General features: G+C 43.4%; 52 protein-coding genes, 1 tRNA gene and 1 rRNA gene (1 of these 54 running past the window's edge). 24 read left to right on the top strand and 30 right to left on the bottom strand.

Annotation, left to right across the window (positions count from 1 at the left end; translation table 11 throughout):
• From H571_RS0107250 to H571_RS0107190, 13 genes are all read right to left on the bottom strand, one after another.
• Nucleotides 1-664 carry the 5' portion of an ABC transporter permease gene (locus H571_RS0107250; protein ID WP_027848719.1) on the bottom strand. The gene continues 227 nt to the left of window position 1, outside the view, so 664 of the gene's 891 nt are visible here — the first part of the coding sequence; its start codon is at nt 662-664; its stop codon lies off the left edge, out of view.
• A 63-nt stretch (nt 665-727) separates the two neighbouring features.
• Nucleotides 728-1702 (bottom strand): ABC transporter substrate-binding protein, encoded by a 975-nt coding sequence (locus tag H571_RS0107245; RefSeq protein WP_027848718.1) that lies wholly within the window; start codon nt 1700-1702, stop codon nt 728-730.
• An 81-nt stretch (nt 1703-1783) separates the two neighbouring features.
• Nucleotides 1784-2728: a protein translocase subunit SecF gene (gene secF / locus H571_RS0107240; protein WP_051168216.1), complete on the bottom strand. Its 945-nt coding sequence runs from the start codon at nt 2726-2728 to the stop codon at nt 1784-1786.
• 14 nt (nt 2729-2742) lie between these two features.
• Complete coding sequence (secD, locus tag H571_RS0107235) at nt 2743-4587, bottom strand: protein translocase subunit SecD (protein ID WP_027848716.1); 1845 nt, start codon at nt 4585-4587, stop codon at nt 2743-2745.
• A gap of 36 nt (nt 4588-4623) precedes the next feature.
• Nucleotides 4624-4953, bottom strand: coding sequence for a preprotein translocase subunit YajC (gene yajC, locus H571_RS0107230; protein ID WP_027848715.1), 330 nt, complete (start codon nt 4951-4953; stop codon nt 4624-4626).
• 55 nt (nt 4954-5008) lie between these two features.
• Nucleotides 5009-6124 (bottom strand): tRNA guanosine(34) transglycosylase Tgt, encoded by a 1116-nt coding sequence (gene tgt / locus H571_RS0107225; protein WP_027848714.1) that lies wholly within the window; start codon nt 6122-6124, stop codon nt 5009-5011.
• Nucleotides 6125-6162: 38 nt separating this feature from the next.
• A complete protein-coding gene (queA, locus tag H571_RS0107220; protein ID WP_027848713.1) occupies nt 6163-7194 on the bottom strand; it encodes a tRNA preQ1(34) S-adenosylmethionine ribosyltransferase-isomerase QueA in 1032 nt (343 codons plus the stop codon).
• A 237-nt stretch (nt 7195-7431) separates the two neighbouring features.
• The gene (locus H571_RS0107215; RefSeq protein ID WP_027848712.1) at nt 7432-9363 is read right to left on the bottom strand and encodes an FAD-dependent monooxygenase; all 1932 of its coding nucleotides are present in this window, start codon (nt 9361-9363) and stop codon (nt 7432-7434) included.
• A 160-nt stretch (nt 9364-9523) separates the two neighbouring features.
• Complete coding sequence (locus tag H571_RS15825) at nt 9524-11815, bottom strand: MBL fold metallo-hydrolase (protein ID WP_084482738.1); 2292 nt, start codon at nt 11813-11815, stop codon at nt 9524-9526.
• Between the two features lie 104 nt (nt 11816-11919).
• Complete coding sequence (locus H571_RS0107205) at nt 11920-12807, bottom strand: DMT family transporter (RefSeq protein ID WP_027848711.1); 888 nt, start codon at nt 12805-12807, stop codon at nt 11920-11922.
• Nucleotides 12808-12825: 18 nt separating this feature from the next.
• Nucleotides 12826-13563, bottom strand: coding sequence for a helix-turn-helix transcriptional regulator (locus H571_RS15520; protein WP_027848710.1), 738 nt, complete (start codon nt 13561-13563; stop codon nt 12826-12828).
• Nucleotides 13564-13661: 98 nt separating this feature from the next.
• Nucleotides 13662-14603, bottom strand: coding sequence for a p-hydroxyphenylacetate 3-hydroxylase reductase component (locus tag H571_RS0107195; protein ID WP_027848709.1), 942 nt, complete (start codon nt 14601-14603; stop codon nt 13662-13664).
• 84 nt (nt 14604-14687) lie between these two features.
• Nucleotides 14688-15854, bottom strand: a complete 1167-nt coding sequence (locus H571_RS0107190) for a p-hydroxyphenylacetate 3-hydroxylase oxygenase component (RefSeq protein ID WP_027848708.1) — start codon at nt 15852-15854, stop codon at nt 14688-14690.
• A gap of 422 nt (nt 15855-16276) precedes the next feature.
• Here H571_RS0107190 and hpaD (H571_RS0107180) point away from each other — a divergent pair, with 422 nt between their 5' ends.
• The 10 genes from hpaD (H571_RS0107180) to H571_RS0107135 all read left to right on the top strand — a co-directional run bounded on the left by hpaD (H571_RS0107180) (nt 16277) and on the right by H571_RS0107135 (nt 26136).
• Entirely contained in the window at nt 16277-17134 is an 858-nt protein-coding gene (hpaD, locus tag H571_RS0107180) for a 3,4-dihydroxyphenylacetate 2,3-dioxygenase (RefSeq protein WP_027848706.1), read from the top strand.
• A gap of 35 nt (nt 17135-17169) precedes the next feature.
• Nucleotides 17170-18600, top strand: coding sequence for an aldehyde dehydrogenase family protein (locus H571_RS0107175; RefSeq protein ID WP_027848705.1), 1431 nt, complete (start codon nt 17170-17172; stop codon nt 18598-18600).
• Nucleotides 18601-18651: 51 nt separating this feature from the next.
• Nucleotides 18652-19845 (top strand): multidrug effflux MFS transporter, encoded by a 1194-nt coding sequence (locus H571_RS0107170; protein ID WP_027848704.1) that lies wholly within the window; start codon nt 18652-18654, stop codon nt 19843-19845.
• Nucleotides 19846-19870: 25 nt separating this feature from the next.
• Nucleotides 19871-20797, top strand: a complete 927-nt coding sequence (gene hpaD, locus H571_RS0107165) for a 3,4-dihydroxyphenylacetate 2,3-dioxygenase (protein ID WP_027848703.1) — start codon at nt 19871-19873, stop codon at nt 20795-20797.
• A 60-nt stretch (nt 20798-20857) separates the two neighbouring features.
• On the top strand, nt 20858-22045 hold the full coding sequence (locus H571_RS0107160; RefSeq protein ID WP_027848702.1) for a Bcr/CflA family multidrug efflux MFS transporter: 1188 nt from the start codon (nt 20858-20860) through the stop codon (nt 22043-22045).
• A gap of 90 nt (nt 22046-22135) precedes the next feature.
• Nucleotides 22136-22522, top strand: a complete 387-nt coding sequence (locus tag H571_RS0107155) for a 5-carboxymethyl-2-hydroxymuconate Delta-isomerase (protein ID WP_027848701.1) — start codon at nt 22136-22138, stop codon at nt 22520-22522.
• 148 nt (nt 22523-22670) lie between these two features.
• The gene (locus H571_RS0107150) at nt 22671-23717 is read left to right on the top strand and encodes a TRAP transporter substrate-binding protein (RefSeq protein WP_027848700.1); all 1047 of its coding nucleotides are present in this window, start codon (nt 22671-22673) and stop codon (nt 23715-23717) included.
• A gap of 10 nt (nt 23718-23727) precedes the next feature.
• Nucleotides 23728-24246 (top strand): TRAP transporter small permease, encoded by a 519-nt coding sequence (locus H571_RS0107145; RefSeq protein WP_027848699.1) that lies wholly within the window; start codon nt 23728-23730, stop codon nt 24244-24246.
• A 21-nt stretch (nt 24247-24267) separates the two neighbouring features.
• Nucleotides 24268-25596 carry a TRAP transporter large permease gene (locus tag H571_RS0107140; protein WP_027848698.1) on the top strand — a complete coding sequence of 443 codons (1329 nt, stop codon included), beginning with the start codon at nt 24268-24270 and terminating at the stop codon, nt 25594-25596.
• A gap of 51 nt (nt 25597-25647) precedes the next feature.
• A complete protein-coding gene (locus tag H571_RS0107135; protein ID WP_027848697.1) occupies nt 25648-26136 on the top strand; it encodes a universal stress protein in 489 nt (162 codons plus the stop codon).
• A gap of 62 nt (nt 26137-26198) precedes the next feature.
• Here the strand turns inward: H571_RS0107135 and hpaR are convergent, their stop codons facing one another.
• The 7 genes from hpaR to hpaH form a co-directional block, all read right to left on the bottom strand.
• On the bottom strand, nt 26199-26654 hold the full coding sequence (gene hpaR / locus H571_RS0107130; protein ID WP_245562334.1) for a homoprotocatechuate degradation operon regulator HpaR: 456 nt from the start codon (nt 26652-26654) through the stop codon (nt 26199-26201).
• 96 nt (nt 26655-26750) lie between these two features.
• Nucleotides 26751-27656 carry a 4-hydroxyphenylacetate catabolism regulatory protein HpaA gene (gene hpaA, locus H571_RS0107125; RefSeq protein ID WP_027848695.1) on the bottom strand — a complete coding sequence of 302 codons (906 nt, stop codon included), beginning with the start codon at nt 27654-27656 and terminating at the stop codon, nt 26751-26753.
• A gap of 76 nt (nt 27657-27732) precedes the next feature.
• A complete protein-coding gene (hpaE, locus tag H571_RS0107120) occupies nt 27733-29268 on the bottom strand; it encodes a 5-carboxymethyl-2-hydroxymuconate semialdehyde dehydrogenase (RefSeq protein ID WP_027848694.1) in 1536 nt (511 codons plus the stop codon).
• An 18-nt stretch (nt 29269-29286) separates the two neighbouring features.
• A complete protein-coding gene (locus H571_RS0107115) occupies nt 29287-30069 on the bottom strand; it encodes a fumarylacetoacetate hydrolase family protein (RefSeq protein WP_027848693.1) in 783 nt (260 codons plus the stop codon).
• A gap of 3 nt (nt 30070-30072) precedes the next feature.
• Entirely contained in the window at nt 30073-30741 is a 669-nt protein-coding gene (locus tag H571_RS0107110) for a fumarylacetoacetate hydrolase family protein (RefSeq protein ID WP_027848692.1), read from the bottom strand.
• 15 nt (nt 30742-30756) lie between these two features.
• Nucleotides 30757-31563 (bottom strand): 4-hydroxy-2-oxoheptanedioate aldolase, encoded by an 807-nt coding sequence (gene hpaI / locus H571_RS0107105; RefSeq protein WP_027848691.1) that lies wholly within the window; start codon nt 31561-31563, stop codon nt 30757-30759.
• Between the two features lie 57 nt (nt 31564-31620).
• Nucleotides 31621-32424 carry a 2-oxo-hept-4-ene-1,7-dioate hydratase gene (gene hpaH, locus H571_RS0107100; protein ID WP_027848690.1) on the bottom strand — a complete coding sequence of 268 codons (804 nt, stop codon included), beginning with the start codon at nt 32422-32424 and terminating at the stop codon, nt 31621-31623.
• A gap of 184 nt (nt 32425-32608) precedes the next feature.
• Between hpaH and mnmC the strand changes: the two genes are divergently transcribed.
• Nucleotides 32609-34630, top strand: a complete 2022-nt coding sequence (gene mnmC, locus H571_RS0107095; protein ID WP_027848689.1) for a bifunctional tRNA (5-methylaminomethyl-2-thiouridine)(34)-methyltransferase MnmC2/FAD-dependent 5-carboxymethylaminomethyl-2-thiouridine(34) oxidoreductase MnmC1 — start codon at nt 32609-32611, stop codon at nt 34628-34630.
• A gap of 22 nt (nt 34631-34652) precedes the next feature.
• On the opposite strand, the gene H571_RS15515 is transcribed toward mnmC, so the two are convergent.
• Both H571_RS15515 and typA read right to left on the bottom strand, forming a co-directional pair.
• Nucleotides 34653-35108 (bottom strand): hypothetical protein, encoded by a 456-nt coding sequence (locus H571_RS15515; RefSeq protein WP_051168215.1) that lies wholly within the window; start codon nt 35106-35108, stop codon nt 34653-34655.
• A 72-nt stretch (nt 35109-35180) separates the two neighbouring features.
• Nucleotides 35181-37004, bottom strand: a complete 1824-nt coding sequence (typA, locus tag H571_RS0107085; protein WP_027848688.1) for a translational GTPase TypA — start codon at nt 37002-37004, stop codon at nt 35181-35183.
• Nucleotides 37005-37401: 397 nt separating this feature from the next.
• Between typA and glnA the strand changes: the two genes are divergently transcribed.
• Nucleotides 37402-38808, top strand: coding sequence for a glutamate--ammonia ligase (gene glnA / locus H571_RS0107080; RefSeq protein WP_027848687.1), 1407 nt, complete (start codon nt 37402-37404; stop codon nt 38806-38808).
• Nucleotides 38809-38869: 61 nt separating this feature from the next.
• On the opposite strand, the gene mltF is transcribed toward glnA, so the two are convergent.
• Nucleotides 38870-40300, bottom strand: coding sequence for a membrane-bound lytic murein transglycosylase MltF (gene mltF / locus H571_RS14555; RefSeq protein ID WP_036217882.1), 1431 nt, complete (start codon nt 40298-40300; stop codon nt 38870-38872).
• Nucleotides 40301-40636: 336 nt separating this feature from the next.
• Between mltF and purL the strand changes: the two genes are divergently transcribed.
• A complete protein-coding gene (gene purL, locus H571_RS0107070; RefSeq protein WP_027848686.1) occupies nt 40637-44545 on the top strand; it encodes a phosphoribosylformylglycinamidine synthase in 3909 nt (1302 codons plus the stop codon).
• 17 nt (nt 44546-44562) lie between these two features.
• Nucleotides 44563-44790, top strand: a complete 228-nt coding sequence (locus tag H571_RS0107065; RefSeq protein ID WP_027848685.1) for a YheV family putative zinc ribbon protein — start codon at nt 44563-44565, stop codon at nt 44788-44790.
• 126 nt (nt 44791-44916) lie between these two features.
• On the opposite strand, the gene H571_RS0107060 is transcribed toward H571_RS0107065, so the two are convergent.
• The 3 genes from H571_RS0107060 to rsmD form a co-directional block, all read right to left on the bottom strand.
• Nucleotides 44917-45171, bottom strand: a complete 255-nt coding sequence (locus H571_RS0107060; protein WP_027848684.1) for a YfhL family 4Fe-4S dicluster ferredoxin — start codon at nt 45169-45171, stop codon at nt 44917-44919.
• Nucleotides 45172-45217: 46 nt separating this feature from the next.
• Nucleotides 45218-45697: a pantetheine-phosphate adenylyltransferase gene (gene coaD / locus H571_RS0107055; protein ID WP_027848683.1), complete on the bottom strand. Its 480-nt coding sequence runs from the start codon at nt 45695-45697 to the stop codon at nt 45218-45220.
• 76 nt (nt 45698-45773) lie between these two features.
• Nucleotides 45774-46361 (bottom strand): 16S rRNA (guanine(966)-N(2))-methyltransferase RsmD, encoded by a 588-nt coding sequence (gene rsmD / locus H571_RS0107050; RefSeq protein ID WP_027848682.1) that lies wholly within the window; start codon nt 46359-46361, stop codon nt 45774-45776.
• A gap of 107 nt (nt 46362-46468) precedes the next feature.
• On the opposite strand from rsmD, the gene ftsY reads away from it, so the two are divergent.
• The 4 genes from ftsY (at nt 46469) to rpoH (ending at nt 50358) form a co-directional block, all read left to right on the top strand.
• Nucleotides 46469-47569 (top strand): signal recognition particle-docking protein FtsY, encoded by a 1101-nt coding sequence (gene ftsY, locus H571_RS14550; RefSeq protein WP_051168214.1) that lies wholly within the window; start codon nt 46469-46471, stop codon nt 47567-47569.
• Between the two features lie 24 nt (nt 47570-47593).
• The gene (gene ftsE / locus H571_RS0107040) at nt 47594-48262 is read left to right on the top strand and encodes a cell division ATP-binding protein FtsE (protein ID WP_027848681.1); all 669 of its coding nucleotides are present in this window, start codon (nt 47594-47596) and stop codon (nt 48260-48262) included.
• On the top strand, nt 48262-49347 hold the full coding sequence (gene ftsX / locus H571_RS0107035) for a permease-like cell division protein FtsX (RefSeq protein WP_084482736.1): 1086 nt from the start codon (nt 48262-48264) through the stop codon (nt 49345-49347). The genes ftsE and ftsX overlap by 1 nt, the downstream gene beginning before the upstream one ends.
• Before the next feature lie 144 nt (nt 49348-49491).
• On the top strand, nt 49492-50358 hold the full coding sequence (rpoH, locus tag H571_RS0107030; RefSeq protein ID WP_027848679.1) for an RNA polymerase sigma factor RpoH: 867 nt from the start codon (nt 49492-49494) through the stop codon (nt 50356-50358).
• On the opposite strand, the gene trxC is transcribed toward rpoH, so the two are convergent.
• Nucleotides 50355-50789, bottom strand: a complete 435-nt coding sequence (trxC, locus tag H571_RS0107025) for a thioredoxin TrxC (RefSeq protein ID WP_027848678.1) — start codon at nt 50787-50789, stop codon at nt 50355-50357. The genes rpoH and trxC overlap by 4 nt on opposite strands.
• A 230-nt stretch (nt 50790-51019) precedes the next feature.
• Here trxC and H571_RS14545 point away from each other — a divergent pair, with 230 nt between their 5' ends.
• The gene (locus H571_RS14545; RefSeq protein ID WP_036217880.1) at nt 51020-51526 is read left to right on the top strand and encodes a hemerythrin domain-containing protein; all 507 of its coding nucleotides are present in this window, start codon (nt 51020-51022) and stop codon (nt 51524-51526) included.
• Nucleotides 51523-52659 (top strand): NnrS family protein, encoded by a 1137-nt coding sequence (locus H571_RS0107015; protein WP_027848677.1) that lies wholly within the window; start codon nt 51523-51525, stop codon nt 52657-52659. Before H571_RS14545 ends, H571_RS0107015 begins: the two co-directional genes overlap by 4 nt.
• Here H571_RS0107015 and H571_RS15510 read toward each other — a convergent pair.
• The gene (locus tag H571_RS15510; protein WP_051168213.1) at nt 52656-54536 is read right to left on the bottom strand and encodes a sensor domain-containing diguanylate cyclase; all 1881 of its coding nucleotides are present in this window, start codon (nt 54534-54536) and stop codon (nt 52656-52658) included. The two genes, H571_RS0107015 and H571_RS15510, sit on opposite strands and share 4 nt — an antisense overlap.
• A gap of 211 nt (nt 54537-54747) precedes the next feature.
• Between H571_RS15510 and H571_RS0107005 the strand changes: the two genes are divergently transcribed.
• The 3 genes from H571_RS0107005 to H571_RS16245 all read left to right on the top strand — a co-directional run bounded on the left by H571_RS0107005 (nt 54748) and on the right by H571_RS16245 (nt 55681).
• Nucleotides 54748-54832 (top strand) — tRNA-Leu (locus tag H571_RS0107005).
• Between the two features lie 75 nt (nt 54833-54907).
• Nucleotides 54908-55543 carry a peroxide stress protein YaaA gene (gene yaaA, locus H571_RS14535; protein ID WP_342664337.1) on the top strand — a complete coding sequence of 212 codons (636 nt, stop codon included), beginning with the start codon at nt 54908-54910 and terminating at the stop codon, nt 55541-55543.
• A 6-nt stretch (nt 55544-55549) separates the two neighbouring features.
• Nucleotides 55550-55681, top strand: a complete 132-nt coding sequence (locus H571_RS16245; protein WP_342664336.1) for a hypothetical protein — start codon at nt 55550-55552, stop codon at nt 55679-55681.
• 64 nt (nt 55682-55745) lie between these two features.
• Here H571_RS16245 and H571_RS0106995 read toward each other — a convergent pair whose 3' ends face one another.
• Complete coding sequence (locus H571_RS0106995; protein WP_027848676.1) at nt 55746-56612, bottom strand: Tim44 domain-containing protein; 867 nt, start codon at nt 56610-56612, stop codon at nt 55746-55748.
• A gap of 140 nt (nt 56613-56752) precedes the next feature.
• Between H571_RS0106995 and H571_RS0106990 the strand changes: the two genes are divergently transcribed.
• Nucleotides 56753-57298, top strand: coding sequence for a hydrolase (locus H571_RS0106990; protein WP_027848675.1), 546 nt, complete (start codon nt 56753-56755; stop codon nt 57296-57298).
• A 42-nt stretch (nt 57299-57340) separates the two neighbouring features.
• Here H571_RS0106990 and rrf read toward each other — a convergent pair.
• Nucleotides 57341-57456 (bottom strand): 5S ribosomal RNA (gene rrf, locus H571_RS0106985).
• Nucleotides 57457-57671 lie beyond the last annotated feature (215 nt).

The raw sequence follows: 57671 nt of genomic DNA, 5'->3' as shown, positions 1-57671 counted from the left end.
CTGCCAAACCTATAACGATGGTTCCTATACCCATGGAAATATCTGCACCGCCTTGGGTTTGTGCAAAGAGTGCACCAGCCAAGCCAACTAAGCCATTGGAAATGGCCATACCTAGAATAATCATGCCGCCCGTATTAACCCCCTGAGCACGTGCCATACGTGGGTTAGAACCTGTCGCACGTATAGATAAACCCTGCTGGGTAGCAAAGTAAGCATCTAAGAGTAGTTTAACTAGGATTACTACCACTAATAATATTAGGGGTCGCATGACATAATCGGCTATCCATTCCACTTCTAACAAATTAAATACAGTGGGTTCCATTATTAAAGGCACATTGGGGCGGCCCATAATTCTTAGGTTTATTGAATAGAGTGCAATCATCATTAGGATGCTGGCTAGCAGATCCATAATTTTTAAATGTACATTGAGTAGGGCAGTAAATACGCCCGCTACTGCGCCAGCAAGCATAGCTAACACAGTTGCAAGAAAGGGATCCATGCCGCTAGCAATACAGACAGCACCCACAGCACCACCTAAAGGAAAGCTGCCATCTACTGTTAAATCTGGGAACTTTAATAAGCGAAAGGATATAAAAACACCCAGTGCTACTAGACCAAAAATTAGACCAATTTCAAGTGCGCCAAACAAGGAAAACAGGGACATGCGTAAACCCTAGGGGTGATTAAAACCTACCAAGCTTAGATAAACTTGGTAGGTAGGTTTAAATTAACGAATAACTTCAGTAGCTGTTTTTAGCAGTTCTTTAGAAAGAGTAACGCCTTGTTTTTTAGCTGCTGTTTCGTTTAGGAATAGCTGTAAGTTATTGCTGGTTTCAGGCTTAATTTTACCTGGGTCTTCACCTTCAAGAATTCTGACCACAATACGGCCAGTTTGGCGGCCTAAATCACGATAATCCATACCTAGTGCAGCAATCGCGCCACGCTTCACACTGTCAGTATCTGAGGCGACAAGTGGAATTTTTCTATCGTTACCCACTTTAACTAGGGCTTCATAAGCAGAAACCACGTTGTTATCGGTATTGGTATAAATTACATCTACTTTACCCACTAGGCTGCGAGCTGCTGAGCCTACATCCACTGTGCGTGGTGCTGCCGCCTCTACTAATTCCATACCATAGTTTGGTAGTAATTTTTTGAAGGCTTCCACTACAACAACAGAATTAGCTTCGCCTGGGTTGTAAACCATGCCCACTTTTTTGGCGTTAGGTACTAGCTGTTTAATTAGCGCTATTTGTTTATCTAGCTCAAGTAAGTCAGATACACCTGTTACGTTAGTGCCGCTAGCTTCCCAAGAAGGGACAAGTTGCGCTTCTACTGGGTCGGTTACTGCAGAAAAAACGACAGGAACACGCTTAGTACCCGCAACTGCTGCCTGAGCTGAAGGTGTGGCTATAGCAACCAAAGCATCGGGCTTATCACCAATAAACTTACGTGCTATTTGTGCTGCTGTACCTGTATTACCCTGTGCACTTTGGTACTGCCACTTAAGGTTTTTACCTTCGGTATAACCCGCATCGTTAAGCGCATCTAATACACCATCTCTTACAGCATCTAACGCTGGGTGTTCAACAATGGCAGTAATCGCAACAGACTTCATTTCAGCAGCAACTGTTAGGCTGCTAGTTGCTGCTAACGTAAATGCAGCGACGAGTGTTAGTGCTTTTTTAGGTAGAGTTAACATAGGTTAGTTTCTCCAGTTAGGTAATTAACCTGATTATTGTTATTTAAAGCAGTGTTACAGCTTATTGGTGGTTTTACCCTACTAGGGGCGACCATCTTCTTCCAACACGCCTTCCTTAATTGGAATGGCTAAATCTTCTCGGGTTACTTTCATGCTTAACAGTAGAGTACCGGCTATATAAATTGAAGAGTAAGTACCTACGATAATGCCCACCATTAAAGCTAGCGCGAAGTTATGAATCATCTCGCCACCTAGCAAAAACAAAGTAACTACGACGAGTAGGGTGGTTAATGAAGTTATGGTGGTGCGAATTAGGGTTTGATTAATGGAAAGGTTAATTAGCTCATTCACCGTACCTTCACGCACCTTGCGAAAGTTTTCACGAATACGGTCATAAACAACAATAGTATCGTTAATGGAATAACCCACCACAGCTAGGAGAGCAGCCAGTACAGTTAGGTCAAAGTCGATACGAAATACTGAGAAGAAGCCTAGAAGGATAATAACGTCATGCATTAGCGCTAACACAGAACCCACGGCAAACTTGTACTGAAAGCGAAAAGCAACGTACACCATGATACACAACATAGCGACTAACATTCCCAAGCCGCCTTGATCACGCAATTCATCACCTACCTGAGCACCGACAAATTCTGCACGGGTTAGGTTAACTTCATCACTACTTTTTGAGTCTAACAAGGTCCTTACCTGCTCACCCACTTCGGGTGAGAAGCCTTGGTTAAGGCGAATCAGCACATCGTGTGAACTACCAAAATTTTGTACTACAAACTGCTCATAACCTGCTGTTTCTAACTGATTGCGTACTTCTTCTAGGTTTGGCGAACTAGCATAGTGCAACTCCACTAGCGTGCCGCCGGTAAAGTCTAAGCCTAAACGCAGACCTTGCGTGGCTAAAGAACCAATGGAAACCAGCAGTAAAATAGCTGACAAGCCAAAGGCAACAAAGCGCAAACCCATAAAGTTAATGTTGATATTTAATAGTTTGGAACTGATTTTACTAGTCATTTTCGGCTCCTAACCTATAACGAGATGCGTTCGATGCGGCGACCACCATAAACCCAGTTCACCATTAAGCGGGTGACTAGAATGGCAGTAAACATGGAAGTTATTAGCCCTAACGAAAGGGTGACGGCAAAACCTTTTACTGGCCCTGTACCGATAGAAAAGAGAATAACTGCAACCAAGAAGGTGGTGATATTGGCATCTAAAATGGTTGCAAAGGCTTTTTCGTAACCTGAATGAATTGCATTCTGTGGCGTTAAGCCTCGGTGGTACATTTCTTCTTTAATACGGGCATTGATTAGTACGTTAGCGTCCACCGCCATACCTAGAGTTAAGACAATACCGGCAATACCTGGCAGGGTAAGGGTTGCACCTAAAACAGATAATAAGGCCACCAATAAAACCAAGTTGGTTGTTAGGGCAACGCAAGCAAAAATACCAAACACGCGATACCAAGCCAGCATAAAGATAACGACTAATGCCAAGCCTATTTGAATGGAGGTTACGCCTTGTTCAATATTTTTCTGCCCTAGGCTTGGGCCAATGGTGCGTTCTTCAACAAAGTAAATGGGGGCAGCTAGAGCACCTGCTCTTAATAATAAGGAAAGCTCAGAAGCTTCTTGCACACTACCCGAACCGGTAATGCGGAAGCTTGCACCTAGCTGGCTTTGAATAGTGGCTAAAGAAATAATGCCTTGCTCAGTATAAGGTTCACGTACTTCAACACGTTCGCCATCTTGCTCAACGAAGCGAGTGCGTGTTTTATGTTCAATGAACAAGACTGCCATGCTACGACCTACATTATTTTTAGTCGCATCCGACATAAAACGGCCACCCTGACCATTTAAGCGAATATTCACTTGGGGCTTGTTGTTTTCATCAAAGCCAACGCTTGCATTAGCAACATTGTTACCTGTGGTAATTATGTCTCTTTCTAACACTGCTGTTCGATTAGGCTGGTCACGAAAACTAAAAGTTTCGGTATCAAACACTTCTGCATTGCGATTGGCTTCTAAGCGAAATTCTAGGTTAGCGGTTGCGCCTAAAATACGCTTGGCTGCTGCTGTGTCTTGTACACCGGGCAACTCTACTACGATTCGGTTACGGCCAGAGCGTTGAACGAGTGGCTCTGCTACACCCAGCTCGTTTACACGATTACGCAAGGTGGTTAAGTTTTGATCGACTGCATAGTCTTCTAAATTTCTAATTGCTTGCTCGTTCATAGCGATTAGCAGCAAGCCGGAATCACCTTCGGTAAAGGTGTAATCTAGGCGATCAACCTGTAACAGGCGACGCGCCTTTTCAAAGTCGTCTGCACTGCCAAGCAATACTTCTATTTGGCCTTTTTCTACACTGACTTTACGAAAACGCAGCCTTTCTTTGCGTAGGGTGGCGCGAATTTCGCTCGCAGTTACTTCTAACTGCTGTTTAACTGCTGCGTCCATATCCACTTCCATAAGGAAGTGGACACCACCACGTAAATCCAAACCCAAATTAACGCTACGTGCACCTAGATTAACTAACCAATCGGGTGTTGTTGCTGCCTGAGATAAGGCAACAACGTACTTTTCACCTAAAGACTGTTGAATGACTTCACGGGCTGCCAGTTGCTGATCATCTGCTAACAAGCGGATTAACCCACTGTTACCTTCTAAACTGGCCTGTAGAACATTAATGCCAGCCTGTTCTAGTGCTTTTTGAGCACGTTCTAAATCAGTGTTGGTGATTTCAATTGAACCTCGTGTACCAGAAATTTGCACAGCAGGGTCTTCTGGGTAGAGGTTAGGCAGGGCATAAATTGCCCCTATGCAGATCACCAGCAGTATCAGCAGGTTTTTCCAGAGTGGATAACGGTTCAGCATGGCAGCCTTAATTTGGTCGGAGAAAAGTTGTTTGGATTATTCAGCATCCACTGCTTTTAAAGTGCCTTTAGGCAACACAGCAGTAACTGCAGCTTTTTGTACTTTAATTGATACTTCGTTGGCAATTTCTAGCACTAGAAACTCATCGGTAACTTTAGTTACACGGCCAAGCATACCGCCTGCTAAAGATACTTCGTCACCCTTAGCGATATCTGCTAATAGGTTTTTGTGTTCTTTGGCGCGCTTTTGCTGAGGACGAATAAGCATAAAGTAAAAAATAGCAACAAAACCAACTAGCATTACTATGCTAGAAATGGGGCTAGCACTACCGCCTTCGGCGTAAGCTGCAGAGATAAAAAAGTCCATAAAATGCTCCTAGGGTTGTGGGGGTGTTTATTTTTAGTTTCTTAGTTTATGGTCATTACGCCATAACCGGCACGGGCAAACCGCGCCGCGAATAAAATGCATCTACAAAGTCCGACAATTTACCTTCTTCTATCGCCTGACGCAAACCTGCCATGAGTCGCTGATAGTGGCGCAAATTATGGATGGTGTTCAACATGGCGCCTAGCATTTCACCGCTGCGGTCTAAATGGTGTAAATAGCTACGTGAAAAGTTTTGGCAGGTATGACAGTCACAAGCGTTGTCTATAGGGCCAGTGTCTTTTTTATACTTAGCATTACGTATTTTAACCACCCCATCATCAGTAAACAGGTGTCCATTACGTGCATTGCGGGTGGGCATAACACAGTCGAACATATCCACGCCACGGCGCACGGCTTCAACCAAGTCTTCTGGCTTACCTACGCCCATTAAGTAACGGGGTTTATCTTCTGGCATTAGGGCTGGCAGGTAATCGAGCGTTTTTATCATGTCTTCTTTAGGTTCACCAACCGACAAACCACCTATTGCCATGCCATCAAACTCTATATTCAACAAACCTTCTAAAGAGCGTTTGCGTAGGTCGGGGTACATACCGCCCTGAATAATGCCAAATAAAGCCGAAGGGTTATCGCCGTGTGCATCGCGTGAGCGCTTAGCCCAACGCAAGGAGAGTTCCATCGACGCTTCTGCTTCAGAAAAAGTGGCAGGGTAGGGGGTGCATTCATCAAAAATCATCACAATATCGGAACCCAATTCATGCTGCACTTGAATGGATTCTTCTGGCCCCATAAAGACTTTAGAGCCATCATGGGGTGAACGAAAGTGCACGCCTTCTTCGGTAATCTTGCGTAATTTACCCAGTGAAAAAACCTGAAAACCACCCGAATCGGTCAGAATCGGTTTTTGCCACTGCATAAAGTCATGCAAACTACCGTGGGCTTGAACCACGTCAGTGCCGGGCTTTAACATTAGGTGAAAGGTGTTGCCTAGTACAATTTCTGCGCCTAGCTTTTCAATCTCGTGCGGCATCACACCCTTCACTGTGCCGTAAGTGCCTACCGGCATAAAGGCAGGTGTTTCAATACTGCCACGGGGGAAGGTAATACGGCCTCGCCTTGCTTTACCATCGGTTTTTAGCAGATCAAACTGCATGGAACATTCAGAACGCTTCATTGATTTAATCCTGTTATTTAATCGGCAGCAGTGTTTAACGATAAGAGCATGGCATCGCCGTAACTAAAAAAACGGTACTCTTCGGCCACTGCAGCTTGGTAGGCTTTTTTAATTGGCTGGTAGCCAGCAAAACTGCTGACTAGCATTAATAGGGTAGATTCTGGTAAGTGGAAGTTGGTTAATAACTTATCCACACACTGCCACCGATACCCAGGGTAAATAAAAATATCCGTATCGCCGCTAAAGGCTTGGGTGATGCCTTTTGCGCTAGCCGTTTCTAAACAGCGCACACTGGTGGTACCTACTGCCACTACCCGCCCACCCGCTGCTTTGGTGGCATTTACTTGGGCGGCAACTTCTTCTGTCACTTCCAGCCATTCTTTGTGCATGACATGTTCTTCTAGCTTATCCACCTTGACTGGCTGAAAAGTGCCTGCACCCACATGCAAGGTTACAAAAGCTGTGTTTACGCCCTTGGCACGAATTTGCGCTAGCAGTTCATCATCAAAATGCAGGCCAGCCGTGGGGGCTGCAACCGCGCCTAAATGTTGAGCATAAACCGTTTGGTAGCGTTCTTTATCGGTGAGTTCATCAGCACGGTCTATGTAAGGTGGTAGGGGTAAGTGGCCGTGCTTTTCTAGCAGTTCTAATAAAGGTTCAGGGTTAAGAAAAGTTAAGCAAAACAGCGCCCCTTCTCTGCCGGTGCATTCAACCTCTATGCCGCCTTCTAAAAATAACTTAGCGCCAGCTTTGGGTGATTTGCTAGAACGAATATGCGCTAAAGCACGGTGCTCATCTAGCGGGCGCTCAATTAACACTTCTATTTTACCGCCTGTGGCTTTTTGCCCAAATAAGCGTGCGGGTATAACGCGGGTGTTATTAAAAACCAGCAGATCACCTTGCTCTAGGTAATCTAATAAATCTGGAAACTGGCGGTGTTGTATGTCATCGCCCTCTAAAACCAATAAACGTGAACCACGCCTTTGGGCAGTTGGGTAATGAGCTATTAAATGATTGGGCAAATCAAAGTGAAAATCGCTGCGCTGCATGGCGGCCTTAATAATGGTTGGCTAAGCTGGTGTTGATAAAAGTTAGGAGCAAGATTTTAACCTAGATAGCCGCAAAGGTCATTGCTGGCTGTTATTCAGTTTGCACACAATCAAAATATAGAAAAAATTAAACCAGCCCCCTCCCTTAAAACCCTTATTTTAAAAATGACGTTCAAGGTATTTTTTAGAGGTAGGCTGGCTTGAGTTGTCGCTTAACTTTTTAATTGCACTTTACACTTAAGGCACAAGCATAAATTCCGCAAAAAAGTCACTTAGTGCTTTATGGGCGCTTAAAGGTAAGATATTGGCAATGTGCTGATCAGGTCGAACCACTAGCACACAGCCTTGTTTGCGGTCGATGCCACGTAGTTCAAAAACATCTTTCGCTGCATCAGCATAAAAAACTTTTTCGTAATCCCTTAAACCCAACTTGCCTTTAGCTGGCCATAAAAAATCATGCAGTTCTTCTAGGGCTAAAGCTTGCTGTTGAAAAACTGAGTAAACATCTATAACTGAATCAATATCCGCACCCTTAGGCGTGTATTTTTTGACTGGTGAATCTTCAGAGTTAGCTAGGTAGTTAATCAACTTATAAGCATCAGAAGCCTTATCAACAGGGCTTTGCTGATTGCCAAAAATAAAAATGCGCCAGCGACCATCGGCTTTATTCAAATGCCCTAAGTGCTGCGGCCTACCGTCTGCCACGCGCAAGGCTTTAGCTGAATGAAAACGCTGCCCTATAATAAAACCCTTAGCCAAGCTTTGGTTTTCTAAGCCGGTTACTATAAAAGAAGGGTCATAACCTATTGAAGTACCAGCAATAAAACCGTTTTGTTTAGCGATAAACTTTTCGATATCGGCAGTGCTGGTTTTGGTTTGGCTGGCGTCCTTATTTGCACTGGGGCTGGTGGCGACTAAAGCTGACATTTGCCTATCGGCATCTATCAACATTTGTGCAACCTTGCGTCTTTCTGATGAATAAGTTTGCAGCAATTTAGGGTCGGCTTTGCCTTGCAAGACAGCGGCTAACTTCCAACCTAGGTTAAAGGTATCGGGCAAGGAGGTGTTTAAACCCCAGCCACCTTTAGGGCTATGAGTATGACAGGCATCACCAGCAACAAAAGCCCGTGGAATTAGCCCTTCAGGATTACCCGCTGGCGTATCATCAAAACGGTCGGCAACTCGCTGTCCCACTTCATAAATAGACCACCAAACCACTTCTTTAACATCGAGGGTGTAGGGCTGCATAATTTTTTGCGCCTTGGCGATAATAGCTTGCGCATCTAAATCTAGGGCTGCCGCTCGCTGGCCTTTATCCAGTAAGTCTAGCTCTACATATAGCCTAACTAGGTAACCGCCTTCGCGTGGCACTAGCATTACTGCGCCATCTTGCTTGGATTGAATAAAGCTTTTTACACGAATATCGGGGAAGTCGGTGACAAGTAGAATATCCATTACCCCCCAAGCTTTATTAGCCGAATCGCCCTCTAGGTTAATTGCTAAACCTTTACGAACTGCACTTCTTGCACCATCAGTACCCACCACATAACGGGCTTTAAGTGTTTCTACTTTACCAGCGCCTTCGGTATCACTTCTTTCAAAAGTTGCAGTAATGGGGTGGGCATTCAAATCTTGGGTAAGCTTAGCGTCAACGGTTAATTCAACTAGCTGGCGGCTGTAATGGGGTACTAGTTGGGTGACAGAGTTTTCCATACCCTCAAGTAATAGCTCGTGAAGGCGTGCCTGGTTCACTACACAGTGAGTAAATTCAGACAGCCCGAGTCTGGCATCGGCTACTTTATGGGTGCGCTTTATTTGGTTGGGTTGCTCATTATCTGGCTCCCAAAAAGCATTCTGATGAAGTTGGTAGGCTTCTTTAACTAGCATTTCGCTGTTATTAAAAGCTTCCATAATTTCCATGGTACGACAAGAAATACCATCGGCCTGACCAAACAACATAGGGCCAGTTTTTTGTTCCACTATACAGGTGGAGATATCTGGAAATTCCGCCAACTGCCTTGCTAACGCTAAGCCTGCAGGGCCACAACCCACAATTAACACATCCACTTCTTTGGGTAGGTCTTTAATCGGTGGGATAGGCGCAGGCTTTCGAGCTGCGTCTGGAATTTGATAATTACCCGGCTTAAAACCATTCAGGTGAAACTGCATTTCCTAATCCTCTTAACAATAAACTGATGCACTAGAGTCTAGAGGGTAAGCAAGAAAAGTTTGTCACCTATAAATGGGGACTTAATTAGCAAATTTTTAGCTATTAAACTCCCTCAGCAATAGGCCAACTATCTACTGAGAGAGTTTTATAACGTCTTATTTACTTCAAAGCTGCTTTGGCAAGTTGAGTAAACTCGGTCAAATTACGCATATTTGCCGAGTGAAGTCCGTAGCCCATAAAGCTAGAAGTTGCAAAAAGCAGGTTGTAGGCCTCAGGGTTATGCGTTTCTGCTAACTCACCTAAGATATTTTGTAGTGCTGTGCTGCGTGGATTGTAGTTTGCTAGCATAAACACCAGCTCTGGCTTAGCTTCTCGATTGATGCTTAGCTTCTCTACACGCGTACTGCGGTTGTAGGTTAATAAACCTAGTTCATCTAGCTGGTTAATCTGCACTTCCAAGTCTTCAATAACTTTGTTCCATAAAGGCGTATTAGTTAAAAGACTGTCTGCATCTTTTTTATGTTTAGTAATACCTGCACTTCCCGATAAAGCACCTGTACCGTATTTCATTTCAATTAAGACAGGAACTAAAGCAGCCTTTTGGCGCTCTTTAGAAAGCCAGCGTACACCCAACATATCAAAGCGTGCTGCGCTACTTTTACCTTCTTCAGTTAAACCTGCTGCTTCAATATCAATAATAAAATATTCGGTTTCATTAGAAATGCTTGAGCTATTATTTTCTCTAACTACTAGCTGCTGAAACTCTCTTTCAGGTTTTTGTTGGATAGAAAAATAACGATCCATCACTTCTTTTAAGGGTGCAACGAAGCGTAAAAGTCGGTAAGCCTCTTCTTTACCATCTGAGTTACGGGGTATTTCTTTTAAATAATCAGGCAGTTCAGCTTCACTTTTTTCATAGCTGGCATCAAAAGAAATATTGTAAGCATTGGCTTGCTGCTCAATTTTAAATAGTGCTCCTCCACGATAATAAATATTGATGTAGTTACCACGAAGCGCCAGCATAAGGGTATCATCCTGTTTAACACGTTCAAGCAAAGGCTGTAATACCCCTTCTTTTAAGTCATTCAAAAAAGCAGTATTTAAAGAGCGCTGATATTTGCTATTTATACTTGTTGGTAAGCTATCTGACATAGTGTTATTCCTTTCTTTAGGCTGGTTAATTATTGTTCTATTTTTATCTGTGCAAACGTCCCACCATTGGCCATCAGCATAGGTTTCAACACGCTTAAACAGTTGAGGGTACTGCTCTGGGTGAAAGCTATGGATAGGTACTAATTTCTTGGGATTTACTGCCTCAACAAAACGTTTCAGATCTACAGGGCTGGCATGGCCTGAAGTATGAATATCGACCTTCTTAATGCCTGAAGCTTCTAGCCAGTCTTTAATATAGTCGTAGCTCCCTGCATCCCAATAACCTTTCCATTGCGAGTAAACATAAAGCGCTTTATCTAGGTGAGTTGCATTTTTTAATGTTGAAATATGCATAGGGCGAAATAGTAGAGTGTATTTGCTGGGGTTATTTAGCAGTTCTTCATCAAACATACGGTTTTTGCTGTGCAATTTTAACTGATCAAACCATGCATTTTTAAGAATTTGATAACGCTGCTGCCCTGGTACAAAAAAAGCTATATCTTGCCAGTGTGATTGTGGGAGATTGGGGTTATTAGTAGCGGCCAGAACGTTAGCAGAATATAGATCGAGCACTAATTTACGCCCTGATTTTTTACTAGCACGAAAAATAGAAACCAAACGATCTATGTTCTGCATTGAGGTGTGAACCATAGCTAAACCTTCACAAGCCAGCAATGCTTGATGAAGTTGTTTTTCTATGGTTTGCTCACAAGGGAAGTGCTGATCTAAGGCTAGGCGTCCAAGTGATGAACCTTCCATTAATAAGGCATCAATTGTTGGTGGTGGATTATTAACAAAGCGTTCAAATAGTTTGGATTTACGCCCATGCCCTCTAAAGTCACCTGAATAAAATAGGCGCTGCCCATCAGCTTCAATAAGAAGCCCATAAGCATCGTAAGCAGAATGATCAACCAAATAGGGAGTAACCCTAAAAGGGCCTATTTCAAAGGTTTTTTCTGATTGGTATTCCCAACCGGCTGCGGGCAATGGCAAGTCTGTAGGCAAGAAGGGTGCAGCAGCCTTTAAAATTCGACGTGCGGCAGCTCCCATACCTACAGGCAAATCTGAACGTATGTGCTTTAGTAAGCCGAAGTGATCTAAATGAGGGTGAGATATTAAAATGCCTAGCAGTGAGGCATCATCGTTAATTAAGCCAGAAATTAAAGGGAGTTGATCAGGTGTGTTTGCTTCAGCATCTAATGGTAAACCTAAATCAAGCAGCAGTCGTTTTCCCTGAGCTTCAACCTCTACACAACTACCACCTATTTGCTGGCTACCACGATGAATACAAACTTTCATAATTTCTCCCTTAACTTCCTTGTATTTCTAACCTTAGCGTAAACCACTAAACAATAGCTAGTTAAGTACCTAGTAGATTAGTTTTAACACAAAGAAGCGACAGGCTAGTTCGCATATCGTTTAGATTTTAACCATAAGCGTAATGCAGGTAGGCGATTAACTAAAACAGCTAAAAATATTAGTGTGCAACCTAAAAGCTGGGAAAAACTCATCACTTCACTAAACCAAAAGCTGGCTAATAAGGCTGTCCAAACTGGTTCTAACGTCATAATAATTGCGGTGTGGCTGGGTGGTGCTAAACCTTGGGCGTAGGTTTGCATTAAAAATCTTAGGCTGGTGGCTAAAAATAAGCTGGCAAAAAACCAACCCCAAATCGCTGGTGTGTGTTGAAAGTTCCATTCTTCAAAAACAAGCGAAACCCCACCTGTTATTAGCCCTGTAACCAATAATTGTATCGAGGTTAAGGGTAGGGCTGAAATACCTGCTGCGGCACGGCTATTAAAAATAAACATAAAAGCTAAAAAGGTTGCTGAGAGTAAAAAACACAGCTCACCCCAACCAAAATAGAATTCACTATCTAAAGATAAAACTGCTAAACCTGAAATTACAAAAGGTAAGGAAAGGAAGGCAAAGCGACTGGGTTTTTCACCCCCCAAAGCAAAATTAAGCAAAGGAACCATAACCACACCCAAGCTGGTTAAGAATGCACCAACACCTAGGTGCTGGGCATGTTGTAAACCCAGTATCCAAAACACCATAGCAAAACCAAACAAGGCACCTACTTTTAAGGCTGTTGCCCACTGCATTTTATTTAAGTTTTTTAGTGGCTTTAAGCAGAAAAATGCTAAGACTAAACCTGCCCCTGAAAAGCGTAGTGCAATAAATAAAAGCGGGCTAAAGCCTGCCAGCGCTTCTTTAGAAAAAATCCAACCTGCTGCTGCAATTAGGGTGGTTGCGACTAGCAGCAAGTCGGCTCTAAGGTGCGGATTCATAACTTATCCTAAAAGGCTTTAATTTTGGCAGAGTGCAAATAGCTGGGCGCGGCTACTAATACCCAGTTTGTCATAAGCGCGTTTGCGGTAGGTGACTACACTGCTTGGTGCTACATCCAGTTCATAAGCAATGGTTTCACTTTTTTTTCCTTGTAAAACAGCAGCACATACTTGGCGCTCACGTTCTGAAAGAAAAGCCAAAGGACCTTGGCTGAGCTGTGCTTGATTTAACTGGTAATGCTTGCTCACTAAAAGGCCTAGAAGTTGACCTATCGCTTGCTGTTGGTTTCTTGGTACTAGCTGATCAAAGTTTGCAGTGCGGTGATAAAGGTTAATATAAAAGTTGCCTGCTTCACTGCCATAAATCACTGAAAACTTATCTTTAAAACCAGGCTCATCAAAATAACGATTACGGTAGTTTAAACTCATATCATCTAGCAAGTCAGCTAAACGAATTAAGGTAACCTCGCCAGGCAAACTGCTTTTTAAAGTTGAAAAATTGGGGTCTTGCATATAAAGGCGCTCGGTAACGTAAGATTCTGCTAACTTTTTACCCGAGGCATTTTGATTAAAGTCTTTAAAAAGTAAGGTGCTTACCTTTTCTCCATCGGCACAGAAAAAAATCATGCATTGGTCTGCGCCAAGCTCTTTATTAATCCATTTAAGGAAAGGTTCAAAAAACTCAGCTTCTCCTAAAGCACTTAATAGAACTAACTGTCCCCTTGTTGGCAACCAATCAACTTTAGTAAGCGCCATGCTTCCCACCTACTTTACTCAAGAATACTAAGATAAAAAAAGGGCCACTTTTATAAGCAGCCCTTTAGGATAATAACTCGCTTCTAAAGGCGATTAGGTTAACAGATACTCGCTACTCGGCTAAGAATCTTTTTAAAGGTTGCTAGCTCTTCTTCGCTAAACTCACCAAACACTTTTTCTTGCTGTTGGCGAGCCAGAGTCCAAAGGCCTTCTGCTTCTTCTTCACCCTTAGCTGTAATGCTATAGGTTTCCTGATTGCAGTTAATCAGCCCTTTTCTTTGTAGAATAGCTGCCGCATTATCGACTTCGCCTTCAGGCATATTAACTTCTCTTAAAAGAGCTGAGCGGTCTAGCTTAGAAGATTCTTGTAATACCATTAGCATACGCGCTTCACTGGTACGCAAACCTGAAGAAAGCTGTAAGGGCGCATAGTCAGTTTGGTAGGCACGTGTTGCTTGCAACATTTGGTAGTAATAATGGTCTTTAAAACGTGATTTCAAACGCTCTATTGCTGCTGGCTCGCCTTCTTTTTTGCTGGGGAAACGCGAATGCGGCATAACAACTGAGTAGCTACCCTGATGGTAAACCAGTGGCGCACGGCCTGAATCTTCAAAAGCGACTACTTTACCAATTAGAATCCAGTGATCGCCACCATCTAGCGTTTGGTAGGCTTCACACTGAAAGGTTGCAGCACAGTCGGGTAGTAAAGCGGCTTTACCTAAGCCATCGGTGTACTGAACTTCTGCAAACTTATCATCGTTTGGGCGGGCAAAGTGATTAGACACATCTATTTGGTCTGCGGCTAAAATATTAACGGCAAAATGGCTGGCCTTTTCAAAAATTTCACAGCTACCCGAGCGCTTATCAATACTCCAGAGTATTAAAGCTGGCTCTAAAGAAACTGAGTTAAAGCTATTCGCAGTAACGCCTGCTCTTTCGCCTTCAGGCGTAGTGGCTGTAATGACGGTAACACCCGTAGCAAAGTTACCTAAAGCACGACGAAAGGCTTTAGAGTCGAATTCAGTTATTGGATTGCTCATAACAGCACCTTTTAACAGATTAAAAAATTTAGGAGCACAAACCCTTATTAACTAAAGTTTGTGCTCCTAGTCAATCCAGCTTAATTAAAGTAAAGCAGGGTCTGGGTCTAAGCCTAGCAATTCACGACCAATAATTTGAGCGCAAACATCATAGTCGGTGTAAGCATGAGCCGCTGTCATATTGGATTCACGCCATAAACGCTGCGCTTCACGGTCTTGGTACCAGTTAGAAGCGCCCATCACTTCCCACAAACGGTTAACTGCCTGTACACACATTTTAATGGCATAAGCTTGGTTAGTACGCCAATGCGCTAGGGTGTAACTGTCTGGGTATTCGTGACGCTCACCGTATTCTTTGTGCTCTTGCCAAGTTTTTTCTAGGTAAGCACGTGCTGCTGCTACTTGTTGATAAGACTCTGCCACACGCAGAATTGGTGGAATAGAAGCTTTAACCTGTGCACCGGTATAGGCACGCACACGGTTTTTGGTTAGCTCTTTGTAAGACTCAATCATACGCTCGGCAACACCTAAACTCATGGCCGCAAAGCCACAGGCAAAGTAAGGACGGTAGGGCGTGTGATAAATTTTGCTGTCTGGATAGAGTTCACGACCCACATGGCGGCCTTCCATCATATCTTTAGCTGCCTGAATACGATGTTCAGGAACAAACACACCTTTAATGCTGGCCGTTTTAGTACCGCTACCCTGCATACCCACTGCATACCAATCATCAATAATGGTAAAGTCGCTGCGTGGAATAACTGCAAAGCTGTAAACTTTCTCGTCGTTAACCATGCGGTTTAAACCAACGATTATCCAATCAGCATAATCTACGCCTGAACTCCATTTCATATCGCCAGTAAAGATAATACCGCCTTCGGTTTCTTCGTATTTGCCAAAAGGTGCAATACTACTTGAAGCAACAGCATCTGGGTTTTCGCCCCAAAATTCATCCTGTGCTTGCTTGCTGAACATTGCCATCTGGTGATTGTGAGTACATAGCAGGCTATAAGCCCAAGCAGTTGAACAGCAAGCGCCAGCTAAGGCAGCAATGCATTCAGTAAACTCGGGTAGGCTTATTTCTAGGCCGCCGTAAGCTTTTGGCAAAAATGCACGGTTTAAACCTAGGGCGTGCAGCATATCAACGTTTTCTTGCGGAATTTTACGTAACTCTTCAGCCTTTGAAGCGTTAGCACGTATGGCTGGTAAAATCTCTGTTAGCTTTTCTAGCATGGGGTTAGCTTGTTTCATAGGAATCTACTTCCTCTCTTATGATTTTGTTGTGTTTTGAGAGCAGCTGCTAATCCATTCATGAAGGATAGACAGTGGAGCTTGTAAAAAAGTATGGGCAGACAACCGAACAAGAGAAAGGTAATAAATTCTTTATTTGTGGTACTTTTCTGTATTTGCAGCCTTTTTGCTAGCCCTAACTAGACCTGAAACCCTTGTAAATACTGGCTTTCAGGCAAGCCACGTTAGGCGTAAAAATTTAATTAACTTATTCACTAGTAGCTGGCTGGGTGTGATTGACAGCAGCGGAAGCTTTGGTCTAGCATTACTTAACATGTTAAATACTATGTGACTAGCTAGCCCACACAGCTTTGCATAGACAACATGAGACACCTAAAAAAAGTGTCCACCTAAATTAACAATAATCAAAGAAGGTGCTTACCATGGGCGAAATAGTTTTAGCTGCAAAAATTACTCACGTACCTACCATGCTGTTGTCTGAGCAGCCAGGAAAGCTTCAAGGTAGTCGTCAACAAGCCATTGATGGTCATAAAGAAATTATGCGTCGTGCTCGCGAGCTAGGGGCAGATACAGTCGTGGTTTTAGATACCCACTGGCTGGTTAATGCGGCTTACCATATTAATAGCAACCCAGTTTTTAAGGGTGTTTATACCAGCCACGAATTTCCACACTTTATTCAAAACCTTGAGTATGAATACCAAGGCAACCCCGCTTTAGGTGATGCCATTGCCGCCAAAGCAACCGAGAAGGGTGTTTTCACCTTATCTCACCAGGTAGAAACACTGGATTTAGAATACGGTACTTTGGTTCCTATGCATTTTATGAAGCCAGAAGAAACGAATATGAAAATAGTTTCTGTTGCTGCTTGGTGTACCGTACATAATTTGCAAGATTCTAGAAAACTCGGTGAAGCCATTAGAGAAGCCGTTGAAGCAAGTGACAGCAAAGTTTTACTTTTGGCTTCTGGCTCGCTATCACACAAAATTTGGGAAAACGAACTCTACGAAGCCAACAACGGCACTTTTACAATTTCTCGTGAATTTAACCGTCAGGTTGACCTGCGTGTACTAGAGCTATGGCAGCAGGGTGAAATTGCTACCTTCTTAAAAATGTTACCTGAATACGCTAACTACTGTTCTGGCGAAGGTGGTATGCACGATACTGCTATGCTATTTGGTGCACTGGGTTGGGATAAGTACACAGGTAAGGGTGAAATTATTGGTGAATACTTCCCTAGCTCGGGTACTGGTCAGGCTAACGTAGTTTTTCCTGTTTTATAAACTTTATTAATACGAACAACGGAGACTAACCGCTCATGCTACAAGCATCCTATCCTTACTATCTAGCCAATGAAGCTCAGTCACCTAACCAAGATTTGACGGTTTACGACAAATTTACTGGCAAGGTAGCAACAAAAGTTGCCATGGCTGATGCTGCAACCATAGATCAAGCCATAGCTGCTGCCGAAGCTGCCACTGAGCCTATGCGTAAATTGCCTGCTTATAAGCGCCAAGCAGTGCTTAACCATTGCGTTAAACGCTTTGAAGAACGTGCCGAAGAATTGGCACAAGCCTTATGTGTAGAAGCCGGTAAGCCTATCAAGGATGCGCGTGGCGAAGTTGTTCGTTTAATAGACACCTTCCGTATTGCGGCTGAAGAAGCGGTGCGTATTGGTGGTGAAATTATTCCTATGGATATCACCCCCCGCGGTGAGGGTTATAGCGGTATGTGGAAACGCGTGCCTATTGGCCCTTGTTCTTTTATTTCACCCTTTAACTTCCCTTTAAATTTAGCTGCACACAAGGTTGCACCAGCTATTGCTGCGGGTTGTCCGTTTGTTCTTAAACCTGCCAGCATGACTCCGATTGGCGCGATTATTATTGGTGAAATTCTAGCTGAAACTGACCTGCCTAAAGGTGCCTTTTCTATTCTACCTTGCCACCGTGATGGTGCAGACTTGTTCACCACCGATGAGCGTTTGAAGCTGCTTAGCTTTACGGGTTCGCCGGAAGTTGGCTGGCAGTTAAAAGCTAAAGCAGGCAAAAAGCCGGTTATTTTAGAGCTGGGTGGCAACGCTGCTTGTGTGGTGGATGAAGGCACAAATATTGACGATGCTGTGGCTCGTATTATTTTTGGTGCTTACTACCAGTCAGGCCAAAGCTGCATTGGTGTGCAGCGTATTATGGTGCACGAAGCCCATTACGACGAAATGCGTGACAAGCTAACCGCTGCTGTCAAAGCGCTGCGTTCGGGCGACCCTAAAGATGAAAACACCTTTATTGGCCCGATGATTTCTGAAAAAGAAGCCAAGCGTTTGCATGACTGGGTTTTGGAAGCTAAAGCAGAAGGCGCAACTGTGCTTGCCGGTGGCGAGCGTACCGGCGCTATGCTAGATGCAACCTTGTTAGAAGATGTTAAGGCTGATTCTAATGTAAACACCCAAGAAGCTTTTGGCCCTGTGGCTGTTCTTTCTAAGTTCAGCGATTTTGATGAAGCACTAAAAGAAGTCAACAACTCTACCTTTGGCTTGCAGGCAGGTATTTTTACGCGTGACATTTATAAAATCCAAAAAGCTTGGGATGAGTTAGAGGTGGGTGGTGTAGTTATTGGTGATGTGCCTTCTTGGCGTGTAGACCACATGCCCTATGGTGGGGTGAAAGACAGTGGTTTAGGTCGTGAGGGGGTGCGCTATGCCATTGAAGATATGACCGAGTTACGTCTTCTAGTCATTCGTAACCCCAACTAGCTTTATTATAAGGGCAGTTACGGCTGCCCTTTAAAGGTTAACCAGCAAACCATGAAGCCAGCAGTGCCATCGCTTACCTTATTAACCTTTATTGCCATGGCCAGTCCCTTGGCTTTAAATGCTTTTGTGCCAGCCATGCCCGATGCTGCGGTAGCTTTGAATACAGACATAGCGACTATTCAGCTAACCTTTACGCTTTATTTGTTCACCCTAGCAGTTGGTCAATTACTCAGCGGTCAGTTAGCAGATTATTACGGTCGTCGCCCTGTCATTCTTACGGGTTTTGCCTTGCATTTAGTAGGCAGCTTATTGGCTGCCTTAGCAGGGTCGATAGAAGCATTAATTGTCGGACGTGTTTTACAAGCCTTAGGTGGCAGTGCTGCCATGACGCTAGCCCGCACTATTTTGCTAGACACCTATGGCAGAAGTGGCGCAGCCAGTCGTATGGGTTATTTGGTGATGGCGATAGCCGTTGCTCAGGCCATAGCACCTACCCTTGGTGGGTTTTTAAACCTCTGGTCAGGCTGGAATTCTATTTTTTACCTGTCTGTTTTTATGGGCAGTTTGGTTTTTTTATTAGCGCTTAAGTTTTTACCAGAAACCACTGCTGAAAAAAGCACTAGCTTAAGTTTTATGGCTGTTTTTAAACGCTACAGCCAAGTGTTTAGTTCAGGCCAATACTTAGGTTATGTTCTATCCACCACCGCTTTAGCCGCTGCTTTCTATTTATTTGTAGGTAGCTCACCCTATTTGGTTGCTAATCAACTAGAGGGTAATTCCGCAGACTTTGGTGTTTGGTTTTTAAGTGTGTCTTTTTCTTTTATTGCTGGTGGCTATTTATCTACCCACTTAGCTAAGTTTCTTAGTGTCGACCAAACCATTTTATTAGGTAACAGCCTAGCCATTTTAGGCGCGGGGCTTCTTTTAAGCTTTGCGCTCACAGCAGAGCTGAGTTTTACCCGCTTATTTTTTCCTATGGCATTAATTATTTTTGGTCGGGGTTTAAGTCAACCTAATGCACAACTGGCGGCAATTAGTAGTAGTTCAGGTGCGGCGGGTACTGCTTCAGGCGTAATGGGTTTTATCCAGCTTTTTATTGGCGCGCTAATAGCGCAAAGCGTGCCTTACTTAATGAGTTTTAATATTAACTGGGTATTTGGCGGAATTTTACTGGCTACTTGCTTAGCCTTTTTTACACATTTTTATAGCTGGAAAATTAACCAGCAAGCAACACCTAACGTTTAATTACTTTATAAAAGAGGGTAACTCTATGGGTAAGCTAGCTTTAGCTGCAAAAATAACACACGTACCATCCATGTACTTATCAGAGCTGGATGGCCCACAAAAAGGTTCACGTCAGGCCGCTATTGATGGCCATATAGAAATTGGCCGCCGTTGCCGTGAACTAGGCGTAGATACCATCGTAGTCTTTGATACGCACTGGCTGGTAAATGCCAACTACCACATTAACTGTGGCGAGCATTTTAAAGGCGATTACACCAGTAACGAATTACCGCACTTTATTGCCAACATGAAGTTTGAATACGATGGCAACCCAGAGCTAGGCAAAATTCTAGCCGCTGAATGTAATGCACAAGGTGTTGAAACTTTGGCGCATGACAAAACCACGCTAGACCCTGAATATGGCACGCTAGTACCTATGCGTTATATGAATGAAGACCGTCACTTTAAAGTGATCTCTGTTTCAGCCATGTGTACGGTTCATTACCTAAATGACAGTGCCCGCTTAGGTTGGGCAATGCGTGAAGCCATTGAAAAACACTATGATGGCAAGGTGGCTTTTTTGGCAAGCGGTTCACTTTCCCACCGTTTTGCTCAAAATGGCCAAGCGCCTGATTTTTCTAACAAGGTTTGGAGCCCCTTCCTAGAGCGCCTAGACCACAGTGTTGTAGAAATGTGGGAAAAAGGCGAATGGGCAGACTTCTGCGCCATGTTGCCTGAATATGCTGCCAAGGGACATGGTGAAGGTTTTATGCACGATACTGCTATGTTGTTAGGCGCTTTGGGCTGGTCTGAATATGACCAAAAAGCTGAGGTTGTTACACCTTACTTTGGCAGTTCAGGTACGGGGCAAATTAACGCTATCTTCCCCGTTTCACCTGTAACGGGTAAAGAAGTACCTGGGCCACAAGCTTCGGTAACTGAAAGCTTTTTACCCGGCTCTAGCCGTTTATAACACTTGGTATTTAACAGGCCAGTTATGGCTGGTCTGTTATTTTCTAACGAGAAGAAAACCATGCCTCAAGTAAGCAATCCTTCTAGGCTTATAGTGCTGCTAGCTGCGCTAGTTGCTTTTGGTCCACTGTCTATAGATATGTATTTGCCTAGCTTGCCTTTAATCGCTTCAGACTTACAAGCAAGCCAAGCAGACATTCAGCTAACCATTAGTGCCTTCTTAATAGGTCTTTTTTTTGGAATGCTGTTTTATGGCCCGCTTTCAGACAAGTTTGGGCGAAGAAAACTATTGCTTGGTGGTATTACACTTTACTTAGTGGCTAGTATTGGTTGTTTTTTAGCCACCAGTGCTGAAATTTTAATTTATGCACGTTTTTTACAAGCCTTAGGTGCTGCAGCAGCTTCAGTTCTGGCGCGTGCTATTGTTAGAGACCTTTTCCCTATTAATGAAGCAGCCAGAGTGCTGTCGTTAATGCACTTGGTAACCATGCTTGCCACTTTGATAGCGCCTTTAGTTGGTGGCTACTTAATTTTACTTGCTGGTTGGCGCTCACTTTTTATTGTTCTTTTTGTTTTTGCTGCCATTATTCTGCTAGCAACTAGCTTAAAAATACCTGAAACCCACCATGGCTCATCCCGTGGCACTAGTATTGCTGCTGTTTTTAAAGCTTACCTACAAATTCTTTTACAGCCTCTAGCTGTTGGCTACATTCTTTGCATGTCGCTTACCTTTGCCGGTATGTTTGCCTACATTACTGCCTCCCCCTTTGTTTATATTGAATACTTTGGTGTAACTCCCCAAACCTATGCTTGGCTTTTTAGCTTAAATATTGGTGGAATTATTCTACTAGTAAGCCTAAATGCGCGTTATGTTGGCCGCTTTGGCACACAACGCCTGCTAGTGATAGGTGCAGGGTTAGCCGCAACCTCTGGCTTATTATTGCTTTTTGCAGGCTTTACAGGTGTGGGCGGCTTGCCTTTAATTGTTATCGCGCTATTAGGCTTTGTCAGTGTAACTGGCGTTTTGGGGGCTAATTGCATGGCTAGCCTACTGGCTTGCTTCCCAGAACGTGCTGGTGCAGCCGCTGGTATAGCCATAGCTATACAGTTTGGTTTAGGTGCTTTAGCTAGCTTTTTAGTAAGCAACCTGCACGATGGAACCCCCTTAACTATGTCACTTTTAATCGGTTTAGCAGGCGTTGCCTCCTTTACTTCACTAGCATTAACTCGTTCAAAATCAAATACTTAATCTAATTTTCTAGAAGGAAATAAATCTGCCATGTTGACAAAGCTTAATATGTTAATTAGATTTAGTTAACACGCTTAAAGAGGTACTGAAATGCCACATTTTATTGTTGAGTATTCAGGCAATTTGCACGACCGCCTTGAGTTCCAACCCTTGTTCAAACAGCTGCATGAGTATGTTGTTTCTACCGGTGCTTTTCCTCTAGGTGGCGTTCGCAGCCGTGCCATTCGCTGCAATGACTTCCGAGTTGCCGATGGTCGTGAGGATTTTGCCTTTCTTAACTTGAATTTAAAGATAGGCCATGGTCGAGACATGGATCTTAAAAAAACAGTTGCTGAAAATGTTTTCAAAATTTTATGCGATTGGATGCAGCCCATTACCGATAAAAGCTATTGCCAAATTTCTTTTGAAATGACTGAACTTGACCCAGTGCTTAAGTTCAACAAAAACAATATTCACTCACTTTTTACCAGCCAGTAAATAGGTGCCCAAATAAAACAAAAATATAGGGGGTAAGTTTTAATTAGCACTAGCAAGATGAATAAACAGCCATTTTTTGAAGAAGCTTTAGCCTAGCGTTAATTGCTTCAAGTCGTGTAACACAATAATAAACGAGCGGAGACACGCCATGAAAGTAACGAGCAAATCAATTAAAACCTTTGCTGCAGCAACCCTGCTAACCCTAGGTATGGGTAGTTCAGCGATTGCATCTGCTGCAACAACCCTAGTTGTTGGTACTTGGATGCCACCTAGCAACCCTATGAACACTGTTGTTTGGCCTACTTGGGCTGAATGGGTAGAAGAGGCCACTGATGGTCGTGTAAAAGTAAAAATTGAACACGATTTAGGTCATCCTCGTTCTTATTACCAGCTAGTAGAAGATGGTGTGATTAATGCAGGTTGGAGCTTTACTGGCTACCTACCTGGTCGTTTCACCTTACCCCTAGCTGTAGAACAACCCGGTATGGGCGTTAATGCTGAAGCGGCTTCTGTTGCCCTTTGGAAAGTTCACCAAAAGCATTTTGCTAAAGCCAAAGAATACGAAGGTTTAGAACTGCTAGCATTTTTAACCCACGGTCCTGGCCAGCTTCATAGCCGTGAGCCTATTTCCAGCCTAAGTGATTTACGCAATAAGCGTATTCGTATTGGTGGTGGTGTACAGTCGCAACTTGCTGAGCGCATGGGTGTAACACCGGTTGCCGCACCTGGCCCACAAGTTTATGAACTACTCCAGCAGGGCGTTATTGATGGTGTGTTTATGCCAGCACAAGAGCAGAGCTCTTTACGCCTAAACGAAGTTGCTCCTAACCTAACCTTGTTTCCTGGTGGTATGTACCTAGGTAGCTTCTCTATGTTTATTGATCCTGTATTTATGGATTCTTTAAGCGCTAAAGATGCTAAAGCCATTCGTAGTGTTTCGGGTGAAAAACTATCCGCGCTAGCTGGTAAGGCTTGGGATATGGCTGATACCGAAGGCTTGAAATATGCACGTGAAAAGGGTGTAAACATTGTTGAGCTAGGCCCCAACGACAAGATGACACTTGAATTCAACGAGCTAATCAAGGGTATGGATGAAGCTTGGATTGAGAGTGTTAAAGGTAAGAAAGGTGTAAATGCGCGTCAGGCTCTAAAAGACTTACGCAGCTATGCACGTAGCTATAAGCCAAAAAACTAGGAGTCTAGTGATGTCATTTACTGCCTGGTTAAAGGCGCAATATGACGAGAAGGGGCCAGCCCGTTGGCTGGCCTTTCTACTCGAGCTGATAGCAGCCATTATGCTTATGGCGCTTATGCTAATAACCTGTATAGATGTTGTTGGTCGTTATGTCTTTAACAACCCTATACCTGGCGCTATAGAACTAACACAAATAAGTATGGCAATTCTTGTTTTTGCTGTTATGCCTGTGGTTACTTGGCGAGGCGGTCATATCGTTGTTGATTTGCTAGATAATTATTTAAGTTCCTTATTACTTAAAGCTTTATCTTTAATTGCTGCTTTAACTATTTCTGTTTCCTTTTACTTCTTGGGCAAGCGCATTTTTGAACTAGGTGCACGCTCTATTCGTCGTGGTGAAGTAACTGAGTTTCTGGGTATTCCCAGTGGTTATCTGGTGCAGTACATAGCAATTATGAGCTGGATTACTGCTGTAGGCATGATCACCTATGGTGTTTATCGTATCTTGTTCCAAGATAAATCTAACTAGAAGCTTTAATAGGTATTCCTTATGTCTATCATGCTGATCGGCTTTGCTGTTCTTCTTTTTATTATTATTGTTGTGCGAATGCCCATTGCCTTTGCAATGGGTCTTGTTGGCTTCTTCGGTTTTGCCGTGATGATGGGTTTAGGCTGGGATAACCTTGGCTCTTTTCGCTGGACGGGTGTTTTATCTATGGCAGCCAACCGAGTTGCCGATACGGTACAAAATTATAGTTTATCCATTATTCCCTTATTTATTTTAATGGGTAACTTGGTTATGCGCTCTGGTTTATCGCATGAACTATACAATGCCTCTAATGCTTTTTTAGGCCATCGTAAAGGTGGTTTAGCCATGGCAACAGTGGTTGCTTGTGGTGGTTTTTCTGCTATTAGCGGTTCTAGTTTGGCTACTTCTGCCACCATGGCAAGGGTTGCCATGCCTTCTATGCGTAAATACGGTTACAGCGATTCTTTAGCCTCGGCAACTATCGCAGCCGGTGGCACCTTGGGTATTCTAATTCCGCCTAGCGTTATTCTGGTTGTTTATGGCCTACTAACTGAAACCAGTATTCGTGAGCTTTTTGCGGCGGGTTTAGTGCCTGGCATTATGGGTATTCTTTTTTATATGGCAGCAGTGCGCTGGGTGGTTTGGCGCGACCCTTCTGCTGGCCCTGCGGGCGATAAAATGCCTTGGAAAGAACGCTTTATTGCTTTAAAGGGCGTTATTGGCATTCTGAGTCTTTTTGTATTGGTTATGGGTGGTATTTACCTAGGTGTTTTCACCCCTACCGAAGCGGCGGGTATCGGTGCAGGTGGTGCTTTTTTAATTGCTTTGCTTAGAAAGTCGCTGACTTGGACAACCCTGTTTGAGACTTTAAGCGATACAGCCCGTACCACGGTAATGCTTTTTGTTGTAATTATTGGTGCGCTTATTTTCTCTGATTTTGTTAACCGTGCAGGCTTACCTGGCTATTTGCTTGAGTTAGTAACAACTATGGATGTAGCGCCTATTGTGGTTATTCTAGCCATTATGGGGATTTATCTATTGTTGGGTATGATTTTTGAAAGTCTTTCCATGATGCTACTAACCATTCCTATTTTTTACCCGGTGGTAGCTAGCTTAGGCTATGATTTAGTTTGGTTTGGTATTGCTGTTGTTATAGCAATAGAAATTAGTCTAATAACACCACCTGTCGGTATGAATGTATTTGTGCTTAGTGCGGTTATTCGAGATATTAAAACTGGAACGATATTTAAAGGCGTAACACCCTTCTGGTTTGTGGATATTATTCGCCTTTTGCTCGTTTTATTTATTGCACAGATTACGCTCTTCTTACCTCAGCTGTTATACCGCTAAGGAAGTGAGTAAAACCTAGCAAAACAGAATCACCCCTATTTGGAGGTTAAGATGCTGTCAGATTTTAAAAAAATTCTTTATGTTTCAGATTTAGATCAGGGCGCACGCCCTGCGTTTCGGGCTGCTGTTAGCTTATGTAGTCACTATGAATCTAAGCTTACCTACTTGCACGTACTTGAGTCTGTTTCAGGTACTGCCAGAGGGATTTTAAGCAATATGATGGACAAACAGGAAGTTGAAGAACTGCTTAAAGAAGGTGTAGCTAAACTAAGAAACAAAGTACAAGACAGGTTAGAGCGCTTCTGTGAGCAAGAGCTAAAAGATGACTCTAACTTAAAGCCAGATCAAATTGATGTTAGGGTTGAAGAGGGCACACCTTGGAAAACCATCATAAAAGTTGCTGATGAAATAGATGCTGATGTAATTGTTATGGGAACACGAAAAAACCGTACCCTAGAACAAGTATTCCTTGGCTCGACTGCCTCTAAAACCTTAAGCCACTCCAAACGACCCGTTCTAGTGATTCCACTCTTTGACTAGCCACTGGCTTTTAGCTAGTTAACATCTGAGCAGCCTGCAAGGGTTGCTCATCCCTTACTTTACTATTTACTCGGCTGAAGTTTGCTTAGTTTATTGAGTAGAAGACTTAACTCTACTAGATTTTCTTCAGTAAATTGCTCGGTTATTTGCTGGTAACGCTCTTCTAAAAGGGGGGCCGTCACTTCAAACATTTCTTTAGCTTTAATGGTTAAAGATATCAATATACGTCGCTGATCATCTGATGAACGCCTGCGCTTAATATAGTTCTGCTGCTCTAGGCGGTTAATAATGCCCGTTAAACTAGGGCTTAGAATGCAACATAAATCAGCTAGCTGCTTAGACTCTAGTTCTTTGTGTTCTGCCAAAGCACGAATAACCCGCCACTGTTGTTCAGTTAAGGGGATTTCTTGCAGCACAGGACGAAAGAAGTTCATAGTGACTTCTCGTGCTTTTAACAGCTTAAGTGGTAAAGATTCTTCGTATTTACGCATTTGGACCGTACGCTGGGTAGCTAACATTTAGGATCGCAAAATTTATTAAAGTGATTAGAAAATATGCTGCTGATTTTAACGACTTAACTTTAATATATAAAGCTTTAATCTAGCGGCTGGTATTTAAGAAAACTGTTGACGATAGTTTTGTGTTGTTACGCCTGTATTGCGTTTAAAAAAACGTGAAAAATAGGCTGGGTCACTAAAGCCTAACTGGTAGCAAATTTCACTACTAGAAAGGTTGGTAAAGGTTAATAAGCGTTTAGCTTCTTGCACTAGCCGGTCGTGCACAATTTTCTTTGGTGATTGATCAGCAATACGCTGACAAACTTGATGTAATCGGCTTTCTGAAATCCCTAAAGATGAAGCATAAGCGCTTAGCTGCCAGTGCTCTTTAAAGCACTCTTGAATAAGGTTAGAAAACTTGCGGAAGTATTGCAGGTCATCGTTATTAATATGGCTGCTGACTGCCTTTTTTGTCGAAATTCGTGTTGTCTGAATAAGTAATAAACGTACTAGGGTTTGTAGGGTTAAATTTTTAGCTGGAAAGTCATTGCTCCACTCGCTACCCAGCGCTTCAAAGGTTTGCACCAACAGCTTCCAATGAATGGCATCTTCTTCATTTAAATCTTGGTAACTCAAGCAAAGCTCATGGTTTAATTCGCTGCCTAGCTGCTGCTGTAAACCGTCTTTCAATAATTGCCATACCAGAGATTGATGAACCGTTAGTACATGGCCACAAGCTTCAGGGGCAGATAAAAAAGAATGAGGAACTGAGGGGGGCGTAAGGATTAAAGCAGGGCCATTAAGGTGATAGATTTTATCATCTATTTGAAAATGGATTTCACCGCGATCAAAATAGTGGATTTGTAAATATTGTGCGTGACGATGAACGGGCATATCACGGCCAAAAAATACCGCTAAATTTTCTAGAATATCGTAGTGAATGGGTGAGTCGGCATAGCGTTGGTCATAATCTTGCCCCAAAACTATGTTAGGAATCCACTCGTTTAAATCAACTTTACTCATGGCTAGCTACTCAAGTATAGAAGCCACTGGTTGTGGCAGAGCGAATTGCTTCGCCCTGCCGTTACAACTGGCTAGCTTAGTGTTTGCCTAGCGTTGGTACCTTGTGCGTACCGTGGGCTATACAAATGTTTTTGGTTTCCATGTAGAAATCAAAACTCCAATCACCACCATCACGGCCAATACCCGACATTTTAATGCCGCCAAAAGGTGAAGGTAGGTTACGGTTATTTTCTGAGTTAACCCAGAGCATACCCGACTGAACAGCCCGACCCATACGCATAGCACGACCGGTGTTTTCTGTCCAAATGTAACCTGACAAACCATAGTCAGTGTCATTAGCAATGGCAATGGCTTCTTCTTCAGTGTCAAAGCTAATTGCCGTTAGTACTGGACCAAAAATTTCTTCTTGGGCAATACGCATACTGCTGGTTGCGCCGGTGAAGAGGGTTGGTTCTAGGTAGTTACCTGCTGCAGAAAACTCACCCTTAGGTTCAGTAATGCGCTTACCGCCCACGGGGGTTTGAGCGCCGTCTTCTTTGGCGATATCAAAGTAGCTTAATACCTTGTTGTAGTGCTCAACATGCACCAAGGGACCCACTTCAGTTTCTGGGTCAAGCGAGTGACCAACACGTATATTGCCTACCCGCTCTTTTAAAGCGGCTAGGAACTTGTCTTTAATACCGCTTTGAATTAGTAAACGGCTAGATGAAGTGCAACGCTGACCGTTTAGGCTGTAGATCATAAAGACTACAGCATCTAAGGCGCGTTCAAAATCGGCATCATCAAACACAATAACGGGGTTTTTGCCGCCTAGCTCAAAGTGCACACGCTTAAGTGTAGCCGCACCCTGACGCATAATGTGTGAACCTGTGGCGCTTTCGCCTACTAGCGCAACCGCTTTAATGGCTGGGTGTTCAGTTAAACGCTTACCTGTGTCTTCACCAAAACCATTAACCATATTCCACACGCCCTTAGGCAACACTTCATCAGCAATTTCAGCCAAGATGTAGGCGCTCAGTGGCGTTAGTTCAGCAGGTTTGTGCACTACCGTACAGCCTGATGCTAGTGCTGGGGCAATTTTCCAAGTCGATAGCATAAAAGGTGTGTTCCAAGGGGTGATAATACCCACTGGGCCAATGGCATTGCGAATGGTGATATTGGTGTGTTCTTCTTGATGCGATGATTTGCCATCACGCGCTTCGGGTGCTTTATCAGCAAAGAAGCGGAAGTTAGCCGCGCCACGTAGCGCCGCTTGCTTCATAAAACGAATCGGTTGGCCGCAATCCATGGATTCTACTAAGGCAATTTCGTCAGCGCGCTCAACTAAACGGTCGGCAAACTTGTGCAGTAGTTTTTTACGTTCAGCACCCGGTAGGTTAGTCCAAGCTTCAAAGGCATTTTCAGCAGCTTCACAGGCAGCATCCATATCTGCCACTGAACCCGCCATAACTTTACCAATTACGCTGTTATCCGTTGGGGTTAGGTTGTCGTATTCACGACCGCCATTACCTAACGTAAATTCACCATTAATGTAGTGACCAATTGTATTTTTTTTAAAACGCTCCAGGTATTTTGTGGCGCGTTCCATATTGGTTGCAAAGGTATCGCTCATACTTTTCTCCTGAAGCTTTTAGTAGTTTTTACCATAGTATTCTTGCTCAGAAACGATGCGTGTTTCTAAGTCACAAATGCTTTCAATACTGCATACCACTGTGTCACCTGGCTGCATATCGGCAACACCGTGGGGCGTACCTGTAGCTATCATATCGCCTGGGTTAAGCGTCATAATTTTGCTTAGGTATTCAATTAAGAAGGGCACATCAAAAATCATGTCTTTGGTGGAGCCATCTTGGGTAATCTTGCCGTTTACAGTCGTTGTCAAACGTAGGTTATTTGCATTAGGCACATCCGCCACATCAACTATCCAAGGACCCATAGGTAATAAAGAGTCACGGCTTTTAACACGCAAGTTAGGACGGTAGTAGTTTTCTAGGTAATCACGTATCGCAAAGTCATTACAAACCGTATAACCAGCAACATAATCTAGCGCATCTTCACGCTTGATATTTTTGCCTTGTTTACCAATAACGGCAACCAACTCACACTCATAGTGTTGGTATTCAATATTATCTGGGCGGTAGCTGGTCTGCTTATGGCCAGTTAGCGTGTTAGCGTGCTTAATAAATACTAGCGGCTCTTTGGGTGGCGCAAAGTTTAGCTCAGTGGCGTGGTCAGCATAGTTAAGACCTAGCGCAAAAATTGTGCCCGGCTCTTTAACCGGTGGCAGCCAAGTAATTTGGTCTGAATCTAAGGGCAAATCAATTGACTGGCCTTCTTGCGTAGTAATTTTGTCTTGTGCATCAATAGTGATGTCTAGCTCGCGGCCTTCAACAAGAATACGTGCATATCTCATGGCTTAGATTCCTCCCAAAGTGTTATTCAGGGTGCCAATACCCGCTATGGCTGCTTCTACCTTGTCGCCTTTAGCTAGGGCAACTCGCTCACCAGCAAAACCTACCGCAATAACTTCACCCGCCTGCAAGGTCATAATGTTAGAAATAATGCTAATCAGCTCGGCAACACTGCGCTGCATTTGGCTAAGATCAAAGGTGCTTTTTAGTTCGCCATTCACTTTAATGGTTACGCTTAATGCATCGGGCTGAGCAATTTTATCTGCCGCTACAAGGCTTGGGCCAACCGGTGCGCTGGTATCTAAACACTTACCTTTAATGTCTGGGCGGTAGTAGTTTTCTTCGGGTAAAGAATAGTCGGCAACCACTGTGTAACCACCAACAAAGCTTAGTGCTTCTTCTGGCTTAACACGGCAAGTTTCTTTACCTATAACTACACCCAAGCTTGCACCAACCACCATAGTTGGAACATCTTTACCATCAAAATCTTTTGCCCATTCCACTTCAGCAGTATCAACACTCCAAGTGTTGCGTGGCTTGTAATAAAGTACTGGCTGAGTGGGTGGTTTGTTGTAGGGGGCTTGGTTAAAAGTAGCATCCAAAGCCTTAAGCTGCGCTTTATCATTAAGAGCGACGCAGACCAGCTTACTGTTGACTAAAAGAGTTGCTGTCATAGTTAACCTTTACTGTTAGTAACCTGCTTGAGGTTTAGTTTCTGTCATAGGCACACCGTCTTTAAAACTTTGTGCCAGCTTGCGAGTTTCTTGCGCCAAAATCATGGTATCTACACCCACGCCAACAAAGTTAGCGCCTGCCTTAACGTAGCTGGCAGTTAGGCTAGGGTCTAAACATAAAAGACCGGCATATTTACCCGCGGCACGAATTTTATTTAGCCCAGTGTTAATGGCTTCAACTACCACGGGGTTGCCAGCATCGCCGATATAACCCATAGAAGCGGATAAGTCTGAAGGGCCAATAAAAACGCCGTCTACGCCTTCGACTTCTAAAATGGCATCGAGGTTTTCTAAAGCGCTAGCGGTTTCTACTTGCACTAATAAACAAATTTCTGCATTGGCTTTTTTAAGGTAGCCAGGCACTTGGTTCCAACGTGCGGCACGCGCCAAAGACGTACCTAAACCACGAATGCCTTCGGGTGGGTAACGAACTGCGCTGACTAATTGCTTGGCTTGTTCGGCTGTTTCTACCATAGGCACTAATAAGGTTTGTGCGCCTATATCTAGCAATTGCTTAATTAAGGCAGTGTTGCCTTCAACGCAACGCACAATTGGCGCTACATCATAGGGAGCCATGGCTTGTAGGTGCGACATAATAGTGCGTAGGTCAAAAGGACCATGCTCACCATCAATTAATAGCCAATCAAAACCAGCCACAGCAGCAATTTCTGCGGCTGAATTATCGGGCAAACCCAACCAAAGACCATACTGAGGTTTACCTGTAGCTAGGCCTTGTTTAAAACGGTTTTTAGGTAATTCCATTTTCTTGCCTCCTATTTTTTGCTAACTAGGTTAGAAGGTTATTCAAAGTTTACAAAGCTAGACAAAGTTAAGAGTCACGCCACCTAAAGAACCAAAGTCAGCATGAACGGTATCACCGGCTTTAACAGGCACAGGGCGAATAAAAGAGCCTGAAAGAATGATTTGACCCGGCTCTAAAGAAATTCCGTGGGGTGCAAAACGCTTACAAACCCAGCAAATGCCTTTTAAGGGGTTGCCTAACACACCACCCGCTAAACCGGTTTCTTCAATTTGACCATTCAAATAGAGCATAGAGCCTGCCCAACGTAGGTCGATATCAGTTGGTTTAATCGGGCGGCCACCTAGCACTAGGCCCGCATTAGCAGCATTGTCGGCGATGGTGTCGTAAACCTTGCGGGTATAACCTGTTTTTGGATCGGTGCGTAGGCAACGTGCAGCGATTAGTTCTAAAGAGGGAATGACATAATCGGTGGCATTGAGTACATCAAAGATGGTGATATTTTCACCAAAAAGGGGCTTTTTCAGAACAAAGGCTAACTCTGCTTCAATGCGTGGGTCTAAAAAATTAGCGGCTTTAATGGTTGCGCCATCTTCAAACAACATATCGTCTAACAGTACGCCATAATCTGGCTCATCAATATTAGAAGACATTTGCATAGCGCGTGAAGTTAAACCAATTTTGTAGCCTATAACACTGCGACCATCAGCAACTTTGCGATCTACCCATTGCTTTTGAACGGCATAAGCATCGTCCATGCCCATTTCTGGATAATCTAGGGTTAAAGCTGGAATTTGTTGGCGATTAACTTCAGCCTCATAAAGACGGTCTGCTGCGTTTTGAATCTGCTCTTTTGTTAACATGCCGGGAGCACCTTATGTAGTTGTGCGATTTATTAAGTTTATTATCCCAGTGCCGTTCCTCAGGCTGCTTCCTAACTAATCAGGCTGGGTGACTTAAAACCATTTTAGTTAATATGTTAAGTAAGTCAATATCTAACTTTAAAAGGGTTAGAATCTACTTCTTTACTCACTTAAGCCGTTATTTATGCCTACTTCTGTAAACTCTGAACTTGCTAATTATCTGCAACCACGCCAGCTAGAAACTGCCCTACTTGATTGGCAGGCAACAACACCTTTTGCTGAAAATTTTGATGATGTGTATTTTTCACGCGAGCAAGGCATTGCCGAAAGTAACTATGTTTTTTTACAGAAAAACAACCTGCCCGAACGCTGGCTTAACTGGTCGCAAAACCGAGCCTTTGTTATGGCTGAAACGGGTTTTGGTACGGGTTTAAATTTGTTGGTGGCTATGGCGAGCTTTTTAAAAACAGCGCCAGCCACAGCAAGATTGCATTGGATAAGCACCGAGCTTTACCCACTCTCTCTTGAAGATTTAAAACGTGCGCATACCTTTTGGCCTGAATTTTCCGACTTGGCACAGCTAGTAGAAGAAAACTATCCTTTGCCTATTTCGGGGTTTCATCGCCTTAATCTTCATCCACGCATTACGGTAGATTTATTACTGGGCGATGCTGCTAGTAATTTAAGTGCCTTAGCTGGCAAGGTTGATACTTGGTGTTTAGATGGTTTTGCACCCAGTAAAAACCCGAGTATGTGGACAGAGCAATTATTTACGGCACTAGCTAAGGCTAGCCATGCTAATACCACCTTTGCTACGTTTACTTCCGCAGGCGTTGTGAAGCGTGGTTTACAAGCGGTAGGCTTTAACGTAAATAAAGTGGCTGGTTTTGGCCGCAAAAGAGAAATGCTAAGTGGTGTATTCAACCCAGCCGTCACCGATGAAAAACCACTTCCTTTAACTAGTTCAACAATAAATAAAACACAGCCAATTGCTATTATTGGTGCTGGCTTAGCAGGTTTGGCTACAGCAGAAGCTTTAATTAAACGGGGCTTTAAAGTCGATCTTTATGAAGCCCAAACACCTGCCTCAGGCGGGTCGGGCAATAAACAAGGGGCGCTTTATATTAAGTTGGCCGTGGATGCTAACCCTTCTAGCCGTTTTTACTTAGCTGGTTTGGAATTTTCACGCCGCTGGTTAGAAAACCTAGACCCGCAGCAGCAATTTTGGTCGCCTACTGGCGTGCTTCAGTTAGCTACTAATGAGCGGGAAGCCAAGCGCCAGCAACGCTTTTTAGCCAACCAACAATTACCCCAAGCGCTAGTAAAAGCAGTTAATCAAACCCAAGCCAGTGAACTAGCAGGCAGCAAAACAACCGCAGGTGGTTTGTTTTTTCCAAGGGCTGGCTGGGTGAAGCCTAAGGCACTAAGTGAACACCTAGCTAAAATGCTTAGCAACTTAACCCTGAACAAGCTAACCCTTTATAACAACCTAGCTGTGACAGGCTTAACTCAGGTTAAGCTAGCTAATGAAGAGAAAGTTTGGCAGCTAGCAACCGCTAAGGGCAATAAAAATTATCAACAGGTGGTTATTTGTTGTGCGGCAGCGGCTAAAAACTTTGCACCTAGTCAAACCTTGCCAATTACTGCCGTTAGGGGACAGGTGAGCTATCTACCTTTAAAAGGGTATTTAAATCAAGAAGCAATACCACGCACGGTAGTATGTGGCAAAGGCTATGCCCTTCCACCGGCGGATAACACCCTTTGCTTTGGAGCAACCTTTGATGCTGAAGATTCAAGCCTTGAGCTAAGTCAAACAGATCAATTACAAAACCAGCAGGAATTAACTGCGGTATTACCTACTTTATTGGCTGAACTATCGACAAGCTCACTTAATGGACGGGTTAGTTTTCGTTGTGCTTCACCGGATTATTTACCGCTGGTTGGGCAGGTGCCTGATGTTGGAGCTTGGCAAAAAAACTATACTTCTACTCAGTCAAACCTTGCCCTTGCAGATTTTCCTAGCGAGTGGAACTGCTCAGGTTTGTGGCTAAATCTTGGTCATGGTTCACGTGGTTTGGCTAGTATTCCCTTAGCTTCAGAATTATTAGCTAGTCTGTTAGTTGGGGAGCCAGCACCTTTTGAGCAAGCGCTGGTTAACTGCCTTAACCCAGCACGTTTTATTCTTAAAGACTTAAAGCGTCAGTAACTTTTTTAAAAGCAATTTAAAGCTAGTCTGGCTGGCTAGCTAATAGTTTCCAGCTAAATTCATCTTGGCCGTTAATTTGGTATTCATACAAGGCTTGCCCACGCACATGCCCATCTTCAAAAACGGCTAATACCCAATGACGGTTTAGCACCACCGATTCATGTAATACAAAAGCCATAGTGCCACCTAATACGGCTGTTTGTGGAATTAAGTCTGGGCGCTTGCCTAATTCTTGTAAAATACGCCTTTCAGGGTTAGCGCCTAAATTAAACTCACGTCGGTCATTATCGGTTAAACCATAAACACGACCCGTGCCAGCACCATAACTACGCACCTTGCTTGCTAAAGACTGGCTTTGCGACTCTTCAACTTGTTTTGCGTCTGAGGTTTCAGGAGCCGTTTCTTCACCTCGGGGCAAAAGTAACGAGATAATCATTCCTAGCAAAACCATAGGAATTAAATAACGTCGGAAATCCATTGCTAGCTCCTTATTGAATTTTAGTCGTAAAAAAGGCGACCTTTGGCCGCCTTCTTATTACTTACTGGTAAATTAAACTTTACCAGCTCGCTTGCGCTCGTTTTCTGTTAAGAGTTTTTTACGCATACGCAAGAAGTTAGGCGTTACTTCAACTAGCTCGTCGTCATCAATAAACTCCAGTGCTTGTTCAAGACTGTAGTTAAGTGGTGGCGTTAGCTGTACGGTTTCATCGTTACCTGAAGCACGCATATTATCTAGCTTCTTGGCTTTAGTTGGGTTAACAACCATGTCATTGTCACGAGAGTTAATGCCAACAATCATACCTTCGTAAACTTCAACACCTGTACCAACAAACATACGACCACGATCTTGCAGTGTTGCTAATGCGTAGGCTAGAACCTTACCTGCACACATAGAAACGAGTACACCATTGTTACGGTGTTCAACTGCGCCTTCAGATAAAGGACCATAGTGATCAAAAATACTGGTAAGAATACCGGTACCTGAAGTCATAGTCATAAACTGGTTACGGAAACCAATTAGGCCACGTGAAGGAATAATAAAGTCTAAACGGGTGCGACCTTTACCATCAGGGTTCATGTTAGTCATACGCGCTTTACGCTTGCCTAACTCTTCCATGATAGAACCTTGGTGCTGGTCTTCAACGTCGATAATTACTTCTTCATAGGGCTCTTGCTTAACGCCATCTACAGTTTTAATAATTACTTCAGGACGTGAAACGCCTAGCTCGTAACCTTCGCGACGCATGGTTTCGATTAGAACAGAAAGGTGAAGCTCACCACGACCAGAAACACGGAAACGGTCTGGGCTATCGGTTTCTTCAACGCGTAAGGCTACGTTGTGTACTAGTTCTTTTTCTAAACGCTCTTTGATATTACGGCTAGTAACATACTTACCATCTTTACCTGCAAAAGGTGAATTGTTGACTTGGAAAGTCATAGTCACCGTTGGCTCATCAATGGTTAGTTGTGGCATAGGCTCAGGGTTATTTGGATCACACAGGGTGTCAGAAATAAATAGAGGGTCGATACCTGTTACACAAACAATATCACCGGCTTCGGCACCTTCTGGTGATTCGTTACGCTGTAAGCCGTGGTAAGTCATTATTTGACCTAATTTTGCTTTACGCTGCTTACCTTCACGGTCAATCACCACAACCTGTTGGTTAGGCAAAGCACGACCGCGAGTAATACGACCTACACCAATAACACCCACATAGCTGGAATAATCCAAAGCAGAGATTTGCATTTGGAAGCTGCCTTCAGCATCTACTTCGGGCGGGGGTACTAGATCAACAATGGATTGGAAAAGCGGATCCATGTTTTCTGCCATTTCAGCAGGGTCTAAACCAGCAATACCATTCAGTGCAGAGGTATAAACCACTTGGAAATCTAGTTGGTCTTCAGTTGCACCTAGGTTATCGAATAAATCAAAAATTTGATCCATTACCCAGTCAGGGCGTGAACCTGGACGGTCAATTTTGTTAATAATAACGATTGGCTTTAAACCACGAGCAAAAGCTTTTTGAGTTACAAAGCGTGTTTGTGGCATAGGACCGTCGATTGCATCAACAACTAAGAGTACTGAATCTACCATCGACAAAACGCGCTCAACCTCACCACCAAAGTCGGCGTGGCCGGGGGTGTCAATAATGTTGATGCGGTAATCATTCCAAGTAATGGCGGTGTTTTTGGCAAGGATTGTAATGCCACGCTCTTTTTCTTGGTCGTTAGAGTCCATAACACGTTCGTTTTCCGCTTCACGGCGATCAAGTGTTCCAGACTGTTTTAGAAGGCTGTCAACCAGAGTGGTTTTACCATGGTCAACGTGAGCAATAATGGCTACATTGCGTAGGGCATTGATTTTAGAGGACATAAATTATGTTTCGCCTGCTTAAATATAGAGGTTTGTACACTGTCTTGTACACACTTCTAGATGTGTTCCCAGCTGCAAGGGCTGTGGATCCAAAATAAAAGGTAGGAAATTGTACATGCTTTGACTTTCTGGATATATATTTTTCTTCCCAAACAGCCTAAAAAACATGATAGTTCAATTCAAACCGCACCTATCTTAGTCTAAAAAGCACTAATAATCTAAAAACGTCTAGCGAAGCTTCTAACTAAGCCTTAATAATAAAAAACCCTGCTTAAATGGGCTTCAGATATAGTGCATTCGGGCTATTTATGATCTAATTCGCTGCATCTATTAGGCTTTCAGCTTATTAATAGATGGAGTAATTACACCCAGTTAAACGCCATAGGTGGAGGCAAGCATGTCCCAGAAGAGTCTGGCTATTATTACCGAACACGACGTAAAGTGGGTTGACTTACGTTTTACAGATGCCCAGGGCAAAGAGCACCACATTACTATTCCTGCTTCTTACGTTGACGAAGAGTTTTTTGAAACTGGCCAGATGTTTGATGGCTCTTCCATGCCTGGCTGGAAGGGTATTAATGAATCAGACATGATTATGCGTCCCGATGATTCTTCTGCTGTACTAGACCCTTTTACCGATGAAGTTACCTTAATTTTACAGTGCGATATTATTGAACCTGTCACCATGCAGGGTTATGAGCGTGACCCTCGCTCTATTGCTTTACGCGCTGAAGAGTACCTTAAGTCAACAGGCATCGCTGACACGGCTTTTTTTGGCCCCGAGCCTGAGTTTTTTATCTTTGATGATGTTAGATGGCAGATTGGTATGTCGGGTTCTTCTTACGCTCTTGGTTCTGAAGAAGCGGCCTGGTCTTCTAACGCCAAAATTGAAGGTGGCAATATGGGGCACCGCCCAGGTGTACAAGGCGGCTATATGCCTGTTCCTCCGGTTGACTCTTCGCATGAAATTCGTGGCGCCATGTGCAATGCCATGACAGCCATGGGCTTAAAAATTGAAGTGCATCACCATGAAGTTGCCACGGCTAACCAGTGCGAAATTGGTGTTGCCTTTAATACGCTAGTGAAAAAAGCGGATGAAGTGCAGCGCTTAAAATATTGTGTACACAATGTTGCTCATGCCTACGGTAAAACTGCCACCTTTATGCCTAAGCCTTTGGTGGGCGATAACGGTTCTGGTATGCACGTTCACCAATCACTATCTAAAGAGGGTAACAACCTTTTTGCTGGCGATGGTTACGGCGGTTTGTCTGAAATGGCTTTGTTTTATATAGGTGGCATTATTAAACATGCCAAAGCACTTAACGCCATTACTAACCCGCTAACTAACTCTTATAAGCGCCTAGTGCCCGGTTTTGAAGCACCGGTTATGTTGGCTTACTCAGCTAAAAACCGCTCTGCCTCTATCCGTATCCCTTACGTTTCTAGCCCTAAGGCTCGCCGTGTAGAAGCTCGCTTCCCCGACCCAGGTGCTAATCCTTACCTTTGCTTTGCTGCTTTGTTAATGGCTGGCTTGGATGGTATTCAAAATAAGATTCATCCTGGTGATGCTATGGATAAAAATCTTTATGACTTACCTCCTGAGGAAGCGGCTCAAGTACCTCAGGTTGCAAGTAGCTTAGAAGAAGCCCTTGCTGCTTTAAATGCAGACCGTGAGTTCTTAACTAAAGGCGGTGTATTTACTGATGAAATGCTTGATTCTTTCATCGCCATTAAGCAACAAGAAGTACTGCGTTTAAATATGACCACTCACCCAGTTGAGTTCGATATGTATTATTCAGTTTAAGAAACAACCAAACAAAAAAAACCTGCCGTTTGGCAGGTTTTTTTATGGTTAAAGTTTGGCTTTAGATCATCGCAGGAATTTTGCGAAAAGCAGTTTCAAACTTCACTTTTGCAGCTCGTTCTTCTAGCTGCTCAAGGAAGTTATCTTGGCTTCGTTCGTGCCATTCTAAAATCTCTAGGTAGCGACGAATGTTATGCACATAGGCAACTGGCTCATTGCCTCTGGCGTAGCCATAGCGTGTTTGGCGGTACCACTTACGCTGAGTTAATAAGGGCAAATGTTTAGCAACATCATCCCAGCTATTGGGATTAAAACCCTGACGCTGAGTTATTTTACGTGCGTCTTCTAAATGCCCTTTACCCACATTATAGGAAGCTAAGGCCATATACAGACGGTCTTCACCCTGTACACCGTCTGGCATACGATCATACAACTGCTTTAGGTAACGCGAGCCACCTTCAATGCTTTCAAAAGGGTCTAGTCTATCAACATTTAACTCATTAGCTGTGCGCTGAGTTAACATCATTAAACCACGCACACCCGTTGGCGATACGGCATTGCGACGCCAATGCGATTCTTGAAAAGCAACTGCGGCAAGCAAGCGCCAGTCTAATTCTTGCTGCTCTGCTGCGTTACGGAAGTGCTGCTCATATTCAGGTAAACGTGAACGCACATGACGCAAAAACAAAGGCGCACCAACATATTCTAGGTACTGTTCATGGCGATAGTAGCGCTCACGCACTTCGCTAATGACTTCTTGCTCTTGCGCCTGTTCTATGTAGCCACTAGCAGCACGCTCTAAATGCGAGCGAGCTAACTTTGGAAACAGCCAGACTAAAGAGGATGAAACATCGGTATCAAAAGCAACACTAGCACGCGGGAAGAAAAAGCGATTAATATTAAAATCTTGCGCACTAACTAGGGCGTAATCTAAGTCACCATCTTGTATCATTTTTAACAAATCAGTCACTTCTAAGTCGTCTGTTTCCATCCAACTTAAATGTGGGTAGAGCGCTTGATGACTTTGCAATACTTCAGCCTGACGTGAACCTGCTAGCACAGCAAGTGAAGAACCTTCGGTTACATCTTCCCAGCTTTTAGGTCTGAAATGACCGCTGCGATAAATAACCATTTGTGAGCTGTGCAATAAAGGCTTGGATACAGAAAACTGACGCTTGCGGTCTAGGGTTAACCCTAGACTACCTGCAGCCATATCAACCTTACCTTGATTGAGGGCTAACTCCATCTCTGTTGCATTAGCAAAGTTTACCACCTTTAGCTCTACGCCTAGATGGTCTGCAAAAGAGCGCACCAACTCATATTCAAACCCAGCATAGCCATCGCGATGCTCGTAGAATACAGCTGGTGTATTACGCATAGCCACAGTTAAGGTGCCTGTTTCAAGCACCTTAGTTAGTGGATCTTTTTGGTTGCAGCCACTTGTTACTAGCAAAACTAATAGCAACAAGGGTAAAAAAAGTTTTAATTTCATATTTACGGAGACTCATCGAATGCTGTTTGCATTTAATTTACGCTTGGATTGAGTTGCCAAGCCTGTAAGTGAGTGCTGCCAAAATCTTGTAATGCGGCAGCCAGATCAAAAAGTTGCCGATCAGGCTATTATTGTAATTGGGGTACAAATATGGTTGTGATTGTGTAATTTTAGCAAAGGCAGATCAAAAAATCCCCTACTTAAGTCTTATTTTTGTGACTCGCTGTTCATTTATTGTTCTTTCGTAGCTCTGAATGCTTGTTTGCGCTATCATTCGCCTCAATTAAACTTCCACTAGTCTACTCCTTATTACTTCTGCTCTGACGAGGCTTGCTAATGCTCCAACTGCGCGGCGCTCCAGCTCTTTCAGCTTTTCGCTCACAAAAACTCTTGACCCAGCTTCAAGAAATTTCTGCTTCTATTACAAGTATTTATGCTGAGTTTATTCACCTAGCCGACCTGAGTTCTGAGCTAAATTCAGAACAAACCCAAGTACTTGAAGCTTTACTAGACTACGGTCCAACAGGTGAAAAGCACCCACCCGAAGGTGCGCTTTTCTTGGTAGTACCACGCTTAGGTACGCAATCGCCTTGGTCTTCTAAAGCAACCGATATAGCCCATAACTGTGGTTTAACTCAGGTTGAGCGTTTAGAAAGAGGCCTTGCGTATTATTTACAAAGCTCTGCCAACCTAACAGCGGCTGAACAGGAAGCGGTAGCAAGCCTATTACATGACCGCATGACCGAAACCTTGCTGACTAGCATAGAAGATGCCAAGCAGCTATTTCGCCATGAAAGCCCGCGCCCTTTGGCAAGTATTGATATCTTAGCTGGGGGTCGTGAAGCTTTAGTGAAAGCCAATACAGATTTAGGCTTAGCCTTAGCAGACGATGAAATTGATTACCTAGTCACTAGCTTTACTAACCTTGGCCGCAACCCGAACGATGTTGAGCTAATGATGTTTGCTCAGGCTAACTCTGAACATTGCCGCCACAAAATTTTTAATGCCGACTGGACGATTGATGGTGAAGATTCACCCCATTCATTGTTTGGTATGATTCGCAACACCCACAAGCTTTCTCCTGAAGGGGTTTTATCTGCCTATAGCGATAATGCTTCTGTTATAGAAGGTTTTACTGCACCACGTTTCTTCCCCCAGCCTGAAAGCCATAGCTGGCAGCCAGTAGAAGAAGCAGTACACATTTTAATGAAGGTCGAAACCCATAACCACCCCACAGCTATTTCTCCTTTTGCTGGTGCAGCTACAGGTGCCGGTGGTGAAATTCGTGATGAAGGCGCTACGGGCACTGGTTCTAAACCCAAAGCGGGGTTAACCGGTTTTACTGTGTCTAACCTGCGTATTCCAGGCTACACCCAGCCTTGGGAAGCCGAAGATTACGGCAAGCCTGAGCGTATCGTTACTGCGCTAGACATTATGCTAGAAGGCCCTTTAGGTGGTGCTGCCTTTAATAACGAATTTGGCCGCCCTAACCTTACTGGTTACTTCCGTACCTACGAAGAAAACACCCTAGGCTTAAACGGTGTTGAACGCCGCGGTTACCACAAGCCGATTATGTTGGCGGGTGGCTTGGGTAATATTCGCCCTAACCACGTACAAAAAAGTGAAATTCCTGTTGGCGCTAAGTTAATTGTGCTGGGCGGCCCTGCCATGAATATTGGCTTGGGTGGTGGCGCAGCTTCGTCTATGGCAACTGGTTCTTCTAGTGCTGACTTAGACTTTGCTTCAGTGCAAAGGGACAACGCAGAAATAGAACGCCGTGCCCAAGAAGTGATTGATCGCTGCTGGGGCATGGGTGAAGACAACCCCATTTGCTTTATTCACGACGTGGGTGCGGGCGGGCTTTCTAACGCCTTGCCTGAATTAGTGAAAGACGGCGAGCGAGGCGGCTTGTTCGACTTACGTGCCGTACCTAACGCTGAACCGGGCATGAGTCCGCTAGAAATTTGGTGTAACGAAGCGCAAGAGCGTTACGTTTTAGCCATAGCGCCAGCCAGCCTAGAATTATTCGACAAGCTATGTAAGCGTGAACGTGCGCCCTATGCTGTGGTCGGTGAAGCCTTAGCTGAACACCATTTAACCGTGACCGATGGGCATTTTGAAACCAAGCCGGTGGATTTGCCCATGAGCGTGTTGTTTGGCAAGCCACCCAAGATGCAGCGTAGCTTTGAGCGCCAAACCTTAGCCTTGCCTGAGTTAAATCTTGAAGGTATTTCTATTAAAGATGCAGCTGAGCGCATTCTTAGCTTGCCCACCGTTGCCAGCAAACAATTCTTAATTACTATCGGTGACCGCAGCGTCTCTGGCCTAGTCGCCCGTGATCAGATGGTTGGCCCTTGGCAAGTGCCTGTGGCAGATTGTGCAGTAACCACGGCAACGCCTTTTACCGAAGTGGGTGAAGCCATGGCAATGGGCGAGCGCACACCGCTGGCTCTAATTAACCCAGCCGCTTCTGGCCGTATGGCGGTAGCTGAGTCGATTACTAACATTGCAGCAGCCAGCATTAACCAGTTGAGCGATATTAAATTATCGGCTAACTGGATGTCGGCAGCCAATCACACCGGCGAAAATCAAGCCCTTTACGATACCGTTTATGCAGTAGGTATGGAACTTTGCCCGCAGCTAGGCATTGCCATTCCAGTCGGCAAAGATTCCATGTCGATGCGTACTGTTTGGGAAGACGAGCAGGGGCAAGAAAAATCCATTACTTCACCCTTGTCTTTAGTGGTTACGGCTTTTGCGCCCGTTACTGCAGCTAGAAAAACACTAACGCCTCAGTTGCGAACCGACAAAGGCGAAACCGATTTACTGCTGATTGACCTAGGCCGCAGCCAAAACCGTTTAGGTGGTTCGGCTTTAGCGCAAGTGTATAACCAGCTAGGTAACCAAGCGCCGGACTTAGACGACCCTGAAGATTTAAAGGCCTTCTTTGCGGTGATTCAAGGCTTAAATAGCGAAGATAAACTGCTGGCTTACCATGACCGTTCTGACGGTGGCTTGTTTGCAACCTTAGCTGAAATGGCCTTTGCTGGGCACACAGGTTTAGACATTAAACTTGAAATGCTGGCTGAAAATGCTGATGAAGCCTTAGCAGCATTGTTTAGCGAAGAGCTAGGTGCGGTTATTCAAGTGCGCCAAGCAGATACTGAATTTGTGCTAATGCAGTTAGCTGCTGCTGGCCTTGGCGAATGTGCTCAAGTGATAGGTCGCCCTGAAACCGATGACTTGCTTAGCTTCTCTTTAGATGGCGAACTACTACTGCAAGCCAGCCGTGTTGACTATTTACGCCGCTGGTCAGAAACCAGCTTCCGTATGCAAGCCCTGCGTGACAATGCTGACTGCGCCCAAGAAGAGTTTGACCACCTACTAGATGCTAAAAACCCCGGCCTTAGCCCCAAGGTTAAGTTTGATTTAAACGAAGACCTAGCAGCACCCTACTTAAAACTAAGCAAACGCCCTAAAGTTGCTATTTTACGCGAACAGGGTGTGAACAGTCACATGGAAACAGCCGCTGCCTTCTACCGTGCCGGTTTTGATCCCATCGACGTGCACATGAGTGATTTACTTAGTGGTGCTCTTAGCTTAGAAAACTTCCGTGGTTTAGCTACCTGCGGTGGTTTTTCTTACGGTGACGTTTTAGGTGCAGGTGGTGGTTGGGCTAAGTCGGTGCTTTTCCATGCGCAAACCCGTGATGCCTTTGCCGCTTTCTTTGAAAGGGAAGACACCTTCACGCTGGGCATTTGTAATGGTTGCCAAATGTTATCGCAGCTAAAAGACTTAATCCCCGGCGCTGACCATTGGCCACGTTTTGTACGCAACCTAAGCGAGCAGTTTGAAGCCCGTGTTGCAACCGTGGAAATTCAAAAGTCTAAGTCGATTCTGCTAGCAGGCATGGAAGGTTCACGCCTACCCATTGCTGTTTCTCATGGTGAAGGCCGTGCTGAATTTCGTGATGCTGAGCACCTTAAAATTACTGAGCAAAGCGGCAGTGTTGCGCTACGCTTTGTGGATAACTACGGTACCACCACGCAAAGCTTCCCCTTCAACCCGAACGGTTCGCCAGCGGGTATTACCGGCCTAACCAGTGCCGATGGCCGTGCCACCATTATGATGCCTCACCCAGAACGTGTAGCACGAACCATTAATAACTCGTGGCATCCAGACAGCTGGGGCGAACAAGGCCCTTGGCAGCGTTTGTTTGCTAATGCCAGAAAATGGGTAGACTAAAAAGTAGGTGATTTAAAATGACTGAACCAGTTAAACGCTTTATCGCTGGAGCCTTGTGCCCCAGATGTAATACGATGGACGTATTAAAAGCTTGGCAAGCGGATGGTTTTCAGCACAGGGAATGCGTCAGCTGCGACTTTACTGATGCCATTAGTTTAGAAGCGCCTGAAGAGTTGCCAACACGGGTTAACCAAACCGAAGTTGATCCGAAGGATGAAATTCAGGTAGTTAAGTTTATTCCTTAATTATTCCTTAACTTAAGCTGGCTAGTTTACAATTGATTTAACTTAAAAGTCAGCAACAAAAAAAGGTGGCTAACCCTAGGGTCTGCCACCTTTTTTGTACTGTATTATTTGCTGTAAAACTATTTTTTAGCCTAAAGCAGCAGTGATGGTTTCATACTTTTCCATCAGCTCTTCTTGACTTTCAACGTGATTAGGGTCTTTTGGAATACATTCCACCGGACAAACATCCACACACTGGGGTTCGTCATAATGGCCTACGCATTCAGTACACAGGTTAGGATCTATTTCGTAGATTTCATCACCCTGAGTAATGGCACCGTTGGGGCATTCCGGTTCACAAACATCACAGTTGATGCATTCATCGGTAATGTACAAAGCCATGGTATAAACCTCACTGGTTAATTTCTTAATTGCTTAATATGTACGCTTAGTTGGCGTATTTGTTTTGCAGGGCATTCACTACACAAGGATGCACTAGCTTACTGACATCACCACCTAAACTGGCTACCTCTCTTACTAGCGTAGAAGCAATAAAAGACAGCTGCTCTGAAGGTGGTAAAAAAATGCTTTCCAAATTGGGTGACATACTTTTATTTAGTTGTGCTAATTGTAGCTCGTATTCAAAATCGGCCACACCCCGCACACCACGTAAAATAATGTTAGCCTTTTGTTGCTGCATTAGCTCTGTTAGTAGGCAGCTAAAACCCACCACTTCAACCTTGGGGTTGTTTGCCATCACTTGATGCACTAGTGCGATGCGTTCTGCTAAATTAAACAGTGGCTTTTTACGTGGGCTATCAGCAACAGCAACAACAACACGATCAAACAAGTGAGTGGCGCGTTCAATTAAATCACTGTGCCCTAGAGTAATAGGATCAAACGTACCAGGGTAAACCACTGTTTTCATGTCAGCCTCGTACTGGTGGATAGCTTCTAAAAAAGCGCATCTTACCCAAAAGCGCTAAACGGCTCAAATAACCTTTTCATCTGGTGTACAAACTAAAGTGCACATCACCAACCTGCTTATCTTTTTGCAGTATCCAATTAGCTGGCAAGTGGACTAATCCAGCTTGCTGTTTTGCCTGCTCAACATAAATTAAAGCATTTTCGGCAAGCCACCCCTTTTCTTCTAAAAGCTGACAAGCCGGTTCTAGTAAGGGCAAACCAAAAGGTGGATCTAAAAAAACAACCTCAAAGAGTTGGGCTGGCTGTTGTTCTAACCAGCTAAGTGCATCAGCATTAATCAACTTTAAACGCTCACCCGCCAAAGGAGATAATAGCTTACTTAATTGCTTGGTTACTCTAATATCTCTTTCTATTGCTGTCACCTCTACTGCACCGCGACTTAATGCCTCAACCGCTAGCGCACCACTGCCAGTAAAGGCATCTAGGCAGGTTTTTCCAGCAATAGAAAATTGTAACCAGTTAAAAAGGGTTTCACGAACTCTATCTGGCGTTGGTCTTAAACCTTCTGCATCGGGTACAGCTAGCTTACGTCCACGCCATTCGCCACCAATCACTCTTACTTGACCTAAGGTAGCCTGCTTAGTTTTTTTCTGTGGTTTACGCATTTTCAACCCAAGTTGTTTTACTTAACTTCCTGCCTTAAAACTCTGATAGGTGTGGTAGGATAACTCATTAAATACTCGATTAAGACACCTTTTAAGATACCGCTGCCATGCTTGGATTATTTAAACGTAATAAAAAACAACCAGAAGCCACATCTGAGGCTCTGTCCGAAATACCTTCCGCTGAGTTAAGTGCTGAACAAGCAGAAGAGACACCTCAAAAAACACCGGTAACTAGCGAAAGCGAAACACTAGCCGCCCCTGCTACTGAACCAGACCAACCCAACAAAACTGGCTTTTTTTCTCGCCTTAAGCAGGGGCTTGCTCGTACTGGCGGTGGTTTAGCTGATCTTTTCTTGGGCGCTCGCAAAATTGACGATGAGCTAGTTGAAGAACTAGAAACACGGCTACTAATGGCTGATGTTGGCATGACTGCAACCCAGGAAATTATTGCCAGCCTAACGGATAAAATTGATCGTAAACAACTTAAAGACTCAGGCGCACTGTTTGCAGCACTTAAAGACGAACTAAAAAGATTACTAGAACCTGTCAGCCAGCCTTTGGTTTTAGAAGATAAACCTGCCAAGCCTCAAGTTATTTTAATGATAGGTGTTAATGGGGTGGGTAAAACAACCACTATCGGCAAACTGGCCAAGCGCTATCAAGCAGAAGGACGTAAAGTTTTACTAGCTGCTGGCGATACTTTCCGTGCGGCGGCGGTTGAACAGTTACAAGTGTGGGGCGAGCGTAACTCAGTACCTGTAATTGCACAGCACACTGGGGCAGACAGTGCTAGCGTGGTGTTTGATGCTTTACAAGCGGCTCAATCTCGCAAAGTTGACCTGCTTATTGCCGATACCGCTGGCCGTTTGCACAATAAAAGCAATTTAATGGAAGAGCTAGCTAAGGTGCGTCGCGTTCTACAAAAGCTTGACCCAGCAGCTCCCCATGAAGTTTTATTAGTGCTAGATGCAGCCACAGGGCAAAATGCTTTGGCTCAGGCGCGTGAGTTCAATAAATCCGTGCCCATTACAGGCCTAGTTTTAACTAAGCTAGATGGTACGGCTAAGGGCGGCATTGTCTTTGCTTTAGCTCGCGAGTTGGGTATCCCCGTTAGGTTTATTGGTGTTGGTGAACAAGCTGATGATTTACGTGACTTTGATTCAAACAGCTTTGTTGACGCCCTCTTGGCTACAGCTACTAACGAATAATATAAGAGGCCAACGGGAGGGCCGATGATTCAATTTCATAATGTATTCAAACGCTACGAAAGCGGCCATGAAGCACTACAAAATGTAAGCTTTAACCTTAAAGAAGGGGAAATGGCTTTTTTAACTGGTCATTCAGGTGCTGGAAAAAGCACCCTTCTAAAATTAATTATGCGTATGGAAGTAGCAACACGTGGACAGGTCAATATCGATGGTATTAACTTAAACAACCTAGCAGGCCGTCACGTTCCTTACCTACGCAGAAAAATCGGTGTGGTTTTTCAAGACCACCAACTGCTTTATGATCGTAGTGTTTACGACAATGTTGCCCTGCCTCTCGTTATTGAAGGGATGGAACCACAAGATATCGGTCGGCGAGTACGTGCTGCCCTAGATAAAGTTGGCTTATTATCTAAAGAAAAGCTTACACCTATAATGCTTTCTGGTGGTGAGCAACAGCGAGTAGGCATAGCACGTGCTGTAGTTAACAAACCACCTATTTTGCTTGCGGATGAGCCTACCGGTAATCTGGACCCCCAGCTTTCTTCTGAAATCATGCAGCTTTTTCGCCAGTTTAATGCTGTGGGCGTAACCGTATTAATTGCTTCGCACGATTTAGATTTAATTTCGCGCATGGGGCTACGTATGATGGAACTAAGCCAAGGCGGCCTAACAAGAAGTGGAGTGACGGCCTAATGAATAAGCGTCCTATTCGCCCAAGTGGCGCCACCTTTCCTAATCGTTCTCAGCGTGAAACACCACATAAAAACCCAATAAAAAAACCACCTAATCGTCTGCGCTCTAATCCTGATTTGCGAAGCAAAAGCAACTTAGGTGGTGCAAGCATCAGCAAGGTTAACAAGTCTGCTCGCTTAAAGGCTTGGCGTCGACACCATGTAAATATGGCCATAGACAGCCTAGCACGTTTATTGGCCGCACCTTTTGGTAGCTTAATGACTTGGGCAGTTATTGCTATTGCTCTATCCTTACCTGTAGGCCTGTATGTGTTTTTAAATAATGCTCAGTTAGTTTCAAGTAATTGGGATGGCAGTGCCCAAATTTCACTTTATTTAAATGAACAGGTACAAGACTCTGCTGGGCGCAACCTTACTCAAAAGTTACAAATGGATAGCGCCATAGCTGAAACCCGCTACTTGTCTAGAGAACAAACGTTAGCTGAATTTAAAGAATTCTCAGGCTTTGGTGAAGCCTTAGACTACCTAGATGACAACCCTTTGCCACCCGTAATTATTGTTAGACCTGCTGTGTCTGGCATTGAAAGCCAACAAGCACTAGTCAGTCGCTTACAGGCATTGCCAGAAGTTGAAGAAGCCCAGCTTGACTTAGCCTGGGTTAAACGGCTTTATCACATAATGGAACTCGGACAACGTACTATTACTGCCTTAGGTTTTCTGTTGGGTTTAGCCGTTTTACTTGTAGTAGGTAACACCATTCGCTTAGCGATAGAAAATCGTCGTCAAGAAATTGTTGTTGTAAAGCTTATTGGTGCTACCAATGCCTTTGTTAGACGCCCCTTTCTTTACACGGGTATTTGGTATGGTTTAGGTGGAGGTATTCTAGCTTGGCTATTAATTAATGTTTCACTCTACTGGCTAGATGCACCAGTTCGATCTTTAGCTAGTGCCTATGCTAGTGACTTCAGCCTAATAGGACTCAGTTTAAGGGATTCGCTCCTACTATTAGTTTCTAGTACACTACTTGGCTGGCTTGGTGCTTGGATTGCCGTTAGCCGCCATCTAGGCAAGGTTGAACCTAGTTAAGGCTTAAAATAAAATCTGCTAGCAAAAGTTTTCTGAGGGAACTTATTGACTTAATCAGGTGTCTTAATTAAGAATAAGCTAATAAATACTTTTACTAACTATAAATTTTCTCTGCCTATTTTTATATTTTTTACGGAGAACTAAATGAGCAATCAATTACAAGTTGCAGGTATTTTATCACCTGGTCGTGATCTTAGTGCTTATATCCAAACTGTTAACACCATTCCTCTACTTACAGTAGAAGAGGAGCAAAGTTTAGGTTACCGCCTACAAGATGAAGGTGATCTAGAAGCTGCTCGTACATTGGTTATGTCTCACCTGCGCTTTGTTGTGCATATTGCACGTAGCTACCAAGGCTATGGTTTACCTCAGGCTGACTTAATTCAAGAAGGCAATGTTGGCTTAATGAAAGCCGTAAAACGCTTTGATGCTAGCATGGGCGTGCGCTTGGTATCTTTTGCAGTGCACTGGATTAAAGCTGAGATTCATGAATTTGTACTACGCAACTGGCGCATAGTTAAAGTTGCTACAACCAAAGCGCAGCGCAAACTATTTTTTAACTTACGTGGCGCTAAAAAAGATTTTGGCTGGCTTAATGTTAAAGAGCTAAAAGCCATAGCAAATGATTTAAATGTTAAGCCAGAAACGGTACGTGAAATGGAAGGTCGCCTTGCTTCTATTGATTCAGCATTTGATGGTTATACCGATGATGATGACGATAGTTACAGCGCTGCGCCTGTAAATTATTTAATGGATGAACGTTACGATCCAGCAAGTTTAGTGGAAGATGAAAACACTGAAAACGATGCCACTACGCAACTGCAAAATGCACTAGCTCAGTTAGATGAGCGTAGCCGTGATATTTTACAGCAGCGTTGGTTAAGTGATAATAAATCCACCCTACATGAACTAGCAGCTATTTATGGAATTTCTGCAGAGCGTATTCGTCAGTTAGAAAAAAATGCCATGAATAAAATCCGTACTAGCTTGCAGGGTGAACTCGTCGCTTAAAGCTGACTGGCTAACCACGCCTGTAACTGGCCCGCCTGCATAGCACCTGCTTGGCGGGCTACTTCTTTCCCACCCTTAAACACTAACAAGCTTGGAATGCTACGTATTGCAAAGCGTGCTGCCAGCTGTTGGTTTGCTTCTGTATTAATCTTAACAAAGCGCCAATTATTTGAGTCTTTAGCTGCTACTTCTGCAAAAATTGGAGTCATCATTTTGCAAGGACCACACCAGCTAGCCCAAAAATCTATCACCACTGGCACATCACTCCCTTCTACCAAAGCTGCAAAATTCTGCTCATTCACTTCAAGTGGTTTACCTTTTAGTAGTGGTTCCTTACATTTACCACACTTAGGGCCATCGACTAAACGCGCTTGGGGAATGCGGTTTAATACCTGACAGTGTGGACAGTTAAGATGCACTAAATCAGACATTACTTACTCCTAAATAAATTATATAAGCACTTACTTATAATGGGGATTGCCTAGAACTAAAACAATGGCTGGGTATAATTGACTAGCAGGGTAAAAAAAACCCTTAGGATGAGTGTTAAATTTACCCCAACCCAGAACAAAGCCAGTAACTATAGGTTTTAGGCTTTTGGCACAGAAATTGATACTAAGAAGGTAACAGCTTTCTAAGCACCTTACTGGAGTCAATGACCATGACAAGACTAAAAGCAGAAGAGTGGAACTTGAGTAGTACCGATCAATTAGTTGATTACTTGTTAAGTAATTTTCATGAGCGGCATCGCAGCCACTTACCGCAAATTATTGAATTAGCGCGTAAGATAGAAGCAGTTCATTCTGACCATGAAAACTGCCCGACAGGATTAACTCAGCTGTTACAAAGTATGCAGCAAGAACTTGAAAGCCACATGATGAAAGAAGAGCAGGTACTTTTTCCTATGCTACGCCAACTCCGTTTTGAACAGGCGACCATGCCCATTAGAGTAATGAAGATGGAGCATGAAGAACATCAGCAAGCTTTAGAGCAACTCAATCAGCTAACAAACAACCTAGAGTTACCTAAGGATGCTTGTGGAACCTGGCAAAAGCTTTACCAAGAGTTAGCGCTTTTTATAAATGAGCTAAACCAGCACATTGAAATTGAAAATACCGTATTGTTTGCAGGCAAAACAGCGGATGCCAATACAGGACAGAGGATATGACACTTTTTTCACTGGGGTTTCGGCCTTTTTTTCTTTTAGCAGGTGTTGGCGGCTTTAGTATGATGCTGCTATGGATAGTCACCCTTTCAAGCGGCTACAGCTGGCCGGGTGTAAGTAATATTATTGCTTGGCATCGCCATGAAATGCTCTTTGGTTATACCGGTGCAGTTATTGCGGGTTTTTTACTAACAGCAGTAAGAAACTGGACAGGTAAAATGACACCCGATGGCAAGCCTTTAGCAGCACTAGCAGTTATTTGGGTTGCAGCAAGGCTTGTTCCCTTGGTTAGTGAACAACAACTTATTTATGTGGCTGTAGACTTACTATTTTGGGTAGGCTTATTTATTAGCTTATGGCATGCACTTATTAGTGCTGCAGTACGCAACCGTATTTTCTTAGTGCTAGTAGGGCTTTTGGGCGCTGCTGCTGCACTAAGCCACTGGTCAATTTTAGAGCCTAGCAATCAACACCTAAGCTATGTAGGTGCATACCTAGGTTTAGATATAATTCTTATTATCATGCTAGTGATGGGTGGTCGCGTTATACCTTTTTTTATTCAGCGTGGCTTACAAAAAACTGAGCAGGCTAGAATTCCTTTGTTAGAAAAAGGCCTTCCACCTCTTTTATTAATTATGCTAGTCATAAACCTATTTTTTGCCAACAGTTTAGGGGCTGCCATAATTAACTTTATTTTAGCTTGCTGGTTATTACCTAACCTAGTGCGCTGGCATGACAAAGGCATTTGGGGTAACTCCTTGTTGTGGAGTCTTTATTTAGCCTACGCTTGGTTAGTGCTAGGATTATTTTTAAGAGGTTTTGGTTTAATAGGTTGGGTAAGCCCTTACTTAGGGGTGCATGCATTAACAGTCGGTGGAATAGGCCTATTAACCTTAAGCATGATGAGCCGAGTAGCACTTGGCCATACAGGTAGAAAGTTAGAACCAGCCAAACTAACAGTTCTAGCTTTAGTATTAATGTTATTGGCTAGTATTGTTAGAGTCTTTTTTGCCAGCTCATTAGGCTTACTTGCTTACCAAGTATCAGCAGTATTATGGATGTTGGCCCTACTACTATTTGTATGGGTTTATACGCCTTTACTGATTAAGCCAAGACCAGACGGAAAACCTGGTTAATCAGCTTCAGGGTAAGAGAAATAACGGAAGGTGTTTCTACCACTATCTTTCGCACGGTACATAGCAATGTCAGCATTTTTAATTAGCTCATCTGCTGTGTTACCGTCTTGCGGAAAAATGGCTATCCCGATAGAAACACCTATTTTAATTTGATGTCCCTCTAATTCAAAAGGCTGAATTAAGGAGTGAATAATTTTTTCTGCAACAATTCCAGAAGCATCAGTATTTGCAGCATGATCTAAAATTGCTAAAAACTCATCGCCACCCAACCTGCCTAAAGTATCCTGCTCCCTTAATCTTGCCTTCAGCCTTTGCCCAACAGCCTGTAAAAGCAAGTCACCAACAGGGTGACCAAGGGTATCATTCACTTCCTTAAAGTGGTCTAAATCCATAAACAGTATTGCTAAGCCTTGGTTGTTTATTCTAGCTTTTTCAACAGCTTTTTTAATGCGGCGATTAATTAACGTTCGGTTAGGTAAATCTGTTAGTTGATCATAATGAGCTAGGTAGTTAATCCGCTCTTCATTGGCTTTACTTTCAGAAATATCATTAAAGATATGAATATAATTAACAACCTCGCCTTTCTCATCTAACAAAGCACTAATGCTTTGCAAAACAGGAAGCAGCTCACCACTTTTATTTTCGTACCAAATCTCGCCTTGCCAACTTTCTTTAACTTCAAGGGACTGCCTAATTTTTAGTTGCAGCTTTTCAATTGCTTTCTTTTTATAAAATAAGCTTTGTAGGTTTTCACCTAAAACTTCGTCTAATTTAAAACCAGTAATCTGACAAAAAGCAGAGTTAACCTTAACTAGGTGCATTTCTGCATCGGTAACAGCAATCGCTTCACGCGTGCCTTCAAATACACTCGCAACTAAACGCAACTCTTCAGTGGAATGTTCAAGCGCTTTCGCTTGTAGGGCTAAACGTTGCGTGAGTGGATGTAAGGCTTTACTTATTGTATACATAGCAACAAGAAGCATCGCAAAAATGGCTAAGAGCGGCCAAAGAAACTGATCTTGAATTGGTAGGTAAAAATGTTTAGAAGGAATTTCTGCAACCAAAGACCACTGAGAACCTTTTAGTGGTACGGAGAAGAAAATATTTTGGCACTTACCTGTGGGCTTAATAGTGAATTGATCACATTTAATGGCTTTATTTAAGTGAGTGGCCTTTAAAGAATTTAAATTTTTATTAAACACTAAGCCATTAGCCGTATCGGCATATTCTAAGCTGACTCGACTAGTGAGATTAACTAGGTAAACCTTTGCTTCTTTATCAATTTCAAGCTTGTCATTCAAAGTATCAAGCAGTTTTTGATGACTAAAATAAAGAACATCCTGACCTATAACCTGCCCTTGTTTAGAGTAAATATTAGCCTTAATGCGTACCACAGGCACTTCATTTAATGCTATAAGAGAATAAAGAGTTTCTTGGGCATTAAATGATCCAGCTTCCTCTACATTAGCACCATTAAGTGTAGTTCCAATGTTAACCAACACTTCTCCTTTAGGACCCAAACGCGTTAAACCAATTAACTCCTTGGATAAACGCATGGCATCTTTTAACCTTGGTGCAGAGTAAGCTGCCAGTGCTTCTTGAGACATTTCACCAGCAACATACTTTTCTAAACGTAAGCGAATTTCACTTCGGCTAGTAAACTGAGCTGCCAAGCCTTGGTACTTTTCAAATAGATTATTTACCAAGCTTGCCTGTCGCTGAACATTAGACAAGGTTAGCTGTTCTAGATTACCTCGAGAAGAAAAGTAAAAAGGAATGATAGTACTTAAACTAGCGACCAAGCCCGTTGTTAAAACCCCTAATAGGGCTATCAGCAATATTCTTTTACGTATTAGCGCAATTTGTGTGAAATCCATGGTATCTCTTGGCCGCTAAGCCTTCTCATAATTTTTATATTCACCAATTCTAAAGCATTTAGCTAGGGTTGGTAACCTACTAATAACACAGCAAGCAAAGGTGTAAATAGAACTAAAGAACTTAAAATAGCAGTAAGTGTTGACGGCAAGAATAACAGGTTTATAATGCCTGACTTGTTCGAAGCAAAGCAGCTTCTTACAGTCCAACTTAGCCGGTGTGGTGGAATTGGTATACACGACGGATTCAAAATCCGTTGCCGAAAGGCTTAGCGGTTCGAGTCCGCTCACCGGTACCATTTGATTTTTGTATGTGTAAACTCCCTTCAATTGCTATACTTAACTGAGTTCCTCCTTTAAACCTTGGAGTAGTTATGCTCAGTTTGTTGTCTCCTGCCAAATCTTTAGATTTTGAAACACCTGCTACCAGCCAAATTCATAGTCAACCTACTTTCCTGCAAGAAGCATTAGAACTTGTTGAACAGTTAAAGATGCTTGCACCTCAAGATATTTGTCAATTAATGAAGATTAGCGATAAATTAGGCAGTTTAAATGCTGCTCGCTTTCAAGAATGGCAACTACCTTTTACAAGGCTTAACGCTAAACCTGCCGCCTTAGCTTTCACTGGTGATGTTTATGCAGGTTTTGATGCTACAAGTTTAACTGATGACGCGCTTGATTTTGCGCAAAACCATTTAGGAATTTTATCTGGACTTTATGGTCTGCTTAAACCTATGGATTTAATCCAACCCTACAGGTTAGAAATGGGCACCAAGTTTGCAAATAAGCGCGGAAAGGACCTTTATAGCTTCTGGCAACCTCTAGTTACAGCTGAAGTAAAAAAACGCCTAGAACTACATCAAACACCAGTATTAATTAATTTAGCTTCACAAGAATACTTCAAAGCAGTTAATTCTAAACAGCTTAATAACCAAGTTGTTACGCCTATTTTTAAAGACTGGAAAAATGGTCAATATAAAATTATTAGCTTCTATGCCAAAAAAGCATGAGAATTAATGGCGCGATTTATAGCTAAAAATAGAATAGATCATCCAGATGATTTAAAAAGCTTTAATTTAGATGGCTATAGCTTTAACTCTACTCTCTCTGAAAAAGATAGCTGGGTATTTACACGCAAACCTGTCTAAAAACTAATAAAAAAGGCACTCATGATGAGTGCCTTTAGGGTAATAATCTAAGCAAATATTAAAACTAAGCTTCTACCTGTTCTATACCTTGAATTAGCCAGGGTGAGTTTTCTTGATTCATGTCTCGAATCAAATGCCAAATTTCACAAAAATTAGAATCTGTTGGCTCACCTTCATTAATAATGCCATGAAACATAATTGCTAATTCAACAATGCCAGTAGGTAACTGTTGAATATTCGTCATTTCGACCGCTAACTTGTGCACCTTAGTTTCTACCTGATCCTGCTGCGCAGCACGCGCTTCTTGCAAAAACTTGTATAGCTGAGGTGTAACATACTCTTTGATGGTAGTAAGGTCATTGGCATCCCAAGCTTTTTGAATAGCTAGAAAGTGCTCTTTTGCTCCTTCTAAAAAAGCCTTCTCATTAAACCAGTCGGGCGCAGCATAAATGACATCATCATTTTGAACGCTCGAAGCGCTATCATAGCTGGTAGTAGTTGCTTCAGGTGTGAACTGTGGCTGCTCTTCATTTGTAGACCGTATATTACCCATTGCTGTTTGGGTCTGTTGCTCACTGGCCATACGTCGACTACGTAAAAACATCAGGATGCCGCCAACAACCAAAACAATTAGAAGTATGTCGAACATTTGAATGCCTTCAAAAGCACCACCCATGAACATTGCTGCCAACAAGCCACCCGCAGCTAGCCCCATTAACATACCTCCAACGCCCCTTCGACCAGTATTAGCGGCTGGGTTCTTAGAAACAGCAGCGGGTTTTGAGGCTTGATTAGGTGCTTTAGGTGAGCTCATTTGTCTGGAGAAGGTACCTTTAGAACCGCCTCCACCAAAACGACGTGCATCTGCTTCGCCAGTAGTAAGTACGAGTAGAAAAACAAAACTTGTAAAAAAAACGACTAATCGGGTCACTTAGCAACTCCCAAAATGGATAACAGCAAGATAGCTAGATTCAAAAAAATGGATCAGGTAAGGTAAGTAAACAAAGAATGAGGCAACTTACCGCATTAGACTCAAGTCTAACAATAATACCCTAAGAGAGGCATATTATCATGCTACTTAACGCTTCAAATAGTTTTTTACTTGTCATAGACATACAAAGCAGGCTAGCACCTGCAATAGATAAAGGCTCTACAGTCATCATTAACAGTTGTTGGTTAATTGAAGTTGCCAAAGAGCTTAAAGTGCCCGTTAGAGCTACTGAGCAGTACCCACAAGGAATCGGAGAGAGTGTACCACCCATCAAGGAAAGGTTGGATCCTGAAGAAATACTACAAAAGATGCACTTTAGTGCCTTAAAAGAAGATGAAATAAAGCAACACTTAGCTGATTTAAACCGCAAACAAGTTGTGATTATTGGCACTGAAGCGCATGTTTGTGTGTTTCAAACTGCAGCAGATTTAATAACTGAAGGCTATAAGGTTTATTTAGTAGAAGAGGCAGTAGGCTCTAGAAAAGCTAAAGATAAAGAATTAGCACTTGAGCGTCTAAAACAAATGGGTGCTCAAGTAGTTTGTAGAGAAATGGTTGCCTTTGAATGGTTAGAGAAGGCTGGTACAGACACTTTTCGTAAAGTTGTTAAAAACTGGATTAAATAAAAAATCCCCCTGATCTTAGATCAGGGGGATTGTTTTATAAGTGCCTGACGATGACCTACTTTCACATGGGGAGACCCCACACTATCATCGGCGCTGAGCGGTTTCACTTCTGAGTTCGGCAAGGTATCAGGTGGTTCCCACTTGCTATGGTCGTCAGGCTTAACTGGCGGTTAAAAGCTTTTCTTTAACGCTTATTTGCGTTGTTACTGGGCTTTTATCCAAAAAGGGGCAAACATTCGTTTTGATCTTTTTAAGATCAAGTGTTTTAAAAGTGTTTTGTCTGGGTGTCTATTGATTGCTTAGTTTAAGCAGCCTTGATTCTGTGCATTAACCGTCGTATCCGGTTTTTTTCGTTGCTGTGTTACCGCACATA

This window comes from Marinospirillum minutulum DSM 6287 (genome assembly GCF_000422325.1).
GTDB classification, from domain to species: Bacteria; Pseudomonadota; Gammaproteobacteria; order Pseudomonadales; family Halomonadaceae; genus Marinospirillum; species Marinospirillum minutulum.
The sequence above is the reverse complement of the archived record's forward strand: the minus strand, read 5'-3'. Positions and strand labels throughout refer to the sequence as shown.

Excerpts from the sequence above, each read along its gene's own strand:
- ftsX (WP_084482736.1), top strand. The coding sequence starts at position 48,262 with ATGAATAAGCGTCCTATTCGCCCAAGTGGCGCCACCTTTCCTAATCGT.
- hpaD (WP_027848703.1), top strand. The coding sequence starts at position 19,871 with ATGGGTAAGCTAGCTTTAGCTGCAAAAATAACACACGTACCATCCATG.
- yaaA (WP_342664337.1), top strand. The coding sequence starts at position 54,908 with ATGCTCAGTTTGTTGTCTCCTGCCAAATCTTTAGATTTTGAAACACCT.
- H571_RS0107160 (WP_027848702.1), top strand. The coding sequence starts at position 20,858 with ATGCCTCAAGTAAGCAATCCTTCTAGGCTTATAGTGCTGCTAGCTGCG.
- yajC (WP_027848715.1), bottom strand. The coding sequence starts at position 4,953 with ATGGACTTTTTTATCTCTGCAGCTTACGCCGAAGGCGGTAGTGCTAGC.
- H571_RS0107060 (WP_027848684.1), bottom strand. The coding sequence starts at position 45,171 with ATGGCTTTGTACATTACCGATGAATGCATCAACTGTGATGTTTGTGAA.
- H571_RS0107115 (WP_027848693.1), bottom strand. The coding sequence starts at position 30,069 with ATGAGATATGCACGTATTCTTGTTGAAGGCCGCGAGCTAGACATCACT.
- H571_RS15510 (WP_051168213.1), bottom strand. The coding sequence starts at position 54,536 with ATGGATTTCACACAAATTGCGCTAATACGTAAAAGAATATTGCTGATA.
- H571_RS16245 (WP_342664336.1), top strand. The coding sequence starts at position 55,550 with ATGGCGCGATTTATAGCTAAAAATAGAATAGATCATCCAGATGATTTA.
- rsmD (WP_027848682.1), bottom strand. The coding sequence starts at position 46,361 with ATGCGTAAACCACAGAAAAAAACTAAGCAGGCTACCTTAGGTCAAGTA.
- H571_RS14545 (WP_036217880.1), top strand. The coding sequence starts at position 51,020 with ATGACAAGACTAAAAGCAGAAGAGTGGAACTTGAGTAGTACCGATCAA.
- queA (WP_027848713.1), bottom strand. The coding sequence starts at position 7,194 with ATGCAGCGCAGCGATTTTCACTTTGATTTGCCCAATCATTTAATAGCT.
- secF (WP_051168216.1), bottom strand. The coding sequence starts at position 2,728 with ATGACTAGTAAAATCAGTTCCAAACTATTAAATATCAACATTAACTTT.
- hpaR (WP_245562334.1), bottom strand. The coding sequence starts at position 26,654 with ATGTTAGCTACCCAGCGTACGGTCCAAATGCGTAAATACGAAGAATCT.
- H571_RS0106990 (WP_027848675.1), top strand. The coding sequence starts at position 56,753 with ATGCTACTTAACGCTTCAAATAGTTTTTTACTTGTCATAGACATACAA.
- tgt (WP_027848714.1), bottom strand. The coding sequence starts at position 6,124 with ATGCAGTTTGATCTGCTAAAAACCGATGGTAAAGCAAGGCGAGGCCGT.
- ftsE (WP_027848681.1), top strand. The coding sequence starts at position 47,594 with ATGATTCAATTTCATAATGTATTCAAACGCTACGAAAGCGGCCATGAA.
- hpaD (WP_027848706.1), top strand. The coding sequence starts at position 16,277 with ATGGGCGAAATAGTTTTAGCTGCAAAAATTACTCACGTACCTACCATG.
- H571_RS0107195 (WP_027848709.1), bottom strand. The coding sequence starts at position 14,603 with ATGAGCAATCCAATAACTGAATTCGACTCTAAAGCCTTTCGTCGTGCT.
- hpaE (WP_027848694.1), bottom strand. The coding sequence starts at position 29,268 with ATGAGCGATACCTTTGCAACCAATATGGAACGCGCCACAAAATACCTG.
- purL (WP_027848686.1), top strand. The coding sequence starts at position 40,637 with ATGCTCCAACTGCGCGGCGCTCCAGCTCTTTCAGCTTTTCGCTCACAA.
- trxC (WP_027848678.1), bottom strand. The coding sequence starts at position 50,789 with ATGTCTGATTTAGTGCATCTTAACTGTCCACACTGTCAGGTATTAAAC.
- H571_RS15520 (WP_027848710.1), bottom strand. The coding sequence starts at position 13,563 with ATGGCGCTTACTAAAGTTGATTGGTTGCCAACAAGGGGACAGTTAGTT.
- H571_RS15515 (WP_051168215.1), bottom strand. The coding sequence starts at position 35,108 with ATGGATTTCCGACGTTATTTAATTCCTATGGTTTTGCTAGGAATGATT.
- H571_RS0107155 (WP_027848701.1), top strand. The coding sequence starts at position 22,136 with ATGCCACATTTTATTGTTGAGTATTCAGGCAATTTGCACGACCGCCTT.
- H571_RS0107110 (WP_027848692.1), bottom strand. The coding sequence starts at position 30,741 with ATGACAGCAACTCTTTTAGTCAACAGTAAGCTGGTCTGCGTCGCTCTT.
- mltF (WP_036217882.1), bottom strand. The coding sequence starts at position 40,300 with ATGAAATTAAAACTTTTTTTACCCTTGTTGCTATTAGTTTTGCTAGTA.
- H571_RS0107065 (WP_027848685.1), top strand. The coding sequence starts at position 44,563 with ATGACTGAACCAGTTAAACGCTTTATCGCTGGAGCCTTGTGCCCCAGA.
- H571_RS0107215 (WP_027848712.1), bottom strand. The coding sequence starts at position 9,363 with ATGCAGTTTCACCTGAATGGTTTTAAGCCGGGTAATTATCAAATTCCA.
- glnA (WP_027848687.1), top strand. The coding sequence starts at position 37,402 with ATGTCCCAGAAGAGTCTGGCTATTATTACCGAACACGACGTAAAGTGG.
- typA (WP_027848688.1), bottom strand. The coding sequence starts at position 37,004 with ATGTCCTCTAAAATCAATGCCCTACGCAATGTAGCCATTATTGCTCAC.
- H571_RS0107145 (WP_027848699.1), top strand. The coding sequence starts at position 23,728 with ATGTCATTTACTGCCTGGTTAAAGGCGCAATATGACGAGAAGGGGCCA.
- H571_RS0107175 (WP_027848705.1), top strand. The coding sequence starts at position 17,170 with ATGCTACAAGCATCCTATCCTTACTATCTAGCCAATGAAGCTCAGTCA.
- H571_RS0107150 (WP_027848700.1), top strand. The coding sequence starts at position 22,671 with ATGAAAGTAACGAGCAAATCAATTAAAACCTTTGCTGCAGCAACCCTG.
- H571_RS0107140 (WP_027848698.1), top strand. The coding sequence starts at position 24,268 with ATGTCTATCATGCTGATCGGCTTTGCTGTTCTTCTTTTTATTATTATT.
- hpaI (WP_027848691.1), bottom strand. The coding sequence starts at position 31,563 with ATGGAATTACCTAAAAACCGTTTTAAACAAGGCCTAGCTACAGGTAAA.
- ftsY (WP_051168214.1), top strand. The coding sequence starts at position 46,469 with ATGCTTGGATTATTTAAACGTAATAAAAAACAACCAGAAGCCACATCT.
- rpoH (WP_027848679.1), top strand. The coding sequence starts at position 49,492 with ATGAGCAATCAATTACAAGTTGCAGGTATTTTATCACCTGGTCGTGAT.
- H571_RS15825 (WP_084482738.1), bottom strand. The coding sequence starts at position 11,815 with ATGAAAGTTTGTATTCATCGTGGTAGCCAGCAAATAGGTGGTAGTTGT.
- secD (WP_027848716.1), bottom strand. The coding sequence starts at position 4,587 with ATGCTGAACCGTTATCCACTCTGGAAAAACCTGCTGATACTGCTGGTG.
- H571_RS0107245 (WP_027848718.1), bottom strand. The coding sequence starts at position 1,702 with ATGTTAACTCTACCTAAAAAAGCACTAACACTCGTCGCTGCATTTACG.
- H571_RS0107205 (WP_027848711.1), bottom strand. The coding sequence starts at position 12,807 with ATGAATCCGCACCTTAGAGCCGACTTGCTGCTAGTCGCAACCACCCTA.
- coaD (WP_027848683.1), bottom strand. The coding sequence starts at position 45,697 with ATGAAAACAGTGGTTTACCCTGGTACGTTTGATCCTATTACTCTAGGG.
- hpaH (WP_027848690.1), bottom strand. The coding sequence starts at position 32,424 with ATGTTAACAAAAGAGCAGATTCAAAACGCAGCAGACCGTCTTTATGAG.
- H571_RS0107135 (WP_027848697.1), top strand. The coding sequence starts at position 25,648 with ATGCTGTCAGATTTTAAAAAAATTCTTTATGTTTCAGATTTAGATCAG.
- H571_RS0107170 (WP_027848704.1), top strand. The coding sequence starts at position 18,652 with ATGAAGCCAGCAGTGCCATCGCTTACCTTATTAACCTTTATTGCCATG.
- hpaA (WP_027848695.1), bottom strand. The coding sequence starts at position 27,656 with ATGAGTAAAGTTGATTTAAACGAGTGGATTCCTAACATAGTTTTGGGG.
- H571_RS0107015 (WP_027848677.1), top strand. The coding sequence starts at position 51,523 with ATGACACTTTTTTCACTGGGGTTTCGGCCTTTTTTTCTTTTAGCAGGT.
- mnmC (WP_027848689.1), top strand. The coding sequence starts at position 32,609 with ATGCCTACTTCTGTAAACTCTGAACTTGCTAATTATCTGCAACCACGC.
- H571_RS0107190 (WP_027848708.1), bottom strand. The coding sequence starts at position 15,854 with ATGAAACAAGCTAACCCCATGCTAGAAAAGCTAACAGAGATTTTACCA.